The sequence below is a fragment of the Methylobacter sp. BBA5.1 genome, from assembly GCF_000746145.1.
In the GTDB taxonomy this organism is placed as follows: domain Bacteria; phylum Pseudomonadota; class Gammaproteobacteria; order Methylococcales; family Methylomonadaceae; genus Methylobacter; species Methylobacter marinus.
The window spans coordinates 1-57,671 of record NZ_JQKS01000008.1 but is presented as its reverse complement, the minus strand read 5'-3'; the positions used below and the strand labels follow the sequence as shown (position 1 = coordinate 57,671).

50 protein-coding genes (1 of these 50 running past the window's edge) are annotated in these 57,671 nt (G+C 50.5%); 23 read left to right on the top strand and 27 right to left on the bottom strand.

What is annotated here, in order from left to right; translation table 11 throughout:
* The 14 genes from EK22_RS07085 to EK22_RS07020 all read left to right on the top strand — a co-directional run.
* On the top strand, positions 1-160 hold the end of the coding sequence (locus tag EK22_RS07085) for a TIGR03016 family PEP-CTERM system-associated outer membrane protein (RefSeq protein WP_036249515.1). Its footprint begins 1,418 nt before the window's first position; 160 of the gene's 1,578 nt are visible here — the last part of the coding sequence; its start codon lies beyond the left edge, outside the window; the stop codon is at positions 158-160.
* Between the two features lie 560 nt (positions 161-720).
* Positions 721-1,839: a non-hydrolyzing UDP-N-acetylglucosamine 2-epimerase gene (gene wecB / locus EK22_RS07080; RefSeq protein ID WP_027147449.1), complete on the top strand. Its 1,119-nt coding sequence runs from the start codon at positions 721-723 to the stop codon at positions 1,837-1,839.
* 25 nt (positions 1,840-1,864) lie between these two features.
* The gene (locus EK22_RS07075; RefSeq protein WP_020160628.1) at positions 1,865-2,713 is read left to right on the top strand and encodes an XrtA system polysaccharide deacetylase; all 849 of its coding nucleotides are present in this window, start codon (positions 1,865-1,867) and stop codon (positions 2,711-2,713) included.
* Positions 2,714-2,767: 54 nt separating this feature from the next.
* A complete protein-coding gene (locus EK22_RS07070; RefSeq protein ID WP_152565021.1) occupies positions 2,768-3,787 on the top strand; it encodes a FemAB family XrtA/PEP-CTERM system-associated protein in 1,020 nt (339 codons plus the stop codon).
* Between the two features lie 31 nt (positions 3,788-3,818).
* Entirely contained in the window at positions 3,819-5,009 is a 1,191-nt protein-coding gene (locus EK22_RS07065; RefSeq protein ID WP_036249363.1) for a TIGR03087 family PEP-CTERM/XrtA system glycosyltransferase, read from the top strand.
* A 5-nt stretch (positions 5,010-5,014) separates the two neighbouring features.
* Positions 5,015-6,172, top strand: a complete 1,158-nt coding sequence (locus EK22_RS07060) for a TIGR03088 family PEP-CTERM/XrtA system glycosyltransferase (RefSeq protein ID WP_235209241.1) — start codon at positions 5,015-5,017, stop codon at positions 6,170-6,172.
* A 14-nt stretch (positions 6,173-6,186) separates the two neighbouring features.
* Positions 6,187-8,076: an XrtA/PEP-CTERM system amidotransferase gene (locus tag EK22_RS07055; protein ID WP_036249358.1), complete on the top strand. Its 1,890-nt coding sequence runs from the start codon at positions 6,187-6,189 to the stop codon at positions 8,074-8,076.
* Between the two features lie 61 nt (positions 8,077-8,137).
* Positions 8,138-8,881: a hypothetical protein gene (locus tag EK22_RS07050; protein ID WP_036249355.1), complete on the top strand. Its 744-nt coding sequence runs from the start codon at positions 8,138-8,140 to the stop codon at positions 8,879-8,881.
* Positions 8,841-9,185: an HPr-rel-A system PqqD family peptide chaperone gene (locus EK22_RS07045; protein ID WP_081917789.1), complete on the top strand. Its 345-nt coding sequence runs from the start codon at positions 8,841-8,843 to the stop codon at positions 9,183-9,185. The genes EK22_RS07050 and EK22_RS07045 overlap by 41 nt, the downstream gene beginning before the upstream one ends.
* A gap of 4 nt (positions 9,186-9,189) precedes the next feature.
* The gene (locus EK22_RS07040) at positions 9,190-10,098 is read left to right on the top strand and encodes an HprK-related kinase A (protein ID WP_036249351.1); all 909 of its coding nucleotides are present in this window, start codon (positions 9,190-9,192) and stop codon (positions 10,096-10,098) included.
* Complete coding sequence (locus EK22_RS07035) at positions 10,095-11,174, top strand: nucleotidyltransferase domain-containing protein (protein WP_051961743.1); 1,080 nt, start codon at positions 10,095-10,097, stop codon at positions 11,172-11,174. Before EK22_RS07040 ends, EK22_RS07035 begins: the two co-directional genes overlap by 4 nt.
* Before the next feature lie 106 nt (positions 11,175-11,280).
* Positions 11,281-12,486, top strand: coding sequence for a TIGR04063 family PEP-CTERM/XrtA system glycosyltransferase (locus EK22_RS07030; protein ID WP_036249349.1), 1,206 nt, complete (start codon positions 11,281-11,283; stop codon positions 12,484-12,486).
* Positions 12,483-13,598: a glycosyltransferase family 4 protein gene (locus EK22_RS07025; RefSeq protein WP_036249347.1), complete on the top strand. Its 1,116-nt coding sequence runs from the start codon at positions 12,483-12,485 to the stop codon at positions 13,596-13,598. The genes EK22_RS07030 and EK22_RS07025 overlap by 4 nt, the downstream gene beginning before the upstream one ends.
* The gene (locus EK22_RS07020; protein ID WP_036249344.1) at positions 13,577-14,926 is read left to right on the top strand and encodes a phenylacetate--CoA ligase family protein; all 1,350 of its coding nucleotides are present in this window, start codon (positions 13,577-13,579) and stop codon (positions 14,924-14,926) included. The genes EK22_RS07025 and EK22_RS07020 overlap by 22 nt, the downstream gene beginning before the upstream one ends.
* Positions 14,927-14,930: 4 nt before the next feature.
* Here EK22_RS07020 and EK22_RS07015 read toward each other — a convergent pair whose 3' ends face one another.
* The 22 genes from EK22_RS07015 to EK22_RS06905 all read right to left on the bottom strand — a co-directional run bounded on the left by EK22_RS07015 (position 14,931) and on the right by EK22_RS06905 (position 39,280).
* Positions 14,931-16,754 (bottom strand): asparagine synthetase B family protein, encoded by a 1,824-nt coding sequence (locus EK22_RS07015; RefSeq protein ID WP_036249342.1) that lies wholly within the window; start codon positions 16,752-16,754, stop codon positions 14,931-14,933.
* Positions 16,755-16,803: 49 nt separating this feature from the next.
* Entirely contained in the window at positions 16,804-17,574 is a 771-nt protein-coding gene (locus EK22_RS07010; protein ID WP_036249338.1) for a capsular polysaccharide synthesis protein, read from the bottom strand.
* 244 nt (positions 17,575-17,818) lie between these two features.
* Complete coding sequence (locus EK22_RS07005) at positions 17,819-18,670, bottom strand: transglutaminase-like domain-containing protein (protein WP_152565020.1); 852 nt, start codon at positions 18,668-18,670, stop codon at positions 17,819-17,821.
* Between the two features lie 125 nt (positions 18,671-18,795).
* Positions 18,796-20,055, bottom strand: a complete 1,260-nt coding sequence (locus tag EK22_RS07000) for a putative O-glycosylation ligase, exosortase A system-associated (protein WP_020160643.1) — start codon at positions 20,053-20,055, stop codon at positions 18,796-18,798.
* A gap of 71 nt (positions 20,056-20,126) precedes the next feature.
* On the bottom strand, positions 20,127-21,062 hold the full coding sequence (locus EK22_RS06995) for a glycosyltransferase family 2 protein (protein WP_036249334.1): 936 nt from the start codon (positions 21,060-21,062) through the stop codon (positions 20,127-20,129).
* Positions 21,063-21,171: 109 nt separating this feature from the next.
* Positions 21,172-21,759, bottom strand: a complete 588-nt coding sequence (locus EK22_RS06990; RefSeq protein WP_081917788.1) for a tetratricopeptide repeat protein — start codon at positions 21,757-21,759, stop codon at positions 21,172-21,174.
* 12 nt (positions 21,760-21,771) lie between these two features.
* Positions 21,772-22,722, bottom strand: a complete 951-nt coding sequence (locus tag EK22_RS06985; RefSeq protein WP_036249331.1) for a glycosyltransferase — start codon at positions 22,720-22,722, stop codon at positions 21,772-21,774.
* Positions 22,719-23,651, bottom strand: coding sequence for a glycosyltransferase family 2 protein (locus EK22_RS06980; RefSeq protein WP_036249328.1), 933 nt, complete (start codon positions 23,649-23,651; stop codon positions 22,719-22,721). The genes EK22_RS06985 and EK22_RS06980 overlap by 4 nt, the downstream gene beginning before the upstream one ends.
* Positions 23,648-24,454: a polysaccharide deacetylase family protein gene (locus EK22_RS06975; protein ID WP_036249325.1), complete on the bottom strand. Its 807-nt coding sequence runs from the start codon at positions 24,452-24,454 to the stop codon at positions 23,648-23,650. Before EK22_RS06975 ends, EK22_RS06980 begins: the two co-directional genes overlap by 4 nt.
* Before the next feature lie 208 nt (positions 24,455-24,662).
* Positions 24,663-25,985 (bottom strand): glycosyltransferase, encoded by a 1,323-nt coding sequence (locus EK22_RS06970; protein ID WP_161786395.1) that lies wholly within the window; start codon positions 25,983-25,985, stop codon positions 24,663-24,665.
* A gap of 366 nt (positions 25,986-26,351) precedes the next feature.
* On the bottom strand, positions 26,352-28,391 hold the full coding sequence (locus tag EK22_RS23055; RefSeq protein WP_152565019.1) for a glycosyltransferase family 2 protein: 2,040 nt from the start codon (positions 28,389-28,391) through the stop codon (positions 26,352-26,354).
* Between the two features lie 5 nt (positions 28,392-28,396).
* Positions 28,397-29,410 (bottom strand): glycosyltransferase family 2 protein, encoded by a 1,014-nt coding sequence (locus tag EK22_RS06955; protein ID WP_051961739.1) that lies wholly within the window; start codon positions 29,408-29,410, stop codon positions 28,397-28,399.
* A gap of 327 nt (positions 29,411-29,737) precedes the next feature.
* Positions 29,738-30,880 carry a glycosyltransferase gene (locus EK22_RS06950; RefSeq protein ID WP_036249318.1) on the bottom strand — a complete coding sequence of 381 codons (1,143 nt, stop codon included), beginning with the start codon at positions 30,878-30,880 and terminating at the stop codon, positions 29,738-29,740.
* Positions 30,881-31,006: 126 nt separating this feature from the next.
* Positions 31,007-32,191 (bottom strand): glycosyltransferase, encoded by a 1,185-nt coding sequence (locus EK22_RS06945; RefSeq protein ID WP_036249316.1) that lies wholly within the window; start codon positions 32,189-32,191, stop codon positions 31,007-31,009.
* Between the two features lie 3 nt (positions 32,192-32,194).
* Positions 32,195-33,226 (bottom strand): glycosyltransferase family 2 protein, encoded by a 1,032-nt coding sequence (locus EK22_RS06940; protein WP_161786389.1) that lies wholly within the window; start codon positions 33,224-33,226, stop codon positions 32,195-32,197.
* Between the two features lie 60 nt (positions 33,227-33,286).
* A complete protein-coding gene (locus EK22_RS06935; protein ID WP_081917787.1) occupies positions 33,287-33,871 on the bottom strand; it encodes a glycosyltransferase in 585 nt (194 codons plus the stop codon).
* A gap of 261 nt (positions 33,872-34,132) precedes the next feature.
* Positions 34,133-34,489 carry a hypothetical protein gene (locus EK22_RS06930; protein ID WP_036249314.1) on the bottom strand — a complete coding sequence of 119 codons (357 nt, stop codon included), beginning with the start codon at positions 34,487-34,489 and terminating at the stop codon, positions 34,133-34,135.
* A gap of 30 nt (positions 34,490-34,519) precedes the next feature.
* Positions 34,520-34,822 carry a hypothetical protein gene (locus EK22_RS06925; RefSeq protein WP_036249311.1) on the bottom strand — a complete coding sequence of 101 codons (303 nt, stop codon included), beginning with the start codon at positions 34,820-34,822 and terminating at the stop codon, positions 34,520-34,522.
* A 33-nt stretch (positions 34,823-34,855) separates the two neighbouring features.
* Entirely contained in the window at positions 34,856-35,674 is an 819-nt protein-coding gene (locus tag EK22_RS06920) for an O-methyltransferase (protein ID WP_036298609.1), read from the bottom strand.
* Positions 35,631-36,911, bottom strand: a complete 1,281-nt coding sequence (locus EK22_RS06915) for an ABC transporter ATP-binding protein (protein WP_036249495.1) — start codon at positions 36,909-36,911, stop codon at positions 35,631-35,633. The genes EK22_RS06920 and EK22_RS06915 overlap by 44 nt, the downstream gene beginning before the upstream one ends.
* A gap of 319 nt (positions 36,912-37,230) precedes the next feature.
* The gene (locus EK22_RS06910) at positions 37,231-38,049 is read right to left on the bottom strand and encodes an ABC transporter permease (protein ID WP_020160658.1); all 819 of its coding nucleotides are present in this window, start codon (positions 38,047-38,049) and stop codon (positions 37,231-37,233) included.
* A 10-nt stretch (positions 38,050-38,059) separates the two neighbouring features.
* Positions 38,060-39,280 carry a glycosyltransferase family 4 protein gene (locus EK22_RS06905; RefSeq protein WP_036249307.1) on the bottom strand — a complete coding sequence of 407 codons (1,221 nt, stop codon included), beginning with the start codon at positions 39,278-39,280 and terminating at the stop codon, positions 38,060-38,062.
* Positions 39,281-39,547: 267 nt separating this feature from the next.
* On the opposite strand from EK22_RS06905, the gene EK22_RS06900 reads away from it, so the two are divergent.
* The 5 genes from EK22_RS06900 to EK22_RS06880 all read left to right on the top strand — a co-directional run bounded on the left by EK22_RS06900 (position 39,548) and on the right by EK22_RS06880 (position 46,985).
* Entirely contained in the window at positions 39,548-40,489 is a 942-nt protein-coding gene (locus EK22_RS06900) for a glycosyltransferase (protein ID WP_051961734.1), read from the top strand.
* 28 nt (positions 40,490-40,517) lie between these two features.
* Entirely contained in the window at positions 40,518-41,900 is a 1,383-nt protein-coding gene (locus tag EK22_RS06895; RefSeq protein ID WP_051961732.1) for a VanZ family protein, read from the top strand.
* An 89-nt stretch (positions 41,901-41,989) separates the two neighbouring features.
* Positions 41,990-42,784, top strand: coding sequence for a S1 family peptidase (locus EK22_RS06890; RefSeq protein WP_020160662.1), 795 nt, complete (start codon positions 41,990-41,992; stop codon positions 42,782-42,784).
* Between the two features lie 553 nt (positions 42,785-43,337).
* Complete coding sequence (locus EK22_RS06885) at positions 43,338-44,726, top strand: TIGR03013 family XrtA/PEP-CTERM system glycosyltransferase (protein ID WP_020160663.1); 1,389 nt, start codon at positions 43,338-43,340, stop codon at positions 44,724-44,726.
* A gap of 786 nt (positions 44,727-45,512) precedes the next feature.
* Positions 45,513-46,985: a sulfatase-like hydrolase/transferase gene (locus EK22_RS06880; RefSeq protein ID WP_235209239.1), complete on the top strand. Its 1,473-nt coding sequence runs from the start codon at positions 45,513-45,515 to the stop codon at positions 46,983-46,985.
* A gap of 53 nt (positions 46,986-47,038) precedes the next feature.
* Here the strand turns inward: EK22_RS06880 and EK22_RS06875 are convergent, their stop codons facing one another.
* The 3 genes from EK22_RS06875 to EK22_RS06865 are packed head-to-tail and all read right to left on the bottom strand — an operon-like array spanning position 47,039 to position 49,711.
* Positions 47,039-48,214: an acyltransferase family protein gene (locus EK22_RS06875; protein WP_152565018.1), complete on the bottom strand. Its 1,176-nt coding sequence runs from the start codon at positions 48,212-48,214 to the stop codon at positions 47,039-47,041.
* Positions 48,204-48,839 carry a hypothetical protein gene (locus tag EK22_RS06870; protein WP_036249298.1) on the bottom strand — a complete coding sequence of 212 codons (636 nt, stop codon included), beginning with the start codon at positions 48,837-48,839 and terminating at the stop codon, positions 48,204-48,206. Before EK22_RS06870 ends, EK22_RS06875 begins: the two co-directional genes overlap by 11 nt.
* Positions 48,836-49,711 carry an exosortase/archaeosortase family protein gene (locus tag EK22_RS06865; RefSeq protein ID WP_235209238.1) on the bottom strand — a complete coding sequence of 292 codons (876 nt, stop codon included), beginning with the start codon at positions 49,709-49,711 and terminating at the stop codon, positions 48,836-48,838. Before EK22_RS06865 ends, EK22_RS06870 begins: the two co-directional genes overlap by 4 nt.
* 75 nt (positions 49,712-49,786) lie before the next feature.
* On the opposite strand from EK22_RS06865, the gene EK22_RS24150 reads away from it, so the two are divergent.
* Entirely contained in the window at positions 49,787-50,104 is a 318-nt protein-coding gene (locus EK22_RS24150; RefSeq protein WP_020160668.1) for a hypothetical protein, read from the top strand.
* Between the two features lie 66 nt (positions 50,105-50,170).
* Here EK22_RS24150 and prsR read toward each other — a convergent pair whose 3' ends face one another.
* Positions 50,171-51,526 carry a PEP-CTERM-box response regulator transcription factor gene (prsR, locus tag EK22_RS06855; RefSeq protein WP_027147457.1) on the bottom strand — a complete coding sequence of 452 codons (1,356 nt, stop codon included), beginning with the start codon at positions 51,524-51,526 and terminating at the stop codon, positions 50,171-50,173.
* A 387-nt stretch (positions 51,527-51,913) separates the two neighbouring features.
* On the bottom strand, positions 51,914-54,010 hold the full coding sequence (prsK, locus tag EK22_RS06850) for an XrtA/PEP-CTERM system histidine kinase PrsK (protein ID WP_235209237.1): 2,097 nt from the start codon (positions 54,008-54,010) through the stop codon (positions 51,914-51,916).
* A 381-nt stretch (positions 54,011-54,391) separates the two neighbouring features.
* On the opposite strand from prsK, the gene EK22_RS06845 reads away from it, so the two are divergent.
* The 3 genes from EK22_RS06845 to EK22_RS06835 all read left to right on the top strand — a co-directional run.
* Positions 54,392-55,135: a PEP-CTERM/exosortase system-associated acyltransferase gene (locus EK22_RS06845; protein WP_020160671.1), complete on the top strand. Its 744-nt coding sequence runs from the start codon at positions 54,392-54,394 to the stop codon at positions 55,133-55,135.
* 1,239 nt (positions 55,136-56,374) lie between these two features.
* Positions 56,375-57,256: a ThiF family adenylyltransferase gene (locus EK22_RS06840; protein WP_036249293.1), complete on the top strand. Its 882-nt coding sequence runs from the start codon at positions 56,375-56,377 to the stop codon at positions 57,254-57,256.
* Positions 57,257-57,402: 146 nt separating this feature from the next.
* On the top strand, positions 57,403-57,671 hold a 269-nt coding region (locus EK22_RS06835), incomplete at its 3' end, for a helix-turn-helix domain-containing protein (protein WP_200882569.1).

Here is a 57,671-nt window from a genome sequence, read left to right as displayed (position 1 = left end):
CAAAGATCATCGATACGATTTTGCCATAGGGGTTAACAGAACCATCACCAATCGAATGAATGCCAGCCTCGAATTTCGTCATATAAATCAGTCATCTGACCTTGAAAGTAACGAATATCGGGAAAATCGCGCGACTGCCAGTGTGAATATGAGATTCTGACTGAGCACGGGCCATTTGATGATTAGGAACGGGCATGAAATAAATCAGGGAATTGTAGGTGCGAATTCATTTATGCCCTATGGGTACTTGTGCCCTTCAGGGTATTCGCACTGTGCGGATAAATCCGCACCTACACCGGAAATGCATCCGCGCACTTGAGGAAGTTATTTTATGCGCATTCCTTATTTAAATAAAACAGCTGAATTTAATAAATCGAAAGAAACCTGATAGCGTTTTTGCAAAGCCGAGTGCCGGTTAAGAGCTGTTTTAAGGAAATTATGTTGATTCAGACCCATCAACAAGCATAAAGATTAAACTTTATTGATTTAACGCAATCACTTACTAGAGAGTGGTTGATGATGTTGAGGGCGGTTTGTACTATTGATTGCCAACCGAGGGCCAACCCTTGCCAATCATTCATAAAGCATCAGTCGCGAGAGCAGGTTTTAACTTATACGAAATACCGTAAAAACATCCATTATTGCGTTTGGCTATTTTTACCCCGTTAAACAGGGGTAGCGTTTATAACTGAAGAATCAGCAGAGGTGAAACGAAATAGCATGACCAAGAAAACAATCGTATGCGTGGTTGGGGCGAGGCCGAATTTCATGAAGATTGCCCCCATCATCAAAGCCCTGAAAAAAACGCAAGAACATGTTTCGTTTTACCTGGTACATACCGGTCAGCATTATGATCAGGCAATGAAAGCTTCGTTTTTTCAGCAACTGGATATTCCCGAGCCGGATATTGATCTGGAAGTGGGATCGGGTTCGCATAGCGAGCAAACCGCCCATATCATGCTCCGGTTTGAACCTGTGCTCGATAACGTCAAGCCCTGCGCGGTGCTGGTGGTCGGCGATGTGAATTCAACGGTGGCCTGTGGCCTGGTCGCGGTCAAAAAAGCCATACCGGTCATTCATGTCGAGGCCGGCCTGAGAAGTCACGACCGGCAAATGCCCGAGGAAATCAACCGCGTTCTGACCGACCAGATCTCCGATACGCTGTTCACGACCGAGAGAAGCGCGCATGAGCATCTGCTTAAGGAAGGCATAGAAAGCCGGCGCATCCACTTCGTCGGCAATGTCATGATCGATACCTTGCGGGCTAACCTGGAACACGCTATTGCTTTTGCGGAAACTCTGAAAAGCTACGACAAGGCGCAGCCTGTCAAGGCGGGGGAATATGCATTGCTGACCCTGCACAGGCCCTCGAATGTCGATGATCCGCGGACATTAACCCGATTGCTGCTGAGCATTGCCCGTATCAGCCGCAAATTGCCTGTTATTTTCCCCATTCACCCGCGCACGCACAACCAGATCAAGCAGCAAGGATTGCTGGATGTCATCGGTTCCCCGACCATTATCGATTTACCGCCCGTCGGCTACCTGCAGATGTTAGGGCTGATGCAGTCGGCAAAACTGGTGTTGACCGACTCTGGAGGTTTGCAGGAAGAGACAACATCATTGGGCATTCCTTGCGTGACCCTGCGGGAAAATACCGAACGGCCTATTACGGTCGAGCAGGGGACAAATACTGTCGTGGGTACCGATCCGGAAAAGATTCAAGCCTGCGTGGACGATATTTTGACGACAGGAGGCAAATCGGGCCGAATTCCGGAATATTGGGATGGCAAGGCCGCCGAGCGGATTCTGGCTGAAATCAAAAGAATTTATTTATAACAGACTGTTCTGGAGGATTTGCCGTATGTCGGAAATAAATAATGCCAAGAAAAATGCCATGACAGTCGATGTGGAAGATTACTTTCAGGTTTCCGCCTTCGAGCCTTATATTTCAAAAAACCAATGGGATGCTTTGCCGCATCGGGTTGCATCCAATACCAACAAAATCCTGGACCTTTTCGAAGAAAACAGCATAAACGCGACTTTTTTTACACTAGGCTGGGTTGCTGAGAGATATCCGGAGCTGGTCAGGCGCATTATCGAGAACGGCCATGAATTGGCTTGCCATGGCTATGAACATGTCCGCGTGACGGAACAATCCCCGGTGCAATTTCGCCATGATATCGCCAGGGCCAAAAAAATACTGGAGGATATCGGCGGTTGCGAAGTTAAAGGCTACCGGGCCGCCAGCTATTCAATCGGCGCAAGCAATCTTTGGGCGTTGCAGGTTTTGCAGGAAGAGGGCTTTCAATACAGTTCCAGCATTTATCCGGTCAAGCATGATTTATACGGCATGCCCGAGGCCCCGAGATTTACCTATCAGCCATTCAAAAATCAGGGGTTCAAGGAGATCCCGATTACCACGGTCAGATTGGGCAATAAAAACCTGCCGTGCGGAGGCGGGGGGTTTTTCAGATTCTATCCCTACGCCTTTTCAAGATGGGCATTTAACAGAGTCAACAACGATGAAAAACAGGCCGGTGTTTTCTATTTTCACCCCTGGGAAATCGATCCGGAGCAGCCCCGGCAAGCGGGCTTAAGCTGGAAAGCCCGGACACGACATTACCTGAATCTTGACCGGATGGAACACAGGGTGAAAAGGCTGTTGAAGGACTTTAGCTGGGATACCATGGAAAATGTGTTCCTGAAGTAAAGCATGCGCAGGGAGTCGGCCAGACTGGAACCAGACAAGAGGCGATCAATACCTATGATTAAAACACTGGATAGAGAAAATTACTCCCGCTGGGACAGTTTTGTTGACGCGGCGGCGGAAGCGACATTCTTTCATCAGTCCGGATGGAAAGAGATTATCGACAAGGCTTTTGGCCATAAAACCTATTACCTTTATGCTGAGGACAACAACCGGATAACCGGTATTTTGCCGTTAGTGCATGTAAAAAGCCCGCTGTTCGGCAATGCTTTGCTTTCGTCGGCGTTTTGCGTCTACGGAGGTATTGTCGCCAGCGACGAGCCGGCCTATGCGGCGCTTGATCAAGAAGCCTGCCGACTGGCGGAAGCGCTGGGCGTGGACTATCTGGAAATGAGGAACCGGGTGCGCAAATATCCCGATAAACCGTACAAGGAATTATATGTCACCTTCAGAAAAGCGCTGGACCCGGAAGTGGAAAAAAACCTGCTGGCAATTCCCCGCAAGCAGCGGGCCATGGTCAGAAAAGGCATCGAGGCCGGGCTGACCAGCGTTATTGACAGCGATGTCGAACGGTTTTATCAGGCGTATTCGGAAAGCGTCAGAAACCTGGGCACGCCGGTTTTTCCGAAAAAATACTTTCAGATTATCAAGGATGTTTTTGCAGACCAATGCGAAATTCTGACGGTCGAGCACCAGGGGCAACTGGTCGGCAGCGTGATGAACTTTTACTACAGGGATGAAGTGCTGCCATATTATGGCGGCGGGACCGCCAAGGCGAGGGATATTAAAGGCAATGACTTTATGTATTGGGAAGTCATGCGCCGGGCCGTGGAAAAAGGCATCAAAATATTTGACTACGGGCGAAGCAAAGTCGGGACCGGATCGTACAGTTTCAAGAAAAACTGGGGATTTCAGCCGGAGCCGCTGTTTTATGAGTTCCATTTGGTCAAGTCCGACACCTTGCCCGACATCAATCCGCTAAACCCGAAATACCAGTTGTTTATAGCCGCCTGGAAGCGTTTGCCATTGGCTGTCAGTCAGATGATCGGCCCCTGGCTGGCGAAAGATCTGGGTTAATGTTTCAGATTAACTATTCAGGGTATTGGTCATGAAAGACCTGCTTTTCCTTGTACACAGAATCCCTTACCCGCCGAATAAAGGCGATAAAATCCGCTCCTATCATTTTTTAAAGTATTTGGCGGGACACTACCGTGTCCACTTGGGCGCTTTTATTGATGACAGCAATGACTGGCAATATACCGGCGAACTTGGCGCCCTATGCGCGGAAACCTGTTTTCTGGGCATCAACCCTTTCCGCGCCAAGATAAAAAGCCTGCAGGGATTAGTGACCGGCCAGGCGCTAAGCTTGCCGTATTATAAGAGCCAGGCCATGCAGGACTGGGTCGATAACGTCATTGAAAAATACCGCATTGACACAGTGCTGGTCTTTTCCTCGGCAATGGCCCAGTTTATCCATGACAGACATAAGGTCGACCTGATTGTCGATTATGTCGATGTGGACTCCGATAAATGGCGGCAATACGCCGATAAAAAAAGCGGCCTGCGCGCATGGATTTACCGGCGCGAGTCGGATTATCTGCTCCGTTATGAGAAAAAACTGGCGGAAAAATCCAAATCCGGCATCTTTGTCTCCGAGCAGGAAGCCGACCTGTTTAAAACACTGGCGCCGGCCGTGAGCGAAAAAATCACCTATATCAATAACGGCGTCGATACGGAATATTTTTCTCCGGATCAGCTGTTCGCCTCGCCTTATCCCGGCCGTGAACCGGTTATTGTTTTTACCGGCGCCATGGATTACTGGGCCAATGTCAACGCGGTCGAATGGTTTGCACGGTACGCGTTGCCGCATATCGTCAAAAAACGGCCGGCGACGAAATTCTATATCGTCGGCGGCAGGCCCGCCAAGGAAGTCAGGGCGCTGGCCAGCCGGCATGTTATCGTTACCGGCGCCGTTGCCGACATCAGGCCTTACATAGCCCATGCCGGACTGGCCGTGGCGCCGCTAAGAATCGCCCGGGGCATTCAAAACAAGGTGCTTGAAGCCATGGCGATGGGCAAATACGTCATCGCCAGCGCTGCGGCAATGGAAGGCATACCCTATGACCGGACACTGGACGTTCTGGTATCGGATGAAGCCGAGAAGATTGCCGAGTGCACGGATGCGGTACTGCAGGGGGAAACCGCAACATTCGGATCGCGAACTAACCGGGAATTCATTAAAGCAAGGTTCAGCTGGGAGCAAAACCTGAAGCAGCTGACCACCCTGTTGCAGCCGTGATGCCGATGAATACCGACCGCGCATCTCAATGCCAACAACCGCCTTTGATCGCCCATATCATATATCAGCTGGGCATGGGCGGACTGGAGAACGGTTTGATCAACCTGGTCAATCACATGCCGCCCGGCGCCTACCGGCATGCCATCATCTGCCTTAAAAACAGTACGGACTTCAAAAAGCGGCTGAAGCGCAACGACGTGGATATCTATCCGCTCGATAAACGCGAAGGCCAGGATTTTGGCTCTTTTGTCCGCTTATATAAATTACTAAGGCAACTTAAGCCCGCCATCGTCCATACGCGCAATCTGGCGACCATCGAGTACCAGCTCCCCGCGCTGCTGGCAGGCATTAAGGGCAGAGTACACGGGGAACACGGTTGGGATGTGTTTGATCCCGACGGCACTAATATCAAATACCAATGGCTGCGGCGTTGCATCAAGCCGTCCGTGCACCGCTATATTCCGCTTTCCAGTCATCTGGAAAACTACCTGCGGGACAAAATCCGGGTGCCGCCGGAAAAAATCACCCGCATCTGCAACGGCGTCGATACATCCGTCTTTTATCCGCCCAAGGGCGCCAGGGCGCCGTTGCCCGGATGTCCTTTTTTATTCGCGAAAAATGAATTGATGATAGGCACCGTCGGTCGAATGCATGGAGTCAAGGATCAGCTGACGTTGACCAAAGCCTTTATACGAGCCTGCGAACGGCAACCGGCGCTGAAGCAAACGCTTAAATTGATCATCATAGGCGAGGGGCCGTTAAGGCAACAGGCGATAAAGCTGCTCGAGGAAAAACAGTTGATCGACTTGGCCTGGCTGCCGGGCGAGCGTAACGATGTGCCTGACATCATGCGCCGGCTCGATGTGTTTATCCTGCCGTCACGGGCGGAAGGCATTTCCAACACGATCCTGGAAGCCATGGCCACGGCTTTGCCGGTGATCGCCACCGCGGTCGGCGGCAATCCGGAACTGGTCATCGACGGTGAAACCGGCCGTCTGACAAAGCCGGAGGATTTCATGGCGATGGCGGAAAAAATCCTGGACTACGCCAACAGCGAAGGGCTGAGGCGGCGCCACGGGCAGCGCGCTTACGAACGCGTGCTGCGGGAGTTTTCGCTGAATGCCATGGTCAACCGATACCAAGCGGTCTACGATTCACTTTAATACGGGAATGAGCTATGTGCGGGATTGTCGGTATTTTCGATATCAATGGCAAACGGGAAATCAACCGCGAGTTGTTGTCGCGCATGAACGAAAGCCAGTTTCACCGCGGGCCGGACGAAGGCGGGATACATATCGAAAGCGGCCTGGGTTTCGGGCACCGGCGCCTGTCGATTATCGACTTGTCCAGCGGACAGCAGCCCATGGTCAGCCGGGACGGCAGCGTCGTCCTGACCTATAACGGCGAGATATTCAATTTTCTTGACTTAAGAAAGGCGCTGGAAGGGCAGGGCTATCGCTTTCAGACCCATTGCGACACCGAAGTCATTCTGTATGCCTGGCAAGCCTGGGGCGAGGCCTGCGTGGAGCGGTTCCGCGGCATGTTCGCCTTCGCGCTGTGGGACAGAAACCGGCAAACGCTGTTTCTGGCGCGGGACCGGCTGGGCGTCAAGCCGCTGTTTTACGCGCCGCTGGCTGATGGCCAGTTCATTTTCGCTTCCGAACTGAAAGCCCTGAAAGCGCATCCGGAGTTTCCGAAAACATTGGATGCCAGCGCCATCGAAGATTATTTCGGCTTCGGCTATGTGCCTGATCCCAAGACCATCTATAAAGAGGTTTATAAGCTCGAGCCTGGCTATTGCTTAACGCTGAAACGGGGCGCCGGTCTGTGTCAGCCCCGGCAATACTGGGATGTCGACTTTACCGTTCGGCCGGGGCAGAACGAAAAAGCCGCCGGCGATGAACTCATCGAGCGGCTGCGCGAAGCCGTCAGCATTCGCATGATGGCCGATGTGCCGCTGGGCGCGTTTCTGTCGGGCGGCGTCGACTCAAGCGCCGTCGTGGCCATGATGGCCGGCTTGTCGGCCGAGCCGGTCAACACCTGTTCCATCTCGTTCGGCGACCCGGCCTTCAACGAATCGCAGTTCGCGGCGGAAGTCGCCGAACGCTACCGCACGGCGCACCGGGTTGAGCAGGTCGATCCGGACGATTTCAGCCTGATAGACCGATTGGCCGGCCTTTATGACGAACCCTACGCGGACAGTTCGGCCTTGCCGACCTACCGGGTCTGCGAACTGGCGAAAAAACAGGTGACCGTGGTGCTGTCGGGCGACGGCGGCGATGAAAACCTGGCCGGCTACCGGCGCTATCGCTGGCATACGTATGAAGACCGCATGCGCTCCTATTTGCCCGATGCGATCAGAAAGCCCGTATTCGGCCTGTTAGGGGCGGCTTACCCGAAAGCCGACTGGGCGCCCAAGGTTTTCAGGGCCAAATCGACCCTGGAATCCATCGCCCGCGATTCGATGGAAGGCTATTTTCACAGCGTTTCCATTCTTTCCAACGCCCTGCGCGGGCAGCTGTTCAGCAAGCAATTGAAGCAGGATCTGCAGGGCTACCAGGCGGTCGATGTGTTCAGGCGCTATGTCGACAAGGCACCGGCCGACAACCCGCTGTCGCTGGTGCAGTATCTGGATATCAAAACCTATCTGCCCGGCGATATCCTGACCAAAGTCGACCGGGCCAGCATGGCCCATGCCCTGGAAGTCAGAGTGCCGTTGCTGGACCATCAATTGGTCGAATGGATGGCGGGACTGCAGCCGGACATGAAACTCAACGGGCGCGACGGCAAATACATTTTCAAGAAATCGCTGGAACATTATCTGTCCGACAATATCCTGTACCGGCCGAAAATGGGGTTTGCCGTGCCTTTATCGGCATGGTTCAAAGGCCCTTTAAAGCAGCGAGTGCGGGATGCCTTGCTGGGGCCGGCCATGACCGAAAGCGGTTATTTCAACCACGATGTCCTGCGCAAAATCGTGGACCAGCATCAGTCCGGGTTACGGGATTACAGCGCGCCGATCTGGAGTTTGCTGATGTTTGATGCCTTCCTGCGGCAGAATGCATGATGCGCATGCGGATGACGGGGAATTAATGGCTTGTTTGTTATTAACGCAATGAGGTTTTCCTATGGATACTGAATCAAAGAATCAAACCCAGGATCGGCGGACGCCTCAGGGCAAAGCGAAACACGTTGACAAGTCCCGGCGAGCCTTCACGCGGGCAGGCATGGCGGCGCCGGTGTTTTTAACGCTGGCAAGCCGGCCTGTCCTGGGGGCGCAGTGCCTGTCGCAGATGATGTCGGGGAATGTCTCCCAGATTGGCGATGGCAGTTGTGAACCGGGATTTGGCATCGAAACCTGGTCCAATCCCAATGCGCCGCTGCTTGGCTCCGATGTGGTTGCGCGCAAGGTTGGCCTCGGTAGAGGATTATTTCAATGGAATGAGGACACAGGCTTTTCCCTGGCGCGCGTATTCGGAACCGAACAAGGAAGAGAGGTATTTCAATGGGCCGGAAAACGACGCTTTATCTTCGGCAAATTCAAGGCGAAGCCAGACCAGTCGACGCCCGACAAACCCGACGATTATACCGGCGGCACGAAGTTCAATGAGGTGTTTCCGGCTTTCGGCCGCTTCGATGCAAATTATGGCCTGACCAGACGCTCGATTACAATGCGCGAAATTCTGCATGAAGAGCCGGCTTCCATAAAAGCCCATTTCGTGGCCGCCATGTTGAACGCGCAATACGTGCCCAATTATGTGCTGACCGCCAGGCAGGTGCTGGAGCTCTGGTCCGGCATGTCTCCGATGGCCGTAACCATTACCAATATTAATGAATTTCTTGAATCCACCTGGCGCTGGCGGTTCGGGTGATCAGCCCGGCGCCATGCGGCAGGAGCCTGTAATCCGCGTACCCGATAACGGCAGGCTGCTTTATCGGTGCTGGGGTGATGAATATGTCTTTTACCATCCGGCAACAGGTGATACGCATCTGTTCGACCAGGCGAGTGCGGACCTGATTCTGGCGGTATCGGCGCAGCCCCTTTCGCGGGCCGCATTACTGAAGAGGCTGGCGGCCTCGCTCAAGTCATTGACTGACCAGGAAATTGAACAGTTTCTTGATGAACTGCTCATGAAGTGCGGGCAGTCGGGTTTGCTGGAAGTCGGGGAAGGCTAATCACTTGAAACTTTCATGCTTGTCTGAATCCGAATTAAGGCGGTGTTTATCTTCAGCCGGAGGGCTTAAGATAAAAATCGGGCGTTTCAGCGTCTGTTTATCCTCTTCAATCCGTGAAGTGAGTGAACATCTGCGCCGTTTGTACAAGGATTTTGAATTAATCTCAGACCCTGATTTCTGTGATTTTCATGTGGCATTGATGCCGCCTTTCGGCGTGCGGCGCTATGTGCGGCCGCAGGTCAATTTTTCATTCGATGGCGAATATCCCTTCAAACCGCTACCTTACGGGCAGGCCGGCGCCCTGTTCGAATGGGGGCTTAACTGGTGTATTGCCCGGCACGCCAACCAATACCTGATTATTCATGCCGCGGTCGTGGCGAAGGACAGCCGGGCCCTGGTATTGGCGGGCACGCCGGGAAGCGGAAAAAGCACGCTGTGCGCGGCGCTGGTCTGTGAAGGATGGCGGCTGCTTTCCGATGAAATGGCCTTGCTGTCGGTCGATGACGGCGGACTCTATCCGGTTCCCCGGCCGATCAGCCTGAAAAACCGGTCGCTGGAGGTCATCAGCGCTTTTTCCCCGGATTCGGTCATGGGGCCTGTGGTGCGGGACACGGCAAAAGGCACCGTCGGTCATATGCGGCCGCCGCTACAGAGCGTTGAACTGGGTGAGCGGCCCGTAAGGCCCGCGCAGCTGGTTTTCCCACGCTACAAAGAGCGCTCAGGCACGAAGTTAACCCGCCTGAGCAAAGGCCGGGCCTTGCTTCGGGCGGCGGAAAACAGTTTCAACTACAGCGTCTTGGGCGCTCATGGCTTTAATAGCCTGGCACGGTTGATCGAAGACAGCGACTGCCATGAATTCCAGTATAGCCGACTGGACGAGGCGATAGCCGTCTTTACGGAGCTGGCGACTTGACGGCCGAGCCGCTGATCCGCCGGGCCTTCATTGAGCCTGAAAGCGTACTCGGCTTCAGCCTGTCTGAATGGGACCTGTTGATCAGGCAGGCGCGCCGGGCCAATGTGCTGGCCCGCTTGAGTCATTTACTGGAAAGCCGGCGGTTGCTGGCGCGGGTGCCGGACAGGCCTGGCGCGCATTTGAGGGCTGCCCGCATCCATGCCGAACGCTTCAGGCATTCCCTGCATTGGGAACTGGCTTGTATCGAGAGCGCGTTGCAGGCCCTCGATGTGCCTTTGATCCTGCTGAAGGGAACGGCTTACGCTCTGGCGGAAAACCAGGCGGCCAGGGGACGGCTGTTTTCCGATATTGACCTGATGGTGCCGGAAGCCCGCTTGCCGGAGGTCGAGCAGGCCTTGATCAGGGCCGGCTGGATGGCCGGCACGTTTGATGCCTACGATCAGAAATATTACCGCCAGTGGATGCATGAAATACCGCCGCTGCGCCATCTGAAACGCCAGACATCGCTTGACGTGCACCATAACATCTTGCCCAAGACCTGCAAGTCGTGTCCCGACGCCGATAGACTGTTCGGCAATTCGGTAGGGATTCCGGGCAAGAATTTCCGGGTTTTCGCGCCCGAGGACCGGATATTGCACAGCGCCGCGCATTTGTTTCACGAAGGTGAGCTGAATCATGGTTTTCGGGATATATCCGATATAGATTTATTGCTGAGGGAATTCTCGGAAATCGACGGTTTCTGGCAGAAACTGCTGCAGCGTTCAGTTGAACTCAACCAGCTGCGGGCATTGTTTTATGCCTGCCGCTATGTGGACAAAATACTGGCCACGCCGGTGCCGGCTGACGTGCAAACGGTACTGGAACGGCAAGCTCCCGGTAAAACCAGGACCCGGCTGATGGATTTTCTGTTCGTCAGAGCCTTGATGCCGAACCATGCCAGCTGTAATGACCGATGGACGGGATTGGCGCGGTGGCTGCTGTTCGTCCGCTCCCATTGGCTGAGAATGCCTGTTTATTTACTGGTGCCGCACCTGCTGCGAAAGGGATATAAACGTTTGGCGGGAGAAAGGCTGTAGACCGGATTGTTAAAGCCGGCATTTCAAGCCGCCCAAGCGGGTTTCCGCCAAAGCTCCAGTCTGCCTGCACATGACTTTGAAATTTTCGTGGTGACTAAAAATTAAGATGAGAATCCTGCATATCCTCGATCATTCCATTCCACTGCACAGCGGCTATACGTTCCGCACCAAGGCCATATTGGAGCAGCAACGCAAACTGGGCTGGGAGACATTTCATCTTACCTCCGCCAAGCATCGCGTTGCCATCGCGCCGATCGAAGAGGTGGAGGGCCTCAGGTTTTACCGTTCCGGCCGGCCGGCCGAATGGCTCAAGAAAATGCCGGTCCTTGATCAATGGGCGATAATACGATCCCTGTCGCGAAGGCTTGAGGAAATCATCCCGCAAATCAAGCCCGACCTCCTGCACGTCCATTCGCCCGCCTTGAACGGCCTGGCCGCCCTGAACGCCGCGAAAACACACAAGCTCCCGTTGGTCTACGAATGCCGCGCCTTCTGGGAGGACGCAGCCGTCGACCATGGCACGACCCGCGAGGGCAGCGCCCGCTATCGCCTGACCAAAGCCCTGGAAACCCACGTGTTCAGGCAGGCCGATGCGATCACGACCATTTGCGAAGGCCTGCGTTCGGATATCGCCGGCCGCGGGATTGCCCCGGACAAAATCACCGTCATTCCCAATGCCGTCGACATAGAACGCTTCACCGCAGGCGTGGAGCCGGACCAGATTCTCAGAGCCCGCCTGGGTCTGCATAACAAAACCGTGCTCGGCTTTATCGGCTCATTCTATGCTTACGAAGGCTTGCCGTTATTGCTCGAGGCCTTGCCGATGATATTGGCCAGAGAGCCGGAAACCCGCTTGTTGCTGGTCGGCGGCGGGCCGCAGGAACAGCTGATCAGGCAGAAAACGCGCGACTTGGGGCTGGAGCAACAGGTGATCCTCACGGGCCGCGTGCCGCATGACCAGGTGGAAGACTATTACAATCAGGTCAGTATCTTTGTCTATCCGCGTTTATCGATGCGCCTGACCGATCTGGTGACGCCGCTGAAACCGCTGGAAGCCATGGCGCAGGGCAAGCTGGTCGTCGCTTCCGATGTCGGCGGGCATAAGGAATTGATACAGGACAAGAAAACGGGCTGGCTGTTTAAAGCCGGGGATGCCGCGGCACTGGCGGGGTCCATAATCAATTTGCTGGACAATAAAGAGCAGTGGCAGGATCTTCGCCGGGAGGCGCGGCGGTTTGTCGAGCAGGAGCGGACCTGGGCGAAAAGCGTCGGCCATTATCAGGACGTATTTTCCCGATTAAGCCCGCCATGATGCGCAAAGAGCATACGCTGCATGTCGGACTGGTCGGCCCCATGCCGCCGCCCTATGGCGGCATGGCCAATCAGACGCAGCAGCTGCACCGGCTGCTGTCGCGGGAAGGCCTGCAAGTGAGTCTGGTGCGGACCAACGCGCCTTATGGCGCGAAATGGATCGAAAAGCTCCGGGGCGTCAGGGCGCTGTTTCGCCTGCTGCCCTATCTGGTCAGGTTGTGGCGGCTGGCCGGCCAGGTCGACGTCATGCATGTGCTGGCGAATTCGGGCTGGTCCTGGCAACTGTTCGCGGCGCCGGCCTTATGGATTGGCTGGCTCAGGAGCACGCCGGTCATCATCAATTACCGCGGCGGCGAAGCCCGGCGCTATTTCAACCAGTCCATGCGCTGGGTTCGTCCCTCGATCAGGAAAGCCGCCGCGGTCGTCGTGCCGTCCGGTTACCTGAAGCAGGTGTTTGCGGATTTCGGCATAGAAGCGCGGGTGATCCCCAATATCATCGATTTGCAGCGCTTTGTTGCGGCGGAAAAAGACCGGCGCCTCAATGCCGATAGCCCGAAACTGGTCATAACGCGTAATCTCGAAGCCATCTACGGCATAGCGACGGCCATTGAAGCGCTGGCGCTGCTGCGCCGGACAGTGCCCGGCATCACTTTGACGATCGCCGGCAGCGGCCCTGAAAAAGCCGCGTTGCAGCAGCTGGTGGCAGCGGAAAACCTGGAGCGCAACGTGGTGTTCACGGGCAAGCTGACGCCGGACGAAATCGCCCGGCTATACCGGCAGGCCGACATCATGCTCAATCCCACCACCGTCGACAACATGCCCAATTCCGTGCTCGAAGCCATGGCCTGCGGCGTGGCCGTGGTGACGACCAGCGTCGGCGGCATCCCTTATGTTGTCGAGCATGACAGGACGGCGTTATTTGCCGAGGCCGGCAATGCCGGCTCGATGGCGGAACAGATCCGCCGGCTGCTGAATGAGCCCGGGCTTTATCAGGCGCTGATCGAAAACGGACAGCGGGAAGTCAGGCAATACGCCTGGCCGGAGGTTAAAAACCTGTGGCTGGATTTATACCAATCGTCGAGGAGAAGCGGATGGATTTTTATACGCGGCTGACAGCCAATGTGATTTTTCCCCTGCACGAGCGGCTCAAGCGGCACACGACCGTCGACGTGCACAGGGACATGGAGCGGACGCAGTGGCTGGCGCCGGAACCGCTCCGGGAACTGCGGCTACAGAATTTAAAACGCTTCCTGAGCGACGTCGAGCGGCATGTGCCTTATTACCGGCAGCTGTTTCGCAGACTCGGCTTCGTGCCGGCCGAGCTGGATTCGCTGGCCGATCTGCGCCGGCTGCCCCTGATGGGAAAGCCGGACATCCGCGCCCATACCGAGGCGTTAAAAGCCGACAACGCCGTGGGGCTGTCGCGGTTCAATACCGGCGGCTCCAGCGGCGAGCCGTTGATTTTCCATATCGGCAAACAAAGGGTCAGCCACGATGTCGCGGCAAAGTGGCGGGCCACGCGCTGGTGGGGGGTCGATATCGGCGATCCGGAAATGGTGATCTGGGGCTCGCCGATAGAGCTCGGGGCACAGGACAGGATCAAGCTGATCCGTGACCAGCTGTTGCGCACGCGTTTGTTGCCGGCCTTTGAAATGTCGCCGGCCAAGCTCGACGGTTTTATCCGCGACATCCGCACCCGGCGGCCGCGCATGCTGTTCGGCTATCCGTCGGCGCTGGCGCATATTGCCGACCATGCCGGCAAAACCGGTGAAAAACTCGACGATTTAGGGATTAAAGTGGCTTTCGTGACCTCCGAGCGGCTGTACGACCATCAGCGCGAGAAAATCGAGGCCGCGTTCGGCTGTCCCGTCGCCAACGGTTACGGCGGGCGCGATGCCGGCTTTATTGCCCATCAATGCCCGGCCGGCGGCATGCACATCACGGCCGAGGACATCATCGTGGAAATCATCGACAGGGATGGCCGGGTGTTGCCGAACGGGCAGGCCGGGGAAATCGTGGTCACGCATCTGGCCACGCGCGATTTCCCGTTCATACGCTACCGGACCGGCGATGTCGGCGTGCTGGGCGATGAGCTTTGCCCGTGCGGAAGGGGCTTGCCGTTGTTGCGGGAAATCCAGGGGCGCGCGACCGATTTCGTGATCGCCCAGGATGGCACGGTGCTGCACGGATTGGCGCTGATTTACGTGCTGCGCGATTTGCCGGGGGTTGCCTCTTTCAAGATCATACAGAACAGCCCTGACAGCACGACGGTCCAGATCGTCCGGAACCGGGATTACCGGCCCGATGCCGAAGCGATCATCGTGCGTGAATTCAAAAAACGCCTGGGCGCGGGAGTCAGTGTCGGCATAGAGTACCTCGATGAAATTGCCAGGGAAAAATCCGGCAAGTACCGCTATGTCGTCAGCCATGTCGCGCCATGAGCCTTCACTGGTTATGTGAGACCAGCCACTGCTCCAGCATCATCAGGATCCAGATCATCACGCCGTAATAGGCGGCATGGCCTTGTTGCTGGGCCTTGATAATGGTTTTGATGTAGTCCGGATGGATGATGCCCCGGTTCGCCATGCTGCGCAGGTTCACATCGGCGAATTCCCGAAGTCCCGGATCGGCGCTCATCCAGAGGCCAAACGGCAGGCCGAAGCCATGCTTGCTTTTGCTCAGGGTTTCCGGCGCCAGAAAGCCGGCCATCGATTTCCGGTAAAAAGAGCGCAACTGAAAGCGTTGCATCAGCAAGCCGGAGGGGATGCTGGCGGCGAATTCCACCAGATTGTCCTGCAGCAGCGGATAGTGCACGCCGACGCCGGCCAGGTCGCACATGCGGTTCACCTTGCGCAGGTCGTTATCGGCCAAGGTGATTTTAGCGTCCAGAAACAGCATTTGCTTGACCAGGTCATCGGTGCCGGCGCGGTCGTAAGTCCGCTGCAGACTGGCCAGCGGCGCCGAGGCATCGACCTGGGCCAGAAAATCGGCGGTGAAAATATCGGCGAGCGGTGTCCGGTGCAGGAAGTTATAGGTTTCCATGCGTGCGGGCATGGTGATTCCGGCCTGTTCGATATAGCTTCTGACCTTGCCAAGCAGCGGGGTGATTTGGGCGACCGGTTCGATGAGGCCGCTTTTGAGCGCCAGCGGCACATGGCGGTACAGGTCGAACAGTTTTTGCTTGGCGTAGCGGGTATTGCCGGCGAATATCTCGTCGCCGCCATCGCCGGCCAACAGTTGCCGCATGCCATGCTCGCGGGCGAATCGGGCGCAGTAATAGGCCGGGATCGCCGAGGCATTGCCGAACGGTTCGTCATAGGTCCGCGCGATCAACGGAATCGCCTGGAGCACGTCCGCGGGCGTGACATAGTATTCGTGCAGGTTGACCTTGAAATGCCGGGCCGTGGCGCGGGCGTAGGCCATTTCATCGTAGCCTTCGGCATCGAAACCGATGGCAAACGCGTCGATCGGGTCGGACGATAATGTCTGGTACACGCCGGTCACGGTGCTGCTGTCCAGGCCGCCGCTCAGGAAGGCGCCGGTGTGGCGATCCGGGGCGCAGGCTGAGACGGATCGGGTCAACTGGTCGTGCAATTGCGCGCGCAGGTCCTTTTCCGGATCTTGGCTGTCGGCGTAGCTGATTTGCCAGTAAAAATCGCGCTGGATATGCCCGTCGTTGAATTCGACGAACTCGCCGGGCTGCAGTTTGGAAACGCCGGCATAGATGCTGCCAGGGCTCGGAATCATGTGAAAGTACAAATAATCGAAGATCGCCTGCGGATCGAGGCCGGTTTGAACGCCAGGGTGCGCGATGATGTGATCAAGCTGCGAACCGAATACCAGCAAGTCTTTCCGGGCATAAAAAGCCAGCGGCCGGATACCGAACCGGTCATTCGCCAGCAAGGCGTAATGCCGTCCGGGCTCCGACACATAGCAGGCAAAGGCCCCGCGTATCCTGCCTAGCACCGCACGTCCGTGACGCTGGAAGCCCTCGGCCAGCGCCTGGGCCGGGCCATGGCGTTCGGCAATCCCGGCCAGCGCGCTGTCCTGCCAGCGCGGCGAGCCTTCGATCATTGCCAGTAATGACTCCGATTGGTAAATACATGGCGCCACGGTGGAGCCGTGGCCGGCGATCTCGGTAGCCGGCCGCAGGCAGGAAACCTGCTGGGCGTTTGCGGTTAAACAGGGGTCAGCCGCTCGCTGGGCGTTGATCGCGCGCGCCAAGCCGTTGGTGTTCGTTGTTGACAGCCAGCCGTAAATAGAGCTCATCGTAGGTCCCGCCGTGAATTTTAATGTTGGATTGAACTACAGGTCTGTTTCAGGGCTGCCGAAGGATTCTTCTTAAAAAGGGAAAGAGTCTGGCGTCTTCTTCAGCAACGGGCTCATCGATTTTCAGGGCTTTTCTGAAAATTTTGGAAATTAGCTTGTTCGATGTGGTAAGCCGGCGGCTTTTCACGTGTTTCTGGATCAACGGGCCTATGGATTCATTGCAGAAATGAAAGATCACGGCATTGTGATCGATATTATCCTCAAAGGACTCACGAGGGGACAGCAATTTGGCGATGGCATTGCCGGGGATTTCGTCCAGGGTCCATTTGGGCCATTGAAAATAATCGTAGTCTTTTCCGTATTTGGCCAGCAGCTCATTGCCGATGCCGTTCCATTGAAAATCGCTGCAATTTTCATCCAGGACCTGGTCTTGCGCTTCGATGACATTTTTTAACAATGCGCAGCCGGGACGGGCGATAAAACAGCCGATGCTCTGGCCGATATCCTGGCAGGCATAGTCATAGCAATCGGGAAAATCGAATAACGGCTCGATGCTGTCCAGGGCCGCCATGTCGCAATCGATCCACATGCCGCCATAGGTATAAACCAGCCGGGTTCTGACATAGTCGGCTTTGTGGGCGGCCTTTTTTAGCCGGTGCCATTCGGGGCGCAAATCGGGTATGTATTGATTGATGCTGTCCTGATCCAGTAAGTTGAGCCGCAGATCGCCTTTATGAGTCATGATGCTTTGAATGCACAAATTGATATACTCCGGCCTGGTTTTGCCCATGTTTTCCCAATACATCCAGATATCTTTCATAGTATCCCCTTGGTAAAAAAATCAGTGCCCCTTAACCTGAATATTTCACCACGAAGGACACGAAGTACACGAAGGCTTTTCAATTCAATTACTTGCAAATATTTCATAATGAGCTCATGAAGTTATCTGTGAGAAATGATAATGCCATGATTTTCTTCGTGTTCTTCGTGTTCTCTGTGGTTTCATGAAATATCCGGGTTAACCATTGACAGACTTATTTGGCTTGCTAGTCAGACGTCGGTTTTTATCCCCGCAGCGGATGCCGGGGCTGTTCAGGCATCACCCGGGCGGAGCCGGGCGTATATGCCGGGACGGACGCTTTCCTGCCGATCATTAACACCGGCATTAACAAGAGGCTGCCCGTCAACAACAGCATCAGGCTGATTAACAGCTTGGGTTCGTCCAGAAAATGCGGCCTGCGGATATTCCTGGGTTCAATGCCGGCTTTTTTTAAGCCGTCGGCGATAAACCGTAAAAAACCATTTTTATTCCAATTGATGGTCGTGGCGTACTGGTAGGATTCCTGTTCCCTTTTATAGAAAGCGATCTTGTTCGATGGCCCCCGTAATCGGATTAATTCATCCAGCCTGTCAGGTAAAATCGCCGGGTTGTCCCGTAAGTCCTGCAATCCATAGAATCCGTTGGCCGGGTTCGGGAAAACAAGATCGAAAACAGGATCGGCAACCGCTTTCAGTTGTTTGTCGCGCACCTCAAGGGTGGTGTGAGTCGGCGTTTTATTGTCCGCGTCATATAACATGACCAGTGTGGAATCCACGTCGATCGAGTCGAGCATGGCCATCAGCAAGCGGGATTTATCGGAGCAATCGCCGCCCCGCTCCAGAACCTGGATGGGCGTGGGACCAAGCGACTTGAACAGGAAAAAGTCGTGATTTTTCCTGAAGCCCTGATTTTGATAAACCCAATGATTGATGGCGGCGAATAAATGCGGCGAATGCTCCTTACCAATTTGAGACTGTATGACTGATTTCAGGTATGCCAGATCGTTTTTATAGCTCAGGTAACAAAGCGATGAACCAATGAAGCAAATCAACGATAAGCAAGCGAATGTGTTGAAACATAGGCGTCGAAAATTCATAGTAAACTCTAGGTCCGTTGATAACGCACTGTTTAAGAGAAAATCCTAAAACGTATTGTTCTACATGCCTTTTATTTACAGTTTATTGATAATGACCATAAGCGGCACAGACCGGTTATGGATACTCACGTGCTCTGAGGCACGCCCAGGGGAAACCTGACGGTTTCTTCCTGCTTGCTTGCCAATTCCTCCAGGGCAAATTTTTTAACCAGCACGGTGATAAAGATCAGATGGTAGAGAAAATCGAAATAAGCGAGCCCTAAAAAAGCGCCGCCGACCATAAAACAGAGCAAGGATGCGCGTATCATGTAGCAGTAATTCGCTACCCATTCCATGCCTTCGACATGGCGCGTTTTGCGCGGCAGCAAGGTCAAGGTTATTAAAGTGCCCAGGATGAGCGCCAGCCAAAGGCCGAAAGCGATAAAGCCATGTTCGGAGAACATCTCGACATAGGAACTGTGCCAGTCGCGTTCGGTGAGATAGATCCAGCCATCGAATCCAGTGCCGGTAAAAGGATGGTCGAGCGTATGGTTCCAGCCATCCTTCCAGACAATGATTCTACCCATTGCCGAGGCATCCTGATTATAGGTTTCAAGGGTTTGCATGCGGCTGAACCACTCTTCAGGCAAATAATCCTTAACGAAAAAAGCCCCGATCATCATCATGGGAACCACAAGGTACTTGCGCCGGCTATGCCAGATCAATATGAAGCCCAGGGCGACCAGGGACAGCAGGGCGCCGCGCGACCAGGAACTCAACGAAGCGGTATAGATGAAGGGAATTGCCATGTAGATTCCCAGTTTAATCCAGCGGTTCGCCGTTTCTCTGCGCCAGATCAACAACAGCGGCACTGTCATCAGTACGGCCAGGGCAAATAAATTATTCTCTTCGAACTGAGTGGAGGGCGGACCGTAAACGCGATAGGAAAAACGGGTCAAAATAGCGAAGATGCCGCCTTTGACCGCAACCAGGGCAATGGAAGCGCCGATAGTCACGATTAGGTAATACAACTTTTGGCGCGTATTGATAAGAATCAGGGTAAAAATGAACGGCAGGTAGATTTTCGTGATAACCCAGAATCGACTCCAGGCAATATCGGGCAAGTAGGCCTGCCAGGAGCTGATAATGTAATAAAACCAGAGCATCAGGAATACGGGAATACGCCAGTCCCTGGGAAGGGGTTGCTTATCCTTGGTCAGAAAGGCGCTGACCGAGACCACCAAAAAAAGCACATAATAAACCGGCAGGCTTCTGACAAATCCCCAGGCATAAGCATGAGGATTTAAATAGCTGAAAATGGCAAGCGATAAAACGCCCCACCATGGCTTTTTCAGGGCGGCGACAATACAGCCGGTTAAGAATATGAGTACGACGATATCACGCATAATCGTTATAGGGTTTTAAATGTTACGGAGCATCGGATTCATAAAATGCCATCATCTAATAAAGTCATTCGTTATAGCTTTCTGGTCTGAAGCAGGCCGAAAATTTCCCCTAAAGTAGAGGCGCACCGCATCAGATAAAACCGGGTTCTGTTGAGGGATAAGGAAAAAACAGTCCCGATCATATGATTGAATAATTGGCGCCATAAATATAAGGGCACGGCGCGGCGCATCGGGTTACAGGTCAGGGTGAAAGAGCGGTTGCGCTGGAAGCAGTTGGCCATTAAATAATTCAGCCGCAGGCGTTTTTTATCAACATAATGGTATTGAACGATATCGGGGATATAGTAGAAGGTTTCGCCTTGTCTTAACGCCCTGAGAAAGAAATCGGTGTCCTCGCTGCCTACCAGGTTGTGCCCCGTAGGCCCCAGCTTTTCGGAAAACAGTCCCACCCGCTTAAACACGTCTCTATGGATGACGACCCAGCCGCCGCCCGGCAGCGGCGCATGGGATTTTTCCGTTAATCGCAAGGGCTGCTGACCCAGATCGAAATACGGAATGGGCAAGGGGTATATTTTGTATTTGCTGGTGTCATGTATCCAATCGGGTTCATCGCCCTGCCAGTCGGGAAAGATAGGACCGCAAAACAGCGCGGTATCAGGAAAGTTATTTATAGCCTTGGCGATAGCGGCAAAATAGTTCAGGTCAACCCGGTGGTCGTCATCGATAAAACACAGATAACCTTCCCGCACCTGGTTTACGGCACGGTTTAATGCATAGGATTTCCCTGCTTTCGGCTCTTCGGCAAAAGACAGCGGTAATAAATTGTATTCCGGTTGCAGCTCCCGGTACTGCTGAAGTTTGCTTACGGTTTCGTCCGTGCAGGCGTTTGCAATCACCAGAATATTGATTTCGCAATGATCCGGTTTATGGGCCGCGTTAAGCGAATCAATTGCCGAGGCAAGCAGTTGAAAACGATTATGTGTACAGATAATGACGGTCAGTTTCATTATTGCGCCAATCCTGGTCAGTCCTCGAGGGTTAATGACTCTAGTTAATGAGCTAAGCCGGCATGAGGTGTTGAAAAAGACAGGCCGGCTTATTGCCCGGGTTCTGGCTCTATTTTTTCGCCTGCAGTTTTTTCAAGCGCTTGTTCAATGCTCTCGAATGGGGCTTGATTTTCAGGGCTTGATTGACCACTTTCAGGGCCTCGTCGTTTTGTCCCCGCTCATAATAGATATCGGCTAATCGGGTATAAGCGGGTACAAATTTCGGATTCAGTTGAATCGCTTTATTGAGATACATCACTGCATGGGTAACGTTTTTCAATTCGAGGAAAATATCAGCCTTAGTCTTGAAGATATGGGGCAAGAGACGGAAATTGGGGTGTGAACTGTGCTCGACATAATCTATTTCACTCATGGCCGCGTTTAATTGTTCGGCAATATCCACTCTTTTGGTATAGCGATGCGCGTCGTTAAAGGTAAGTAGCGCCGCGCAGTAGTGATGGACATGAATAAAGTCTCCACCCAGTCTTCTTTGCCAACTTTTATAAGTCGGATGTTTATCGGAGTATGATCTTGCCTTGCAAAAAGGCGGAAGCATGCTCCAGTCTTTGTCGCTCTTGGGCCAGATGGTAATGGCCATGCCTGGTTTAGAAAGTGTGATCGATGCTGCTATGATTAGGATAAAAAATATTTTAGTCATAATAGCCACTTGTCAGGATTTGAGAGGTTGATTTTTCCAGCAAAGAAACTTGCCCCAGATGCTGCCTAACGCATGCGAGGCATTCATCGCCTGCCGCAGAGATCCAGATTGCTCCTTGACGGCCATGTCGACAGCCAGCAGAAAATGCCGCATGAACTGAAGAATCATAAAAGGCGGAACGCCCAGGATGCTTCGATTGAAATCGGGTATTTCATGCAGGCCTGCTTTTTTGCCGCTGAGATAATGCAGCTTCAAAAAATACGAGCGTCTGATTTTTTCCGCCGGGATCAGATGCAGAATTTCCATGTCCGGTTCGTATACCAGGCTGAAGCCGCGCATCAGGCACATGTCGAGCATCCTGGCGTCCTCGCCGCCGCCGATGCCTTTTCCCCTGCGGTTATAGCGCGTATCAAAGCGTAATCCTTGCCGGAATACGCGCGTGTTATAGGCAATGTTGCCGCTCCAGATGGGGGTGGCGGCATCGGTGATCCGAAATGCCCGGTCGCTGTGGTCGACTTCGCCATAGAATGGCAACAAATCATCGCTGAGCCAAGCGGGGCGATGGGGCAGGGCAATGGATATTTTGCCGCCGACGCAATCGATGTCTTGATCGCCCAATTGTTTTAACGCCGATTTCAGCCAGTTTGGCGCCGGCATCTCGTCCGAATCGATAAAGGCCAGATAGCGGCTGGACAGGCTTTCCTCGATCGCCCGGTTGCGGGCAAACGCGATGCCTTGCTCAGGCTCGTTGACATAACGGATCGGTATGCCGTTGGCTGGGGAGAAGCCAAGCACCAGCGCCTGGGTATGATCGGTGCTGTTGTTATCGACGATCAGGATTTCAAACGGCATGGGGCAGTCCTGAGCGATCAGCTTTTCGAGCAGATTCGGCAGATAGTGCGAGGCATTGTAACTGCATATCGCGACGGTAATCTGGTCTTTGACGGCGGCCGGAGCATTCATTGGCTGAATTTTTGCAGCAGGGTTTGATGAAGGGGCAATGGCAACAGCGACGGCAGCATGTATTTCCAGTCCCGTATCGAACCATAGCCGTGGCGCATGACTTTCCTGAAAATGATGCGGGCCGAGCGGATGTCGCGTTTCCAGTAACATTCAAAACCGCGGCGCAGCAGCTCGCCATGCATCAAGCGCCTGATCCTTCGGGCGCCCAGCTTATCGGCGGCCAGGGGGTGCCGGTCGAGGAAAACCCGTTGCGCGTTCCAGTGGTTGAGGGCGGCTCTTTCCTTGTTGCGCGTGGCTTGCAGGCCGTCATGGAAGTGATAGAAAGCCAGCACTTCCGGCACCCGCTGGATAGGGTAGCGGGTGCCGATTTTCAGCCATAACAGAAAATCCTCCGACGTGACCAGGCTTTCATCGAACAGGCCGGCCTCGAAAATCAAGGCTTTTTTGCTTAGGCAGGCATGAATGGGCCAGCAGCAATTTTCGAACAATAACGCCAGCTTGTCGGCTGTTTCATAGTCGGGCGGCACGTAGGGTTCGCCCTGTCCGCCGGGCAGTCCGACATTCTGCCAGCCGCAATAGGCCAGCGCCGCCGACGGAGCCGCGCATAAGCCCTGATACAGCTTCTCGAGACATTCGGCATGCCAGGTGTCGTCGGCGTCCAGAAACGCGATCAGCTCGCCTTTCGCCGCCTTGATGCCCTGATTGCGCGCCCTGCAGACGCCCGCGTTGGCTTGATCCATAACACGAAGCCGGGGATCGCCAATGCTTTGGAGCAGGCTCCAACTGCCATCCGTGGAGCCGTCATTGACAACGATCAATTCCAGATTGGCGTAAGACTGGCGAAACACGCTCGCGAGACTGGCGGCCAGATGCTTTTCCGCGTTGAAGCAGGGCATAACGACGGAAATCAGTGGTCTGGCGGCCATCATGACACTCCCAGGCGCGCCTTGAGGCGATCGGCAACGTAGGACTTCATTTTGGGCCAGCTCACATCATTATCGGCAAAGGCCAGCTTGCGGGCGAAAACCGACAAGGAATCGCCGGCCATGACAGCAACGCGCCGGATTTCCAGCAGGTTGTCATTGACCACGCCGAAACCGGAGCGCGTGGCGAAGGCAGTCTGATAACCGGCGGATTTTGTCGCGGATAAAATCCGCCGGTCATACAAGCCATAGGGATAAGCAAAACTGGTGACGGGCTCATTCAACAGTTGGGACAGATAGTCTTTCGAGCGGTTTAATTCCTCATCGATTTGCTTGGCAGCCAGTTCGGGAAGCCGGCAGTGAGTATGCGTGTGCGAGCCTATTTCCATGCCGGACGCATGCATTTCCGCCAGTTGCGAGGCAGTGAGTAACTGACAGGAGGGAGCGTCGTCGTCAATCCAGGAAGGCATCTGCCCCAAGTCTTTGGTGACCACAAACCAGGTGGCGGTCATGCGGCGTCTGGCCAGTTCCTCAAAGGCGGGAAAGTTATCGGCGTAACCGTCGTCAAAAGTTAGCAGAACCGTTTTGGCGGGCAGTTTCCCGTTACCGGCTGCCAGCTGCCAGGCGCTGACCGTTGTCCAGCCGTTGTCCTGCAATACATCGAGTTGCTCGCAAAAGCTTTGAAAAGACAAGGCCCACTGCCAGTCCGGCCGGGTCTTGCCCGGCGTGATCGAATGGTACATCAGCGATATGATGCCGTTTCGCCCGGCGCCGCTTAATAGCTTTGTTGACAAGGGATCAATATACATAACAGGTCACTTTGCCGTATATCAAATCGTAAGGAATGCACCCATATCGAATGGGGCCGTTTTTTACTAAAAAAACAAGCAGGCAACTTAAAGCCGTATCCGGCCCGTCGCCTTAAAGGCATCGGTGTCGTACAAAAGCAATTGACCAGTTGACCCTGGGACTGGCCAAGCGTTCAAATTATTTCATGCCGGCTGCCCGCTCAGTCGTCTAACGAGTTTTAAAGGGTTGTAAGCTATACCATATCAACAGCTTGAACCGCTGCTTTATCGATTGTTGTTCAAATTCCAGTAATTTATGGTGAGCGGTGTTGATTTCGCCCAGCAGTCCTCTGAGCATTTCCAGCTCGTGTCCGGAAATGGGCGGCGGTCCTAACTGTCTGGCGGTTTCGGCGATCATGAGAAACTGCTGGGCATATTCAAGGCTGGAGAATTTGGTTAACACTGATTTTTTTCCCATGGCGCCGAGTTTCGCGGAAAAAACGGGGTCATTCAATAAGCGAACGACGGCATCCGCCGCGGCATTTTCATCGGCCGGAGGAACCAGCAGTCCGTCATGCTCATGCATGATGCACTCCCGCAGCCCCTGGCACGCCATGGCTACGACCGGTTTTTCCAGGGCCATGGCCTCCAGCGCGGCAAGCCCCTGGCCTTCGAATACAGCGGTTGATAGAAAAATATCGCTTTGCGCGATCAGACCGGGCACATCACTTCTAGGCCCCAGTACGAATAACCGGTCCGCCAGATTTAATCGTTCAATTTCAAGTTCGAGCTGCTTTACCGCATCGGACTCTTCCTTGGGGCCGACGATAATGAAAAAAGTATCGGGGCGATGCCGGCAAACACGATGAGCAACACGTGCAAAACCGGCAAAGTCTTTTTGCGCGGAAATCCGGCCTATGCCCATGACCAGCGTCGCCTTGTCCGGCAGTCCCAGGTCCGAGCGAATATCCGTTGAGGAAAGCCGCGCAAGGGATCTGATACCGTCTACATCTATGCCGTTGTATAAAGTGGTAATGCGGGCATTGGGCAGGTTTTCCAGCAGCGAGCGATTGACATCGTCCGAAACGCCGATAAGCAGCGTGCTTAATTGCTCAAGCAGTCCGGCGTAGCCGCAGGAACCGATTGAGGCGGCATATCGCTTGAGATCGAAATCGAAAGGGCTGTGGATATGCCAGATAGCCGGCACTTTGCATCGGGCGGCGGCTAATCCGGCATGCAGCAAATGTCCGGTATTGATATGAACGACATCAGGCGCTTCTTGCCTGATGAGTTTCAGTAATTCATCGCTTTGGCTGAAGGACTCGGCAAAAAACCTGAATCCGGCCCGCCAGGCTTCGCTGGAACAACAGGAAAACGGGATTATCCGGTACGGAATCCGGTTTTCCGCAAGAAAGTCCGAGACATCGCCCGTTTCAGGAATAACGGCAATAGGATCGCCGCCGATTTTTTTTAGGGTGGATAATAAAGTACAAGTGGTTTTATCGACACCGTTTTTTAAATCGCTGTGATGAAAAATATGCAGTGTTTTCATAGGCCAAACCGGTTTGCTCATGTTCACGGTGGGCAAATGGCCTGAACGACAGCCATTCGTGAGTCATTATGCGCCATATCCTGACGATGTTCGGGACTTGCAAGGCGAGATGGCGGATAAGGGCGCTGTCGGAAATAACGGTCGAACGGGAATGACGCAGAGGAACCGTCTGTTCCATGCTTCCGGCGATACACAGGCATGAGCCCTCGAGCGCAGGCCGCTGTTTCCGATTCCAGGCAATAAAGTGAGGCGTCGCTGTTTAAAGGAAGAAAAAGGAAGGGCAATGAAACCAGTTCGCACGGTATTTCTCCTCGTCAGATCAATATTCTTAAAGAGTGAAACGGCTAACTTGTTGAAGCGGCTTGATTATTTGAGCCGGAATTGATGCGTGAGCCTGATTATCACAGAATAGGCCGAGCAAAGCAATGGTTCTCCGCTTCGCCCTGCTCTGGCCAGCGCGTCGTTTATCTCTGGTCCATAGCGCTCAATCAGCTGCCTGAATAAGGCAAAACGAATGGGTGAAGGCACTTTGTTCACGAAAAAATCCCGGAAATCCGTTCTGTTTTTCCAATGAGGGTAAAAAGCGCCGGCGCGCGCGATGGCATCCAGCTTTCTCGCAATCACTTCGGCCCCGGATGCATTCAGCTTTTCCCAAACGGCTTTATCCGGAAGCGTGCCTAGCGCCGAATCGAAATACCAGATGAGCATATGCTGTTTGAAACGATGCGTCACACGGTTTTTCAGGGAGAGGCAGGGTATGTATTGCCGATAGCGGCCATCGGCCAGGACCAGCTCATTGCGATGCGCGAGTCCCATGGCCAGGGCGGTTGAAAATGCGCTGCCGCATTCGCTTGCCGGAAGCTGTAGTTTTTCAAGCAGGCTGCGCTGATGGCAGAATCCGCTTAAAATAATCCGATTTTGGCCTAACAGTGTCTCTTGCGTCCATTTCGGATGCGGCGCAGGGTCCTTATAAGGCAGGCCGTGTTCATCCAGCGCCTCCAGATAATATCTGTTCGACGGGACGTAAACCAGGGGGAATCCCAGCTGCAGTTTTTTCAGGGCGTTCAGGGCACTGACAGCATCAAAGCGGCAGTTGGGTTCCAGATAGGCGATATAACCGCCCGATGCGGCTTTTAAAGCGGCTTCCCAGGGCGAGGTTCTGAGGATCGCTTTTGTTGATATCAGGATTACGCCGCGAGGCGCTGGAATATTATCGTCCACGGCGCCCGGTTCGGTCGGAAAAACCACGATTTCAGCGCCGGGGATGCATTCATGGATATTGGCGATGCGCTCAAGCAGATCGCTGTCGGCCGTTGAATAGGGGAGCAATACGCTGAGTTGATTGGATCGGGCTTTGGCCGGCTTGAAATCCGCGGGCGGCGAATCGTCGGCGGAGGCTAATCCGTATCGGGCTTCAAGCTGATGGGCGAACCAGGGCAGGCCGCTGTTTCGCAGTTCCGCCGCCAATGCGTCGGCAGCCGGTAACCGGCCCTCGAACCACTCCAGAATCCGATATTCAAGCGCTGAAAAATAAGCCTCCGGCTGGGGTGTCGATTTGAGTGCCTGAAGCAAATACGAACGGTCTTCACCCGGCAAGGTCTGCCGCAGTTTTTCGTCAAACCAGGTGCCTTCGGGAAAGCTCATCAGCAGATTGCGGGCCGATTGCAAGGCCAGGTCCGGATCAGTGTGCGATAGCCGCGTAAAACCTTCAGTACGTGTTTTTACCACAAATTCGGTTTGACGCCTGGCCTTGCCATGAGTAATCCCGTCAGGGTTCAGCCGCCACTTGAAAAGGGCAACAGGCAGGTTTGAGAATTTGCCGCCCTGCATTTGCATGCGCATAAACAAATCATAATCGACGCAAAGACGGCCTGCCTCCTCACTGTATCCGCCGACCGCCTCCATCGAGCTGCGCCGGATCATGGTAGTCGGATGATGCAAGGCATAGTAACCATACATTAGCGCCTGAATCATGGCGGGTTTGGTTGCATGGGTGTCAATGCCCGCTTCGTCCCCGTTAGGCTTGATCATTAACCATTGGCTGCCTACCGCATCGATTTCGGCATGCGTGTCGAGAAAATCCTTTTGCAGGGCGAATCGCCCGGGCAGTGATATATCGTCCGCATCCATAACGGCAATGTATCGTCCCCGGCTGTTTTTTAACGCCAGATTCCGGGCCGCGCCGACTCCGCTGTTGGCCTGCCTGAATAATTTAATTCGGGGGTCTTGCTGGGCGAACTTGTCCAGAATTTCCAGACTGCCGTCGGTGCTGCCATCATCAACGACAATCAATTCAAAATTCTGAAAAGACTGGGACAAAACACTATTAATGGACTCAACCAGGAACGGTTCCGCGTTAAAAACCGCAAGGTTGACGCTGATATCAGGTGCGGAAACGGTCGGCATAAAAATCAATTCGTCTTGTGAGTTAACCGCGCTTTTAATTTGGGCGGACAATCACCATAAGTTCCTGAGAAATAATGAAATAAACCATAGAGCAATGCGAGATAATAGGGTTGGTAAAACCGGTTAAAGAATTGTCTGTGCCATGTGTTAATTCCCCAATAGATAGTTTTTAAGCTGATTTCCCCGGTTTCTTTAGATATGGATAGAAGGGGAAAGAATTCTTTAATAAATTTTGTTAGAACATAATAATATTCTTTCATTGACAAATGGCGCTTGGCCCACAAAAGCTGATTTCTGGTTATAAAATACTTCCAAAGAGGGGATTGGCCTCCAAATGAAGATGAAATTTTGTGCCAAATTTTAGCGTCAGGAACAGAGTAAATTTTGTACCCATTTTTTCTTGCTCTCCGGCACCAATCATTTTCTTCACAATTTAAAAAAAATAGAGGGTCCATGCCCCCAATTCTATTAATCAACTCTTTGTGGACAAATAGCGCGCATCCCAAAACAAATTCCACTTCATAAGGTTTGGTGTCAGGCAAGCTTGATTCACGGAGTCCAAGACAAACAAAATTTTGCCGGTGATTTTTAAAATCCCAATTAGCGCCCGCCGCCCAAATTACATCAGGCTGGTCATAATAATAAATGGTTGCGCCTAATATACCTGCATCAGGTAAGGAAGCATAAGCATCATTAAAAGCTTGCAAAAAGTTGGGATCAACTATCGTATCGTTATTCAAAATGACGACCGCACCCGCACCATGATCCAAGGCATATAGCATGGCTCGGTTATTGCCTTCCGCAAAACCCAGATTAGCGCCATTTTCTAAAATATGGATATCAGGATAGGCTTTCCGTATAACGCCGACAGAATCGTCGGTCGAGCCGTTATCGGCGACAATGACATCGAAAGAAGGATAAGTGACAGCCTGGAGAGAAGCCAGGCATTCCAGTGTATCTTCCTTGCCGTTCCAGTTTAAAACGATAATTGAAATATGAGGCTGTGATTTTTTTTTCATGGTTTTGTTGTCCTGTTGACATATTTATTTCAACCAGAGCAGAAATTAAGCCTGGACAGAATTATTTCGAGTAATCTCGAATAGGTAAAAGCACTAACATTTAATATATGTTTCTATCACTGACAGGCGCCGCTGTAATGTTCAGTCTAAAGAGACTGTGAAAGAATTAGTGAAAACATTATAAAAACCTTATTCATCACGAAGATGAAAATTAAGTTAATCCATGGCTTAAACTTCGTGCTTTTAATTGCAGTTCCAGGCGCAATTTCATCGCCTCCACCCTGTAAGGCGTTCGCGTCCTCGGCAATAGCTTCTGCGTTGCTGATTTCAGTCCAGTTCCATTAACTTGTTTACCATGTGATCAACTCGATTGTTCCAATTTTCGGCTTTTACGGCTTCAATTCTCATAGCGCTTTTTTCCAGGTTATCTGTTTCAAATGTCATATCAATATTGCGGACAAATGTATCGTAAGATTCTGACAGCATGACAAGATCTCCCCATCTTTCAGTGCCGGCAACCCTGGTTGAAACGATAGGCCTTCCAGAGGCCAAATATTGAAACAGCTTTAACGGACTCATGGAGCGGCTGTATTCATTATCCTTGTGTGGTATCAGGCAAATATCCAGATTTCGAAGGAAAGAAGGTGCTTGTATATGAGGAACAGGGCCGATATATTTTACATTCGGCAGCTCAGTGATGCCTGAAGGTTCAACTATTCCCTCGTCAGGTCCCGCGATAAGCAACAAACAATTCGGTCTCATAAGAGCGACGTGTCGTATTAGTTCGATATCGGTGCGTTGAGAAATAAACCCTAAATAACCCAGCCTGGGTTGGGTGTTGTTTTTTTTAAATGGAAAATCAGAGGGAGTGGATATAAACCTTTCACTGACTCCATTTTCAATAAACAAACAATTATTATTAAGTTTGGAGAATATCGAATAGTTAACAGCCGAGGAGGTAATAACCAAATTGGCCGATTGGCTCAATTCGTCATATTGCAATTTGGAGAACGCTATCTTATAGCTTGCATCTGTTCTAAAACTGTTATTGTCAACTATCTGGGTTACCAGTGTTTTATGGGGAATATTATTTATTAATTCGGGAATAAATTGGTGCGGTGGATAGATCCATAGCACAGTATTATCCTTACTGTATCCCTTGAAATAGAGGTATAAACGTATCAACGTGAGCGGTGGATATCTTTTATTGAACCATGTCCTTAAACGGTAGCCGATACCGCTTTTGTTAATGGACTGCCAAAATGGCGTAATAACCATCAGGTTTTTGGTATGTCTGTGAATTGCCGCCATGAATTGTTGGTCATGGGCTTTGACAGGCGGAAGCACGCAGGTAACCAGGCCCGTATTGGGATGTTTGGAAAGCGCTAATGCAATTTCTTCGTAAGCTCTTCCATATTTGCCCCAGTCATTCATAAACCAGAACAGAACAATATTTTTTTTTGCTGTCATTTTTTTGCCCAAAGTTAATTTGCTTTTATGCGGATAACTACAAAAAACCAACTTTTCAGGCTTCCTTGTCAATATCAGGCAAATATGCCTCTTACTAACACCTACAGGTTGAAAAAAATGTCATACTTATGCAGCATGCTTATGCCACGTGATAATTATTTCGACAATGGGGGCCACCACTTTTGCCCAATTATATTGTTCCGCCAAACACCTGGCTGCCTGGTTTCTTACCTCCGCTGGAATCGATAGGTATTCTCGAATATTTTCTGCGAGTACCGATGCGTTTTCCGGAGGCACCAAAACGCCCGCCTCAGCTTTTTTCCCTAGAACTTCCTGAAAATAAGGCAAGTCAGAGGCGATAACACCTTTTGACAGCGTCAACGCGGCAAGAAGCGCGCCACTGCCGGTAATTTTGCGGTAGGGCAGCAGCAGTGCGTCGCTTATCGAAACATAATCCGCGAACTCTTGTTCGGACAGGAAACGCGGTAATAAAACGGCATGGGGTAGTTTATTGATTTGATGCAGCAAGGCATCAATATTAAAACTGGAATGCGGCAATCCGGCGCAAAGAAACTGCACTTCGCCGTTTAATGCAGCGATTGCCTCGCAGGCTATGTCCAACCCCTTGTAATTGCGCAGCATGCCCAGGCAACTGACGATGGGCAGGTCATGACGCAGGCCTGTCTCTTCTAAAACAGTCTTTCTTGGTCGAGGTGCAGGATAAACGCCGTCGTAATTACCATGGGGCATGATCACCGACCGCGCCTTGAGCCGATAACGAGCCTTAAACTCGTTTTTTGAAATCTCGCTATGGAAGATAATGAGATCGGCCGCCTTGGACAAACAGTGATAGCCGAGCCGGTCTATTACATCATGGCCTTCATGGTTTTCGACATTATGGAGCGTCCAGATAATACGTATCTTTGATTGCCGGACAATTGCCAGGAATTTTCGAAAATATAATAAACCTTTGATCTTGTCGCCTAAGGATAAAAATTTTTGATACCAGGACAGATTTTGTATTTGATCTGTATATTTAATAAGCCGCCAGGCACCGGGCACTTTGTTTCGCAGGAATAGGCGAATGCGATTTGGTTTTGTGGGCTTGAAGCTTCTCCACAAGACTTCCGGCCAGTGTAAATGGATACCGTCAAGATGATTGCCGTTTTCCCGCAGCCAGTCAATATCCATTTTTAACTCGTCAGCCAATTCGATTCCATGGTGTGCTAAAGCACCATAGAAAAGATCGACGTATGGGTTGTAAGGATCGTTCCAACCAGGCAGGCTCGCAATTTTTATCGTGTCAGTCATGGCTTAACCGGAAAGAGTCAATTTTTCGGATTGTTTGCCGAGGGAGCGGACTTGATCAGGACAATTACCGAATCTGCCCATATAGTAATCACGAAGCCCCAGTAAGATGGCGCAGTTTGTTGGAACAGCCATATTTCGTTTGATGGTTTTTAGCCAACTGGAAAAAGACCACAGTAAATTTTTGGGAAGCGGTAGCTTTGAAGATGACAGGTAAAAACGGGGCAGTAATATATGCCGCAAGGTTTGCATGCTTTTTTTATGGATATTGATCCGGGTTGCAAGAGGCAGGTGTTTTCTGGCCCATAGCAATTTATTTCGCGTCAAGAAGTAGCTATAAAGAGGTGACTCCCTACCGCCAAAAGAGGCCGCGACCTTATGCCAGAGTTTTGCTTCAGGGATGACAAAGCATCGATGCTGCATTTTTCTGGCACGATAACACCAGTCGGTTTCCTCATAGGTAAGAAAAAAATTCTCGTCCAGCAGGCCGACCTCATTGAATGTTGAGGCGCTGGAAAAAAGAGCGCAGCCGGTGATGTAATCGACTTCCAATCTATGGGCATAGTCGGCCCCGTCCAGTTGATTTTGCCCTATGTGTTCAAATGCATGTAATCGGTGGTTCCAGCGTCCGCCGGCGAACCAGAGCGTGTCGGGCCTGTGAAAAAAATAAATTTTGGCGCCCAATATGGAGCCGATAGGCAAATAATTCGCGGCTTGCACGAAAACATTGATTAAATCGGGATGGACGATAGTGTCATTATTCAGTATCAATATATAATCGGCGCCATGTTCAAGCGCCCAGCTTATGCCTCTGTTGTTGCCGCCCGCATAGCCGAAGTTCGCGCCGGCCTGCAGAAACGTTACTTCGGGATATCGCTGTGGTATGGCATGCATCGAGCCATCGGTTGAGCCATTATCGATCACCACTATCTTGAAATTCGCATAGTCAACCCGTACAACGGAGTCCAGGCATTCCAAGGTATCATCACAACCGTTCCAGTTGAGGATAACAACTATTACATTCGGCAAGTTGCTCATTTTCATACCTTTCCAAAAGTCTTGGTTGTATTAGGTTATGTTATGTTTGCCTGCGTCGCTTCAATTAGAGCGCACCCTATGCGCGATGTGTATATGTCCATCCCAAAAAAGGTTAGCAGCACGTTCTCGTCCCGCTCTGCCATACTGAGCCGCCAGTTCCGGATTCTGGAGGAGCTTATCCATGGTCAAGGTCATGGCCTCAGTTGCGTTAATGTCTACAAGCAAGCCTGTTTTGCCATCCAATACACTTTCCGATATGCCGCCACAACGCGTCGCGACCACCGGTATACCGGCAGCCATGGCTTCGATAACCGCATTGGGAAAGGCTTCGCTCCTTGATGAAACAGCCAGCAAATTCATAGCCGGTATAATCCGGGCGATGTCATCGCGTTCTCCCAGAAAACGAACAGCGGAGCCGATGCCAAGCGCCATTGCCATTTGCTCAAGATACTCACGCTCTGGGCCTTCACCGATTATCAGGAAAATAGCTTTAGATTTCATTAAGGCCGCTGCTTTCAAAAATATCGGCTGATTCTTTACCTTTCGTAACCCGCCGATTATGGCAACCACTGGCGTATTGGCGTTAAAGCCTAACTCGTCGGAAAGCTGTTTCTTGGCCTGGTCGCTTTTCCATAAGTTAAGGATATTCCTGCCTAAGCAACGTCTCTGAAACTCCGACTATTCGATTCGATAAATGGGAAATAGTTCGTTCTATCGTTGTTCGTGTCAGCAGCGGCAAAGTCAGGTCCGTATTGCCGATGAGATTTTCGTGAATGTGCCATATATGCGCACGGTGTGTGGCATAAGCGGCCAACGCGCCATCAATTTGAGTCACCTTGTTGCTGTGAACAACAGGAATCCTTTCCCGTTCAATGATGCCCGCTAGGAGACTGTCGGATTTAGAAATCAACAAAAATATAAAACATTGCTTAGTCCGGGTTTATTGATGTGCCACGGGGGCGTATTCATCATTCTCCATGGGTCGCGATAGTCCGGAATGAAGGGTAGTCGGCATTGGATGGCGCATATCGAGCCGATGACCAAGTTGGAATAAGGGGGCACGGTGGCCAGGACCACGTATATGTCTCTTTCACGGATCAGGCTTTGCGCCCGGGCGATCGCGGGGCGTATCCACTGTATGAAACCATCCGGGACGGTTATGTCATCCCAGGAAATGGCGGTGAGCGGCGCCAGTGCCGGCAGACGGGCCACATGAATGCAGGAACTTACCGTTTTGCTTTGGACATCCTGTTCTTCAGGCATGGATGGCTCCGTGGTGAGTAGGGCGACATCTCAGCTCCATCGCGTCAGGAACTTCATGAACTTGTTAATGCGCTGGGTGCCATAAGCTTCTCGGTAGGGCGGGGAAAAATAACTGACGACAAGAATGCTACGCTTCGGCGCCGTTGTCCGTGACTGACACTTGCGTCCAGCAAAGCGGAGGGGAACAAGCCGCTGAAGCACGAAAAGCTGTTCCGATACATCCCTGGCCATACGAGCCATGCCCTGATATAACGCCTGGAGGCGGCGGTAGTATCGTCGAAACGCATCCCTGATTTTCTCTTGTATTTTCCAGTACGATGATTTGATTAGCATGGAGTTTTTACTGCATTCCGGTGTGTACCCCGGTTACCGAACCAGTACGGCCATCCCGTGGCCGGCCAGGCTCAATTCGAGCCGGAATCCAGGGATTTCGCTTTCCCAGCGGCGAGCAATTTCTTGCTCTTCCTTACGGATCGCGTCATCAAGGACCACCGTGCAATGCTCGCTGAGATAGGGGGCGAGGATGGGCAGTGCGGGATAACGCGAGTGTTTCTGTAGCATGCCCGGAGGACCGTCTATGACCAGAAAGTCTATTTTTTTTCCCTGTAAATTCTCAGTCAGGCCCTGATACCAGAGCATATCCAGTGAGTCAAACCGCCCTAGCGGGCATTCCAGCCAGGTCACGCGATCGGCCAGCCCATTAAAACGCGCGTATTTCCGTGAGATTTCTAAATACTTAGCCTCATGATCGACGGCTATATGAGTATAATCGTGGATATCCATAATTTGCAGGGCGCGCGCAATAATGACTGTGGAAGTGCCGGAGCCGAGTTCCACTATGGTTTTCGGGCGCGACTCGACTAAGTGCTGAATCAGGAATTTACCCAGGAACGTATCGATACTCCAGCCCCCCAGAAACACGGGCATTTGCAAGTCCAGTTGGGTCAAGTAAACAGCGTTTTGCGTCTCCTGGGAGGTAACGTTCAGGGACGCCAGCACTTGCTTGAGTTGTTGCCTTGCCTGGCTTAGATCCCCTCGTGCTGCTTGCATTTGACTGTGCGCGGTGCTGAGTTGTTCGTGCATGTTCCATAAGGTTTGCCTCAACTTTAACGCCAGCAGTGCAATACCGGCCAGAACGAGACTAAACCCAATTATAAGTATTGTGGAAACTACGGTATTGTTCATGCTTTTCCCTAGTGGCGAAATTCCAGGTTACGGGCAGATAGGTCAGTGTGCCTTCCGGTAACTGTGGAAGATGTTCAGGTTTGACGTCGATGGAAAGGGTAATTAAATTGGTGCCCCCGCCCAAGGGGCGGCGCGACCAGTCATAAACTCCGATACCCAGGCCATAAGGGCCGGGCGAAAGCGAGATGCCGGGGATGGTTACTTCAATGATATTCTCGCCAGCGGCAAGATCGACGGGATCAGCCTGCATGAGAGAGCTGGCCTTGGCGACAAAGATCATTTCGGCGTTGTGCAGGCCGATATTGATCTCGGCATTTTTGATGGCATGGCGGCAATAGAGCTTGATGCGGAAATTGAGATCGGAAAACAAGGGAACGCTCTTGACGCCATTGATTTCCTGGCAGGAGGCCAATTCGATCTCGCGCACTTCAACTTCCTCGGGGCCCTTGCGGGATTTGGTTTGGGCTTGTTGCTGAAGCTGAGATTGACTTTTAGCGGTGCTTTCATCGAAAAACAGTTTGGACACCTGTCCCGGCGTGCCATCCAGTTCCACCTGACCCTGCCGGAGCAATATCATCCTGGAGCACATGCGCTCCAGTTGCCTGACATTGTGCCCGACAATCAAAACAGTTCGGCCTTCATTCTTGATGAGCGTTTCCATCCGGTTTATGCACTTGCGCTGGAAGGCAATGTCGCCCACCGCCAGAACCTCGTCCACAATCAGGATGTCGGCTTCGATGCTGGTGGCAATGGAAAATCCGAGTTTAACGGCCATCCCCGAGCTATAACGTTTAACCGGGGTGTCGATAAACTGTTCCAGCTCGGAAAAGGCAATAATCTCGTCCAGTTTCTGCTGAATGACTTTTTTAGGCATGCCGAGTATGGAGCCGTTGAGAAAAATATTTTCCCGTCCCGTCAGTTCCGGATTGACGCCGGCTCCCACCTCGATTAACGGGGCAACGCTGCCGCGTACGATGACGTTGCCTTTGGTGGGCTTGGAGATGTTCGCCAGGTGTTTAAGCAACGTGCTCTTGCCGGCGCCGTTATGGCCGATGATGCCGACCACTTCGCCTTCCTCGACATGGAAGGTGACATCGTCCAGTGCTTTGAATTTTTCCCGTTCATGGATAGGTCTCCGGCTCAGCCGCCTTAAGACGTTAAGCGCATTTTCCTTCAGACTGGTGATATGACCGAGCTGATATTCTTTGGTTAGGTGATTGACTTCTATAATAGGCATGATGTTTTTCAAGTCTCGTTATGTTCAGCCAGTTGAGTATCAAATATTCAATGTTTATGACAGCACCTAATTCGAGTGGAGCGGCACTCCGCGCATTTCCTAGTTCCTGAGTTACGCCTTTCTTTGTCAAATCTGATGACGCTTGGTTCCCAAGTTAGATTCATTTTGGCCGTCGTTGATGAAAGGCCGGTATTTTTTGAAGATTTTTGTAGATACGGTACGGTTTGATTTTCTACGAGGATAGCCCGTCCAACACCGTATATCGCTGTAAACAGGGCTATTTTACACATAATCACCGGTTTCAGGTCCAGTCAGGCGTTCATATGATATCCGCAAACCAGTTTTCGGCACGCTTAAAATAAAGGTAACTGAGCGGCAGGATAAGCATTGTCAGGATTAATCCGGGCAGGAGTGAATCAAAGTCCGGCGGCAGTCCTTTCAGCAGCACCCGCTGGCAGCTGTCGATAATACCCGCCAGGGGATTGAGCGTGTATAGCGTATAAAGTCTTTCCGACCATTCGCCCGCGGCCTGTTCCTCGAGTAGTTTTTTCTGTACCAGGCTCAGCGGGTATATGACCGGCGAGCCGTACATTAGCAGGGACAGGGCGACCGGCAGGGCTTGGGACATATCGCGGTAATAGACATTGATGGCGGCCCCGAAGAAACTGATGGTGAGCGCGACGACCATGGTGTAGAGGACAATGACCGGCGTCCACAATGCATGGATCGTCGGCATCACCTGGTAGTACATCATCATGCCGGCGAGTATGAAAAAGCTGATGGTCAGTTCCACCAGTTTGGTGACCATGGCTGTCAGCGGAAATACCTCGCGTGGAAAGTATATTTTTTTGATCAATGCGGCATTGGAGGTGACGCTGTTTACCCCTTCCGAGGCTGATTCCTGAAAGAATACCCAGGGCAGCAGGGCGGCAAAAGTGAGTATGGGGTAGGGTATGTCACCGGTCTCTATGCCGACAAAACTTCTGACCAGGGTGAAAATCAGCATCAGCATGACCGGTTTCAGCACCGCCCATAAAATGCCCAGATAGGCCTGCTTATAGCGGATCGCTATATTTTTCCAGGCCAGGGCGGTAATGAGTTCCCGGTATTGGTAGAGGTTTCTGGCGATCGTAATCATAGGTATGGGCTCAAATCAGCGTATCGTATAGGTTCTGGATAAGCTCAACGTGTCGCTCCACGGCGAAAGTATCGAGCGCTTTCTGTCTGGCGGCCGTGCCAAGTTGAATCCTTAACTGCGGATTGCCGTAAAATTTGCAAATAGCCTGAGCAAGACTGTGCGCGTCTTTCCGGGCGAACAGCAGCCCGGTTTCGTTATCGTCGATCATTTCCGCCGCGCCGCCATGATCGGGGCCGATCAGCGGACGGCCCATGGCCATCGATTCGATCACCATCGTGCCCAGCGGCTCAGGACTGGTGGAGGCCGAGACGGCGATATCCAGACCATTATAGGCGGTCGCCATGTCGGCTATATGGCCGGTGAAGGTCACCAGGTCCTGCAAGTTTTCCCTGTCGACGCGCTGACGCAACATCTTCTCGTAAGCCAGGCAATCATCCGGTGTGCCGCCCACTATCAGCATTTTCAGATTGGGGATTTTGTCTTTTAGTAGATGGGCGGCGTCGAGGAAGAGTTCCTGACCTTTCCAGGGAATCAGCAAGCCCACCAATCCTACGGCGAAACTGTCCGCGGATATCTTGTACTGTGTCCGGAATTGCCGGCCGTTCGCCTGCACATTTAACTTTTCGAGCTCGATGCCGTCGTAAACAACGCGCATTTTTTCGGCGGGAACACCGAGTTGGTTTTGCATGTTGTCGGCGACCCAATGCGAGACGGGGATGAAATAATCCGGCAGGCTGAACGCCCAGTTCATTAAACGGGAGCCGGTCTGATTGCCGCGCACATGGCACACCACGGGCCGCTTTAACACTTTCCCGACCAGTAATGCGGCTCTGTTGCATAAAGGTTCGTTGTTGGCATGAATCAAATCGGCTTTAAAGCGCCAGGCTGTCCAGAGCAGTTGCACAAAGAAGGGTAGAAAGTTGGCAATATCATCGGTGCGGGCTAATAGCTGGTTGATGACAAAGCGCAGCCCGGGAATTTTGTCAGGCCAGCCTTGCGAGTCCAGCTTCAGATGCGCGCCGGCAATGTCAATGTGCCGGTCGGGTAGATATCGCCATTCCGCTTCAGCGGCGATTTCCTGGTACTGAAGCCCCGTGCGCCCCGTGATTACCATGGGCACGAACCGGCTGCGGTCCAGGTTTCTGACCAGATGCCGCAAACAGATAATAGCGCCGCCATAGCCTATGCCGTTTTCAACGAAGAGAATGCGTTTTCTAGCGTTTAAGCTCATGATCAGGCGTCCCGGCGTGAGGTTTTGTGCGTCTGGAAATGTTGCTCCGCTAAAAATCAGCGGCAATCCGGACAAGCGTCCGGACTCTTTTAATAACCAGTCGGCTGTGATTATAGAGAGTTATCCGCCTGTGCAACATAAAAATTCCCTTAAAAAAAGTGGGTTGCGAAGGCGTTGCGTATAAGATCTGTTTCTTTACCAGCAAGCCTGATTTACCGGCATCCGCCTGACCGGGCGCCGGGTTTTTATTCTGACTGGAGAAAAAGTATGCCGATGTCCTCAACTCATCCGACATTTTCAGTCATTATCGCCACCTATAATGGCGCGGCTACGCTTTCTCGCGCCGTTGACTCGGTGCTGGCGCAGTCCTATAAAAATTTCGAAATCATTGTTGTCGACGATGGCTCAACCGATGATACGCCGGCCGTTATCCGTCGGTACGGCGCTAAAGTGCGCTATCACCATCAGTCTAACTCGGGCGTTTCAAATGCCCGCAATACAGGAGCAAAACTGGCGCGGGGCGAGTGGCTGGCTTTTCTTGATGTCGATGACTGGTACTATCCGCACCGTTTGGCCTGGCACGCACGGTTGCTGCAAAGACAGCCCGATCTGGACTTTCTGATTGGCGATTATGATTACGGGCGGGCCAATGGCGAGGTGATGCGTCGCGCGATCGATAGCAGCGGTTTTGGCGCCATGGTTTTGGCATCGGCCGATGAGCATGACACGGCTATCGTCGATCTTGATGACATGGCGCAATTCATTCCGTCTTATTTTGGCCATACATCGACCTTCTCCGTGCCGCGCCGGACGTTCCTGCGGTTGGGCGGTTATGCGGAATCGTTTAGCATCGGCGAGGATCTGCACCTGCTGATTCGCGCCTGTGCCCGCAGCCGGTCAGTCGGTATCGTTTGCAAACCGATGGCGTTTTATTGCGTGCATGATGCGGGCCTGATGCGTTCAGATACCGTTTCCGCCCAGGTCAGGAACGTGGAAACCTTGTTATCGCTGAAGCATGAGTTGGAGCAGGCGCCCGCGCCGGTGAAACGGGGGTTTTTAAAGGCGTTGATGAATGCGAGGTTTGATCTGGCGGTGGCTTTGATACGAAACAGGAAGCGCTTGAGAGCAATTGCGTCTTTTTTGCCGGCCCTGGCCGATAATGCTTCCTTGCACAGCTTCAGAATGCTGCTGTCGGTCATGAAAGGTTAGGGACGATGATTCGGCTATCGCATTCATCATGATGTATTCTAAAAAAATCCTGCTTGTTTCCGGCATGGTTTATCTGGCTTTTGTGATTTATGGCAGCCTGGTGCCGCTTGATTACAGGCCGATTCCCAGCGATGTGGCCTGGGCGCGAATCCGTCAGATACGTTACCTGCCGCTCGGTATTGCCTCCCGTGCCGATTGGGTGGCCAATATTCTGCTTTTTATTCCGCTGGCATTTTGCTGGACGGGTATTGTATGGCACCGGTCCAACCTGATCCTGAAAATCATCGGCTCTGCGATTGTCTGGCTGGTCAGTGTTGCGTTGTGCCTGGCCATCGAATTCACCCAGTTGTACTTTCCCCCGCGCACAGTCTCGGTCAATGATATTCTGGCCGAAAGCTTAGGGGCCGTGATAGGCATAATGCTGTGGTGGATGACCGGAGAGCGCCTGATGAACTGGTTGAACCAATGGCATCTGGCCAGGGATGAAAGCAGCCGGCTTAAGCGTATTCTTCAGGCCTATGTCGTGCTGCTTTTCATTTATAACGTCATGCCCCTGGACCTGACCATCAGTCCCGTAGAGCTTTATCATAAATGGCGTGAAGGTCGGGTTGTGTTGATTCCGTTCGGGTTTCAGGTCGCTGACTCCTTTCAGCTGACATACAACCTGTTGACCGATGTGCTGATCTGGGTGCCTGTCGCCCTGTTATTCGTATTGGACGAGCCCAATCGCCGGTTGCAGGCGTTCGCCTGGACGCTGCTGTGCGCCTTGCTGATCGAATTGGCGCAGCTGTTCGTCTATAGCCGGATCACCGACATCACGGATCTGATTACCGCCTCGGTCGGAGCGGGCGCGGGCATATGGCTGGGCACACGGCTGAATAAAATGTTCAAACCTGAAAAGATGGCGCATACACGGGTTTACGCGCAGCCGGTGCCGTATCTGTTCTATGGCTGCGCCGGATTTATAGTCTGGAGCATTTTATTGACCGTCATGTTCTGGTATCCGTTTGATTTTCGGATCGAGCGTGATTATGTGTCTGTGCGCCTGGCGCGTTTTTGGGACGTTCCTTTTACCGCCTATTATTACAGCACCGAGTTTCGAGCCCTTACCGAACTGTGTAAAAAAATTGTTTTTTTTATGCCGTTGGGCGGGATGGTTTCGGTTATCGCTCAGGCGGCACGCCATGAGCGGGTGGGGCTATTGCTTAAATGGGTGGGGTTTGTGTCGATTGCGGCTGTTGCGACCGGAATCGAACTGGGACAAATAGCGTTGCCGGGCAGGTCGCCGAACAATACCGATATTGTCATAGAAATCATTGGCGCTTTGTTGGGTTATCGGCTTTGGGAATTCGTCCGCGGCCGCTTCAGGCGGTCTGCTGGCTGGCAAGCGCCGGACAGGTCGTTCAGGTAGTTTATCGGCTTTTGTCATGATGACCTGTATGATGGTTGCGGAAAACGCCGAGCAATCGATTATTGTGTATTAACCATGGAGCCGTTGTTATGAAAGTATTAATGCATGGTTTATTGAGAAATTTAAATTTTAAATGGCTTTTAGTGCTACTGCCTTTCATGGCGGATATCGGCCGTGCCGATCAGGTATTGGCCAATACCCTGGAAAAGATAAAACCGGGAATCGTGGCAGTGGGCACATACATGCCCAAACGCAATCCCAGGGCGGTTTTTTTTGGGACAGGGTTCGCCGTGGGCGACGGTAGCGTGATTGTGACTAATGCCCATGTGATACCGCCGAAACTGGATGCCGAGCACCTGGAACAGTTAGCGGTTTTTTTCCGCCGGGGCGGTGCCAGTAAAGCGGTGCTTGCCAGAGAACTGGCGTTAGATAAGGACCATGACCTGGCCATTTTAAAATTATCCGAAGGTCAGCTGCCGCCGGTCAAATTAGGTGACGTTTCATCGGTGCGGGAAGGGCAGCTTTATGCGTTTACCGGCTATCCCATCGGTATGATCCTGGGGCTTTATCCCGTGACGCATCGCGGCATCATTTCCGCCATCAGTCCGGTCGTTATTCCGATGCTGAAGTCGGAACAGTTGAATGCCAAGCTGCTCAAGCGGTTAAAGGAGCCGTATGATGTATTTCAATTGGATGCGACGGCTTATCCCGGAAACAGCGGCAGCCCGCTATACGATATTGATACGGGAGAGGTTATCGGCGTCATCAATAAAGTCTTTGTCCAGGAGAGCAAAGAAAATGTCTTGTCGAAGCCTAGCGGCATTACGTACGCCATTCCCGTGAATTATGTTGAAATTCTTATGAAAAGCAAAGTAATGAATTGAGTTATGGCTGGCTTTGTGTATGTGATTGAAATATTTAAATTTTCTTTCACGTCCTCAAAAGCGGAATCTTTTAAAAGTTCTTCCATCTAAATTTTTGCAGAGTAAAAGTTTTACTTTAAAAGCTTATGCTAATTTTCATGATGCAAGCCTGTGGAAACCGCTAAATACCGTTAGCCGCTCGCTTGGCTTTAGATAATCATGAAAACGATTTCTCAGGATTAATGAATTTGCGCCAGGCTGTGCCAGCCATCCGGTTAAGCCGACAGTCGATCCGGATGCGCGATGGGCTGGAGGCGGCGCTTTTTCATGCAGCACTTTTTATAACGCTGAGCAGATGGTTCGCGAAGTGGTTAACATCAATAAAAAACGACAATTCATCATAAGGCATTGGGATTGTGCGAAACATCAGTGTTTATCACAGCCGATCAATTATGATTGAAATACTTCCAGGACATTGTCGCCAAATTTCCACCAGAACTTGCTTAACATTGATAGGTAACTTGCAACATGTAACAGTGAAACAAACTTTAAATAGAAAAAACAAGGGGACAATATGATTCGCATTTTTCATCATCATATATCCAGAGCGTATCTCTCGCTGCTTGTGATTGAAGTATGTGTATTTTTTACCTCAATGTATTTCGGAAGTAATGTTCATTTTTTAAATACCGAATCCTGGGATACGGAACAGGATCTTACCGAGGCCAGTATTATCTTTTCGGGCTTGTTGACCCTGTCTTGCTCGGGCCTTGGCTTATATAGAAGAAGCTTAAGCTGGGATGACTACAATTTGATGGCTCGTACATGCATCAGTTTTATTATTGCGATTTTTGCAGTGGTTACGCTTTATTTTTTGGTGCCTGAGATTTTGACGTCACGAAATATACTGATATATGCCTTGGTTTTTGCCTTTACCGGCATGATGATTACGCGGTTTTTATTTTACCGGTTCGCAAATATTGAACGGCTTCAAAAAAGGGTGCTGGTTATCGGCAGCGGTAAAAAAGCCCATAGCTTGATATCGCTTAATGAATCCTTTATCCATAAAGGTTTTATTATCGTCGGATTTATCGCACTGGATGACGAAGTGCCGGCCGTGGATCAGTCGATGATAATCTCTCCGGACAAAGGCATTAATCAGGTGGCCGAGGAGTTTAGGGTGGATGAAATTGTCATCGCATTGGATGACAAACGCCGGGTCATGCCGGTTGACGATCTTCTGGATTGTAAAATGTCCGGTTTGACCATTATGGATATGATGGCTTTTTATGAACGTGAGAAAGGCATAATTTCCCTGGAGGACGTCTACCCAAGCTGGCTGGTGTTTTCAGACGGCTTTGCAAAAAGCGGTTTAAGGGCGTTAGGGAAGAGATGCTTTGACCTGTCGGCAAGCTTGTTATTATTGGTGGTATCCTGGCCCATTATGGTGCTGACGGCTTTGGCGATAATGCTGGAGAGCGGCTTTCGGGCGCCCGTGCTTTATCGACAGGTTCGGGTCGGGGAAAAAAACAAAAATTTCAATGTGCTCAAATTCAGGAGCATGAGCGTTGACGCGGAAAAAAACGGCGCGCAATGGGCGCGGCAACAGGATAGTCGGGTAACGCGGGTCGGTGGTTTCATCAGAAAATACCGGATAGATGAATTACCGCAGATATTCAACGTACTAAAAGGCCAGATGAGTTTTGTCGGTCCAAGGCCCGAGCGGCCAGAGTTCGTTAAGGATTTTAACGAAAGGATCCCTTATTACCGGGAGCGACACCGCGTAAAGCCCGGAATCACCGGTTGGGCGCAATTGTGCTATCCCTATGGCGCGGATGAATACGATACAATTCAGAAACTGCAATACGACCTGTACTACGTTAAAAACTACAGCTTGTTTTTGGATATATCTATTATGATAAATACAGTCGAAGTGGTTTTATGGGGCAAAGGCGCAAGATAGGCCGATACAACAGAAACAGGCAAAACCTGCCGCCCCCTTGGCCAGCCCTTTAATTATTGCGCTCATCGAAAGCTATTACCGCTATTAATAATGCCGATTTAAGGCATGGATCATTCATGGATTTTTTATCCGTGCGGGAGCATTTTATTGAATTAGGACAGTTCGCAATCTGTCTTTTATGGAAAATAAAGCCGCTTAGATGATAGGTTAGTTTCATTTAACCGGATGACACCGATGCCGAGCATTGACAAAGTAATTGGAAAGGCAGATATCATGCTTGAAACAAGAAAAAATATAATGAGATATAGCCAGTTAATAGCGGTATTTGTAGTTATCATCATTATTAATTTTTTCGAGTTAACGCTGCTGAATTATAAATATGATTTGTTTACAGGGGGCTTTCTACAACCTTATTCATATAAAACGTTTTCCGACCGTTTAGTATTTATTACCACCGCTCTGTGGTTTGATTTTGCCTTGTTTGGGCTCGCGGCGGGATTATGGTTTTATATAGCCAATAAGCTAAAAAAAAATAAATTACTGATCGCCTATAATTTTATTATTACCAGTTTATTACTGATGGGAATCTGGCTTAATTTTAAGTTTAAGGTTCTTTCCTATTTTAACGATACTTTAAACCTCACCTTAATCAGGCATTTGGGCGGAGGCAGCATAACGAAGGCGGTGTTTTATGCCAGTGATGAACTGGCCTTGTATATAGGAATAATCACCGTTGTCATAGCCGCGTTTATTTTTAGCATGAAAATGCTAAATAAAAGCAGTTTTATGATCGAATTGCCCAGCCAACATACCTCGCAAGCTGATAATCGCGCACTGCTGGCTTTGATTGCCGTGCTGACCCCTCTGCTGACTTTCATTGTGTCCAATGCCGATGCGTTAAGGTATGGATTGAGCAAAAAAACCTCTTATGCGCTCATTAGCCAAGGGTTGGATAAACTATCGGATATCGATTTCGACGGCTTCGGTATTTTTTCCTATCCGAAGGACAATGCGGTGTTTAATGCCGATATTTATCCCGGGGCGCTGGATATTCCGGGCAATGGGATTGATGAAGACGGTTTTCTGGGGGATGCGGTGCAGGCTGTCCGGCAGCAGGATGGATTAGCCGAAATAGCACCGCAAAAAGGCAAGCACATTGTTCTGATCGTATTGGAGAGCGCGCGGGCCGATTTGCTGGAAAAGAAAATTGACGGTGATTACATAGCTCCCACGTTAAAGACTATAGCCGACCGTGGCTCGGCCATAAAATACGCCTATAGCCATACAGGCTATACCACGACTTCCATAAGAGCGATTTTTAACAGAAGCTTGGTTAGGGATCACGCCAGAATCACGTTGATTGATTTTCTTCAGTCCGCAGGCTACCAGCTCTCGATTATATCCGGACAGGATGAGTCTTTTGGCAATGTAGCGTCAGACGTGGGCATGAAAAACGAAGGGATTTATTACTTTGATGCCCGGACTGCAATCGATGATCGGGTTTTCCCCAGCAAGGAACAGGGGAGTTTGCGTCTTAGCGAAGAGCGCGTTATAGAACAGTTTCAGTCACACATGAATGAGCTGGATTTTAGCCAGCCCCAATTCATCTATCTGAATATACAGGCGGCGCATTTCCCTTATACGCATCCCAAAATGAAAAAACGGCTTACCGACAAGTTAATCCCACGATCTGAAATCAATATAGAAAACAGGGACTGGCTTGCAATCACTTACTGGAATGCGATAGCCAGTGCTGATTGGGCGGTCAAACAGGTCCTGGATGCGTTTAAGGACAGAAAGCTGCTTGATAATGTCACTTTCATGATCCTGGGCGATCATGGCGAATCCTTGTTTGAGGATGAGTTTCTCGGGCACGGCCATGCGATCAATGATTCGCAGACAAAAATACCATTAATAATCAATGATTCCCATGTTTTCGCCGATCAGGCAATAGGACAAGTGGATGTCGCGGAAATCGTAATCCGCTCCGCGCTCGGGTTAACGAATGCATGGGCCGATAACGGCAAGCCGGTCTTTCAAATAGTCGGAACGTTATCCCAGCCTTTGTTGATCGCGCATGTAAAACAGGGCGGAGTGCGCACGGTATTTGATTTCCGTTCCGAGCAGGTTTTCCTGAGCGATTTACAATTATGGAAACCATATAAGGAAGCCTTGTTGGAGCCTGTCCATAAGTCAAGAGTGGAGTCTCTGATCAGGGAGTGGGAGGCGTTGCGCTGGCAGGAGGCGGAAAGTTTATAAACCTCGGCCTGGTGAATAGCGCGCGAAAATGAGGTTAATTATTCGCGAATTTTTCATGAGTGAAAAATCAGGCGCAGACTTCGATCGATCCGGCTGAGAATAAAGGCAAAGAGCGTGGAAAAGAACAGACTGGCCAGGGCGGTCAGATTATCTATCCACCAGACGTTATACGTTTCGGCAAAGCTATGGAAGGGCGTTCTCAAAAAGCCATTGACCATGAATAAATGAAAGGAAAGATCGCCAAAGAAAATCAGCAAGGCAACCATGGCCGACTGTTGTAACCGGGAGTTAAATGCGGCTATGAAGACTATCAGGATTAAAACGGTGAAAGTCAGGTCGGAAATCAGCCAGGCATAGCTATTGACCATGGCCATCGCAAACAGAGCAAAAGACAGCACGACGTATATGGCGGGGATCTTTATGCTTTCCCGCGCGCCTACGTACACCCCCAGGCATATGACGGGGACATGGCCGAATATCATATAGTTTATATTCATGTCGTTGGCAATAAGGAACGGATTGATAAGCCGCTCCAGACAGATGAAGGCGATACCGGTAAGAATAAGAAATTTAACGCGGAATTTTTGAAACAGTTTTAAAAAAAGCGGATAAAACAGATAAAACTGGAAAATAAAAGGTAAAAACCACCAGGGACCGACAGGTATCAAGGCCTGCCTGGGTATGAAATTCGATATCAATAACGCTTTCCAGAGCAGACTGTTCCAGTAAAACACTTTTTCATCCGACATGAATGCCGCCTTCACCAGGCCCAGGAGTATATAAATACTGAGGCAGAGCAAAAAAGACAGATAAATCTTGAACAGCCTGCCTTTGAAGAAATCGCCAAAAACCAGCGGTTCTTTATTGTATTTCCTGGTCAAGCCGTAAGCGCTGAAAAAAATGAATATCTGGACGCCATAATGGCCAAAATAAGTGAATGTCGCCCGCAATAACTCAGCCGGATGGCTCTGAACGGTTTGATAAAATCTCCAGGAAGTCTGAGCCTGAAAGCTGAATTCATTTTCTCCGATAATGGGCGTCAGATTATGAAAAAAATTATGCAAGACGATTAAAAGAATGCCCACGCCCTTGAGTATCAGCGTCTGTTCCTTGGTAAAGTGGGGCGATTGTATTGTCCATTTATCTTCCAATAGGGCTTTCATACCGGTTTTAATGTCCGAAGTAAAAAACAATGCCAGCTCTATGTCATGTACTGGTTCAGTCTTCAAGCTTCGATGAAGAATTGTTTTCGAAGCTATCGATCGCCTCCGAGAGGATCATTGCCGCGTTGGTGCTGTTGAATGCGGCGCTCGGAGCGGTATCGGTGTCCGATACATAAAACAGCGTGATGGGGTTTCTGGCGCTAACGAGCAGGTTAAGTGAATCCATGAGCTGATGAGCAATGGGATCGTCAATAAACTTGTCATCGTATAAAAAAGCATAGGCAACAAAACCATAACCATTGCTGTTTCGTAGCAGGTTGACAGGTATGTCTCGTGTGCCTGTCAACACAACGTTTTTTTCCCTCCTGAGATCGCGGCCATATGACACCGCAAGCTCAGGATGGTGATAAAGACGTTTATGATCATAAGAACGCGCCGCGAATAGCTGGACTTTATGCCCTTGTTTATCGGTATAAACACGCTCAATCCAGTCCTCGGTGCCAAAAACATCCATCCCCCAGCCGGGATTGCGAGTAGTTGGTTGCGAGGTAAAGTCATTAAGGACAAGGTCTATTTGAGCTACCGACTTGCCATCGTCCGTTTTCAATTCCAGATAGCTGTGAATAATGGTTGGAATAAGCGGCAGCACCAGAAGCAGCGCGACAATCGGGGCATAGCGTGAGGAAATCATTGCGGAGCCTCGGCAGAAATCGGGGGCTGTCCCAGCCAGAAAATAACGGGGAGCGCTATGGCAAATGTCAATAATCCTGACATTTCGTGCGCCGATGTTTCCAGAATATCAAGGCCAAACGCGTTAACGAGCAGGGTCAGCGCCAGGACTCTAACGACATTGACGCCAATGGCGAGCGGAACGGCAATCAGCAGCACCAGTATTTTTCTGAGCATGTCATGACAATAATAAGCGGTCATTATGGCAACCGTAACGGTGGCGTAGAGCGTGGAAAACCCGCTGCATGCATCCGCAACCTGCAGCGTGCCATGCTCCAATTCGATTAAGGTTTCCCTGGAATAAGCCGGTATTCCGAGTATATGCAACAGCCAGGTGGCGCTGTCAGTGGCGATATAACGGAGTATCAGGTGCAAGGATTCGGTGAAAACCAGGGGAATGGGCAAAGTCAGGAACAACATTCCCAAAGGGAATAATATGGCGGCTGTTCTTTTGGTGCCTAAAAATAACAAGGAGAAGCCGGGCAGCGACAAAAAAAAGGCAACCGCCGACAGCAGTTGTGAATGAATGCCTGTATCCAGCATATGCAGGGCCAACGTGGGGAATAGAACAGCGAATCCCCACGGGTTTGAACTACGTGGCAGATGGCTGCATTTCTGCAGTTCCCTATGGACGAGATAAAGCACAACCGCCGCAATAAGAAGGCTATGGCCATTATGCCAGACGCCCATTGTCCAGCGTTCCCAAAGCCATGCCAGTGTCGGGGCGTATAAAACAATCAATTGTAGGGAGACCAGCCAGAGTATCCATGAGTGCCTGGATTCCAAAGCGATATCACAATTGGCGCGGTGGGTGTTTAGAGTGTGACTGTTCATTGCTATTCTACCTGCTTTAAAGAGTTATCTAAAACCGGAAACCATCCGTATGGCGCATAGCGTTGGCAAGTCTTTATGCTTTATTTGGCAGGTATTCAGGAACGTAAATTTTATGATTCCCGTAACCGGCTTGCCTTTCCGTCCCTCTTCGGCGTTGCCTACAGGAATATAGGCAAGGGGCGTGAACACGACTGCATGGACAGGAGCAGAAAGCCAGCCTCAATCGCGGGTCCTGTTTCATTCCCTTTTCTTTTTTATTTTATGTCGCCTGATTTGACCAGTATTTTGAGCAAAAAATCAGCATTCGATAATTCCCAGGTTCAGCCTTCGCTGCCGCGTATCCCTTTGAATGTTGGTTATCAGTGTAAAATCATGACATTAGCTTTTAAATAAAAAGTATCGAGAAATGCTCGTTTACTGACTTGGATCAAGAAGAGTTCGGATACGTTTACCCCTGGCTTATTCATTAATCTGAATGTCGTATTTATCGAATAACGTGTACAGTGTCGGGCGCGTTACGCCGAGCAATTTGGCGGCATTTGAGATATTGTTATTGGCATAGGTTAGCGCTCTTTTGATCGCTGTCGTTTCCGCGGTTTCCCGCACCTCTCTTAAATTAAGCGGTATTAAATTGTCGCTATCCTGCTCCATTTCGAGATCTTCAAGCGTTACCGCTGGTCCATCCGCCATGATGACGGCCCGTTTGACCTTGTTTTCAAGTTCGCGGATATTTCCCGGCCATGGGTAAGATTCAATCGCATGGACAGCTTCCTTGCTGAAGCCTTTTAATTTCTTGCCGTTTAATTGGCTGTAACGGTTCAATAATGCGGTGGCGATTGTGATGGCATCGCCCTCACGTTCTCGCAGGGGCGGGATATTGATTGATATTTCACTGATTCGATAATATAAATCACTGCGGAATCTGCCTTCATCTATCAATGCTTGCAGGTTCTGATGCGTCGCGCAGATAATGCGCACATCGACCGGAATCTCTTTCCTTCCTCCAATGCGCTCTATAGTTCTTTCCTGCAGGAAGCGCAATAACTTGGCCTGTAATGAAAAAGGCAAATCGCCTATCTCATCAAGCAGGAAAGTGCCCTTATCGGCATATTCGATTTTGCCTTTTGTTTGCGTGACCGCGCCGGTGAACGCGCCTTTTTCGTAGCCAAAAAGTTCGCTTTCAAGCAGGTTTTCGGGAATGGCCGCGCAGTTTATCGCAATAAAAGGCTGATCGGCGCGGCTGCTTAAGCCATGGATGGCCTTGGCCAGTATTTCCTTGCCGGTACCGCTTTCGCCCAGTAATAAAATACTGGCACTGGTAGGCGCGGTCTTTTCTACTACCCGGGAAAGTTCCTGCATTTTGCGACTGGAGGCGATGATGCCGGCCAAAGGCTCTTGTGTTTTTTGCCGCAGTTTTATGTATTCCTGCTCCAGTTGATTCAGATGGCAGGCTCTGTCGATGATCATGCGCAGCACGTCAATATCGATCGGTTTTTGGTAAAAATCATAAGCCCCCATTGCGACCGCGCGAACAGCATTCTCCCGGTCGTCGTTGCCGGTGACGACGATGACCTTGGTGGCGGGCGCGATGCTCAGTATTTCGTCAAGCGTGGCAAGCCCCGCGCTGGCGTTGGCCGGATCAGGGGGCAGACCCAGGTCAAGCGTTACTACACCCGGGTTATACCGCCGGATGGCTGCAATCGCTTCGTTCTGGTCACTGGCGATAACAGTCTGGTAGTTTTCAAAGCACCATTTCAGCTGTTTTTGCAATCCGGGATCATCTTCTACAATGAGTAAAACGTTATTGTTGTCCAACTTATCACCCTCTCTATTGGTATTAAGCAATCGCGAAATGCAGATCCAGGAATAATCAAAAAATAATTTCCGCCTCTTGCTCCTTTTCCAGCCCGGATGCCGAGCAGGAAGCAGGCAATGCAGGAGCGGTAAGCCATGCCTGGTGCGCGCCCTCCAGACGCAATGCATGTTCTGCATTGATTAACGCAGTGATCGCCGACAGGGCCGGGAAGAGGAACGTGAATTTTACAGTTCCCGCAACCGGCCTGGCTTTCCGTCAATCCGAGGCGCATGGCAAACAGTTACATTGTTTGCCATGCGCCTGTTAGCGAGTCTTGAGCATGAACATAAATCCTGCCCCAATCGCGGGTTTTATTGCATTCCCGCTCCTACAATGCTCGGGTTATTTCATGCATGCTCCTCCGCATCAGCTTTTGAGTTCGCAAGGGGCAGCTTTATGGTGAAGGTTGTCCCCTTGCCGGGGGTACTGTCAACCAGGATCTGGCCGGAGTACTTTAAAATATAATCCCGCGCTTCATAGACGCCGATTCCCATGCCGGCATTGCCTTTTGTAGTGTCGAAAGGTTTAAACAATCGTTCGGCAATAAACTTTTTGTCCATTCCGATGCCATTGTCGATCACTTGCACAATAGCATGCCGCTCGTCGCTGGATAAATGCATTTTGACGTGTCCTTCGTCATCGGTCGCTTCCTGTGCATTTTGCACCAAATGCCCGAGAATCGCGGTCATTTTTTCTCTTTCTCCGAAGATACGACAGTCATGCACATCGGTCAATATTTCCAGGGCCGGTTTATTGCCGGCCTGCTGCAAGGCGACATCTTCCATGACTTCCGACAGATTAATTATGGTTTCCTGAGAGGGCGTTATAGGTCCTTTCCTGAATTGCCCAACCAAATGCTGCATTTTATTGACGACGTTTTCCAGCGTTTCTATGGAATCGTCGATAAACTCCGGATTGTGCTTATGCTTTTCAGCATTTTTGACAATCAGGGAAATTTGCGCCACCAAGTTCTTAAGGTCGTGAACGATATAGGCCGAAAGCCGGTTATAAGCTTCAAATTGCCTGGAGCGGGACAATTCGTCGCTGGCACGGTTTAGCGCCAAGGCATTGGTTAATTGCATGCCTACCGTTTTTAATAAATCGTGATCCTCCCAATTAAGCTGCCTGGGTACTCTGGCCTGAGTGAGCACCACAAAAGCCATCATTTCATTTTGGTGAAATAGCGGGATGATCAACCAGACATTTTTTTCTTCGGCATACCATTGAGACAGATCGACTTGGTCATACATTTCAGGATCATTGTCAAACTCAACAAAGTCGATGACCCATTGCTTGTTAATCAGGAATTGGATTAACGAATCGTCCGCGGCCAGCTGTTGTTGGGGTTCAAACCCCAGGTTTCTGTTTTCCGCCAGATAAAAATCGCCCTGCTGGTTTTTAAGCCATAAGCCGCCGCCGGAACTTTCCACCAGATTGGACATGGTATGGATAACAAATCCCGAGAATTCCTCGATAGACGTCAATCGAGCAATCGACTTGCTCATTTTGATCCATTCATCCCGATAGTCGTAGCGATAGTGAAAAAAATGTTTATTAAAATAAATTTTGGCCAGGGCACGGGTTTTCCCCGAGACGAATAAAATCAATAGCAGCAGCACGGCTAAAAAAATGAAAACAATCTGGGCGAGTTCTCCCCAGCTACTACCGTAATCGCGGATATAAAAGCCTGCCTGGGCCATTAATATTAAATAGATTCCCGTCCCGAACAGCACGGTGGTATGAAACACGACTTTCCTGGGTGCGGTAATAGGTCTGACATTCCGGCTCAGCCGGGAAGTCGAAACAGCCAGCAGAGGGATTACCATGGCGTTAAGCATGCCCCTGGCATCCCAGAGCGAAGCATCCAGTCTTGCGAACAACAAAGACTTGCTGTAAATGAAAAAATCGATAGTAAATAACGAACCCAGGCCCAGACATAGAAATTTAACAGTCCAGCGCTGATCCTGAGTGGCATTTCGATAAAGCTGTTCAATCAGGATCAGGCCAATAATCGCAAATACGACATGCGCTAAAAGACGGGGGTCCATGTCCAGCACCGCGTTAACCTGATAGCGAAAATCCGCGGATGTTTCATGAATAAAAATAAATACAATCAGAAACAATATCGCATAGACCGGCCTGGACTTGGCAAACATTAAGTAATTTGCATTAACTCTTTGATTCAAAATAAGGATTGTTAAAAAAATGAACCAGGATACATTGCGCACGGTTTCAAATGACAACGTATCCGAAATAAATAATTGATCGTCTTGAATGCTGATCGCGGTATAACCGCTCCATACCAATGAGCAGAAAACAGCGATGAGAAAAGGCAGGGCAAAAGGAATTTTTTTAATTCTAACAAGCGTTAAAAGCAATAAAAGAAAATAAGCCGCTGTCGCCGTCAAGTAACTGTAGAAACTGAAATTCTCAATTAGATTCATAGAGTTGTCTTCTTTAATTGAGCTGGCGCATTGGCTATGTCTTGTGCCTTTCGGATCGACTTTGCCGCCGGATACCATAGATAACACCGATGAGAAAAACAGGAAACAAGCCCCGCTTTATCCCGTCAGGCGCTGCCGTTGAGGCTGTTCCATCTTCATCACTAAGCGTTTTTACCTATTGACCTGACTATTGAAATCGGCGTTTTTAAGTTCTACTTAACATTAGTCGAATAAGCTTCAGTCCGCATGAACACTATAAATCAAAATCTAACTGCTTGGCTATCCGTTAAATGCATTGAACAATTATCCGGTTTTACCCAGCGCTTAACGGTTGGGTTTATTTGATTTAAAACATAAACTACCTCAAGAGAGAGATAAATCATGTTTGATGAACATTTTGAAGTTTTTTTGGCCGATACCCAGAAAAGCAAGGAAAAGCATTACGGAATCCGATACCAGGTTTATTGCGAGGAAATGGGCTTTGAAAGCAAGGATAATTTTGTCGCAGAGCAAGAGTATGATAAATGGGACGGGCATTCCGCTCATTTTATCGTCCGAGCTAAACATACGGGTCAATGGATTGCCGCCATGAGGATGGTTTTCAAGAACGAACAACCATTGCCCTTGGAAGAGCATTGTCTTATTAACAAACCGATCCACCATAACGTCTTTAATCATTCGGTTGAAATATCCAGATTATGTCTGATTAAGGAAATTAGAAGACGCAATACCGACTATGATCCGCCAATAGGCTTGGAAGATGAGCATAACGGCATTAAAAGAGCCGATAATGTCATTCCGTTTCAAAGTCGTAAAAATATCGAACGTCGCATAATTTGGGGATTATTTCGTGCAGCGGCAGAGTACAGCGCTGAAAATAATATCAAGAAATGGTATTTTTTATGCACTAACGCGCTAGCACGGGTTATTGCCAAAGAAGGTTTCAGCATGGAGCGTATAGGCGAACCCTGCAGTCTTAATGGAGAGCGCATACCGTTTGAAATAGGTTTAAGCGAAATACTTTCAAACTCAATCTGGCTCAATGATTTCAAGAAAGGCTACAGCCTTTATTCGGATATGGAAATATCAAAAACCAACAATAAACGAGTCAGATATCAGGTTTAGATAAATAATAAATTGACGTTATTATTTATCTAATTCTTTTGGCTACGCGCATGGTTTATATGCAAGCATGAATATAGACGTGTCGGATAGCATTCTATTGGAGGCTGAACCGGATAGCTCATCATAACTTTCAGCTCGCCGAAAGTTTTCTTTGCATGGGGCACTAAGCAGAGAGTCAGCTATTTATTGCAAGAAAGACTGATTTGCTTTTTACAAATCCGGATTTTTTTCAGAGTTAAAAATGATACTGTTGTACTTGATCAACCACATATTTCGTTAAGTTGGAGCAGGCAATACCATAATGCTGCGTAGCCAAAATTAACAAAGGGTATTTTTTGCAATCTGAAAACAGGCCATAGCCAATCATCTATTAAAATCAGTGACAGGTTCACTTTTTACGAAAATTGTACTGATATGTCGGACCAGGAAGTCCATGTCGGAATGATTGAAAGTTTTCGGAAAGGCATATTGTCAGTGACTCTAACACTATAATTTTTAGGGTTTTTTAATACAAAGTGAAATTCCAGACACTTTGTGAACAAGTTTGTGCCTTTCCGGCGATTTTGACAGCATTGCTGTTATAGTCCCCGAGAGATATTGCAAATCTACTGATCTTTTCCCTTGTCCGCTCATTATTTTTACTAGAGTTTGCTGTCAACATGAGGCCGTGCCTGTCTAATCCGCTTATATGGGTCAGGAATCCGAAAGAATGCTTAAATTTTTGAAGAAATTATCGAGTTTAATGTGAACTCTGATAAATATCCCGTCAATATTTTTGGATATTCTTTGAGATTTTTTTAGCACGCGGTCTTGCATGATTTTTTGCAATGATGGCGATAAAGAGCCGAACCTAAGTATCAATCAGTTTCCGCGTAATCTATTTTAATCAATGTTTTATCGAAAGCATTCGAACATTTTCCCGACAATGAGCCCCGAATAAGCTAAGGCCGGCTTTCAGCAATTCATGCCGAGTGATTTGCAATACGGCTTCGATAAATTATCCCTCATCTGTTGCTCCGCTATCACGGCTTTATCTGGTAACACTTCTCAATGATCATTTCAAAAACCGCACGATTTCATATTCTCAATCTAAATAAACGCTAAAAACGCGATCAGTGTGGTGAATTAAATAGCGTTTACCGCAGTCTCTTGTGAGATTGGCGGACATCGAACTGGATGGCTGAGGTTTTTTTGAATCATGGCGCTATTTCTAACCATTGATGATGTTTACTTAACTCTATGAATAAACCATTCGATTACAATTTGGCATTCTCTAGAAACATCGGTTGGGTCACGGAAGCCGAGCAGGCGATTCTTTGCGCCAAGAGGATCGCTATCGCGGGCCTCGGCGGCGTTGGCGGCAGTCATCTGCTCACCTTGACGCGCTTGGGTGTTGGAAAATTTAACATTGCGGATTTCGATCGCTTTGAATTGGCCAATTTCAACCGGCAGGCAGGCGCGACCCTGTCTCATCTGGGGCAGCCTAAAGTTGATGTGCTGGCAGAAATGGCGCTGGACATCAATCCTACGCTCGATATCAAAAAATTCTCCGAGGGCGTCAATCAGGATAATGTGTCAGAGTTTTTAACGGATGCTGATGTGTATGTGGATGGCCTGGATTTTTTTGCCTTTGCCGCTCGTGAAAGGCTTTTTGCAGCCTGCGCGGAACTGGGTGTGCCGGCGGTCACTGCCGCGCCGTTGGGAATGGGGGCCGCGTTATTAAACTTTATGCCCGGAAATATGACTTTTGAAGAATACTTTCAACTAGAGGGCAAATCGGAAGCGGATAAAATTTTACATTTTCTGCTCGGTTTGTCGCCCGCCATGCTGCAAGTCGGCTATCTTGCCGATCGGAGCGGCGTGGATTTGATTAATCATAAAGGTCCTTCCACACCAATGGCTTGCGAGATCTGTGCCGGTTTTGCCGCAACTCAGGCGCTAAGGATTTTATTGCAACGGGGTAGAATTGTGGCGGCGCCATGGGGATTGCATTTTGATGCCTACCGGAACAAGCTGGCGAAAACCTGGCGCCCCTGGGGAAATCGAAACCCGCTGCAACGCCTGGGTTTAATGATAGCTAGGCAACAGCTTATGAAAATATCGAAAGAGACTAGTGCTTAGTCAGTCTTGTTATGACGAGTAAATTGCAGGTGCGAATTCTCTTGTGCCCTTTGAGGTATTCGTACTATTCGCATGGCACGAATGCTGTACGAATTTTACTCGTCATAAATACATTGACTGATTACTAGTACTTAGTCATACTTGATATGTCGGATATTGCCCCCACATCTGTTGCTTTCCCCGTTAATGGAACCGAGAAATTGGCAGCAAAGAAATATATAGTCCGGCTAAGTAAAGAAGAACGTAATGATTTGGAAGGCTTGGTACGGCGAGGAAAAGCGGTGGCTTACAAGAGGCTTCATGCGGAAATACTCCTGAAAGCGGATGTCAGTCCCTTGGGAGGTCAGTGGACAGATCGCCAGATCAGTGAAGCCTTCGGCATTTCAACGCGCACGGTAGAGAGAGTTAGGCAGCG

What these genes read in the sequence shown, in the direction of transcription:
- wecB (WP_027147449.1), top strand. Translation starts at nt 721, where the DNA reads ATGACCAAGAAAACAATCGTATGCGTGGTTGGGGCGAGGCCGAATTTC.
- EK22_RS07075 (WP_020160628.1), top strand. Translation starts at nt 1,865, where the DNA reads ATGTCGGAAATAAATAATGCCAAGAAAAATGCCATGACAGTCGATGTG.
- EK22_RS07070 (WP_152565021.1), top strand. Translation starts at nt 2,768, where the DNA reads ATGATTAAAACACTGGATAGAGAAAATTACTCCCGCTGGGACAGTTTT.
- EK22_RS07065 (WP_036249363.1), top strand. Translation starts at nt 3,819, where the DNA reads ATGAAAGACCTGCTTTTCCTTGTACACAGAATCCCTTACCCGCCGAAT.
- EK22_RS07060 (WP_235209241.1), top strand. Translation starts at nt 5,015, where the DNA reads ATGAATACCGACCGCGCATCTCAATGCCAACAACCGCCTTTGATCGCC.
- EK22_RS07055 (WP_036249358.1), top strand. Translation starts at nt 6,187, where the DNA reads ATGTGCGGGATTGTCGGTATTTTCGATATCAATGGCAAACGGGAAATC.
- EK22_RS07050 (WP_036249355.1), top strand. Translation starts at nt 8,138, where the DNA reads ATGGATACTGAATCAAAGAATCAAACCCAGGATCGGCGGACGCCTCAG.
- EK22_RS07045 (WP_081917789.1), top strand. Translation starts at nt 8,841, where the DNA reads ATGAATTTCTTGAATCCACCTGGCGCTGGCGGTTCGGGTGATCAGCCC.
- EK22_RS07030 (WP_036249349.1), top strand. Translation starts at nt 11,281, where the DNA reads ATGAGAATCCTGCATATCCTCGATCATTCCATTCCACTGCACAGCGGC.
- EK22_RS07025 (WP_036249347.1), top strand. Translation starts at nt 12,483, where the DNA reads ATGATGCGCAAAGAGCATACGCTGCATGTCGGACTGGTCGGCCCCATG.
- EK22_RS07020 (WP_036249344.1), top strand. Translation starts at nt 13,577, where the DNA reads ATGGATTTTTATACGCGGCTGACAGCCAATGTGATTTTTCCCCTGCAC.
- EK22_RS07015 (WP_036249342.1), bottom strand. Translation starts at nt 16,754, where the DNA reads ATGAGCTCTATTTACGGCTGGCTGTCAACAACGAACACCAACGGCTTG.
- EK22_RS07010 (WP_036249338.1), bottom strand. Translation starts at nt 17,574, where the DNA reads ATGAAAGATATCTGGATGTATTGGGAAAACATGGGCAAAACCAGGCCG.
- EK22_RS07005 (WP_152565020.1), bottom strand. Translation starts at nt 18,670, where the DNA reads ATGAATTTTCGACGCCTATGTTTCAACACATTCGCTTGCTTATCGTTG.
- EK22_RS07000 (WP_020160643.1), bottom strand. Translation starts at nt 20,055, where the DNA reads ATGCGTGATATCGTCGTACTCATATTCTTAACCGGCTGTATTGTCGCC.
- EK22_RS06995 (WP_036249334.1), bottom strand. Translation starts at nt 21,062, where the DNA reads ATGAAACTGACCGTCATTATCTGTACACATAATCGTTTTCAACTGCTT.
- EK22_RS06990 (WP_081917788.1), bottom strand. Translation starts at nt 21,759, where the DNA reads ATGACTAAAATATTTTTTATCCTAATCATAGCAGCATCGATCACACTT.
- EK22_RS06985 (WP_036249331.1), bottom strand. Translation starts at nt 22,722, where the DNA reads ATGAATGCTCCGGCCGCCGTCAAAGACCAGATTACCGTCGCGATATGC.
- EK22_RS06980 (WP_036249328.1), bottom strand. Translation starts at nt 23,651, where the DNA reads ATGATGGCCGCCAGACCACTGATTTCCGTCGTTATGCCCTGCTTCAAC.
- EK22_RS06975 (WP_036249325.1), bottom strand. Translation starts at nt 24,454, where the DNA reads ATGTATATTGATCCCTTGTCAACAAAGCTATTAAGCGGCGCCGGGCGA.
- EK22_RS06970 (WP_161786395.1), bottom strand. Translation starts at nt 25,985, where the DNA reads ATGAAAACACTGCATATTTTTCATCACAGCGATTTAAAAAACGGTGTC.
- EK22_RS23055 (WP_152565019.1), bottom strand. Translation starts at nt 28,391, where the DNA reads ATGCCGACCGTTTCCGCACCTGATATCAGCGTCAACCTTGCGGTTTTT.
- EK22_RS06955 (WP_051961739.1), bottom strand. Translation starts at nt 29,410, where the DNA reads ATGAAAAAAAAATCACAGCCTCATATTTCAATTATCGTTTTAAACTGG.
- EK22_RS06950 (WP_036249318.1), bottom strand. Translation starts at nt 30,880, where the DNA reads ATGACAGCAAAAAAAAATATTGTTCTGTTCTGGTTTATGAATGACTGG.
- EK22_RS06945 (WP_036249316.1), bottom strand. Translation starts at nt 32,191, where the DNA reads ATGACTGACACGATAAAAATTGCGAGCCTGCCTGGTTGGAACGATCCT.
- EK22_RS06940 (WP_161786389.1), bottom strand. Translation starts at nt 33,226, where the DNA reads ATGAGCAACTTGCCGAATGTAATAGTTGTTATCCTCAACTGGAACGGT.
- EK22_RS06930 (WP_036249314.1), bottom strand. Translation starts at nt 34,489, where the DNA reads ATGCCTGAAGAACAGGATGTCCAAAGCAAAACGGTAAGTTCCTGCATT.
- EK22_RS06925 (WP_036249311.1), bottom strand. Translation starts at nt 34,822, where the DNA reads ATGCTAATCAAATCATCGTACTGGAAAATACAAGAGAAAATCAGGGAT.
- EK22_RS06920 (WP_036298609.1), bottom strand. Translation starts at nt 35,674, where the DNA reads ATGAACAATACCGTAGTTTCCACAATACTTATAATTGGGTTTAGTCTC.
- EK22_RS06915 (WP_036249495.1), bottom strand. Translation starts at nt 36,911, where the DNA reads ATGCCTATTATAGAAGTCAATCACCTAACCAAAGAATATCAGCTCGGT.
- EK22_RS06910 (WP_020160658.1), bottom strand. Translation starts at nt 38,049, where the DNA reads ATGATTACGATCGCCAGAAACCTCTACCAATACCGGGAACTCATTACC.
- EK22_RS06905 (WP_036249307.1), bottom strand. Translation starts at nt 39,280, where the DNA reads ATGAGCTTAAACGCTAGAAAACGCATTCTCTTCGTTGAAAACGGCATA.
- EK22_RS06900 (WP_051961734.1), top strand. Translation starts at nt 39,548, where the DNA reads ATGCCGATGTCCTCAACTCATCCGACATTTTCAGTCATTATCGCCACC.
- EK22_RS06895 (WP_051961732.1), top strand. Translation starts at nt 40,518, where the DNA reads ATGATGTATTCTAAAAAAATCCTGCTTGTTTCCGGCATGGTTTATCTG.
- EK22_RS06890 (WP_020160662.1), top strand. Translation starts at nt 41,990, where the DNA reads ATGAAAGTATTAATGCATGGTTTATTGAGAAATTTAAATTTTAAATGG.
- EK22_RS06885 (WP_020160663.1), top strand. Translation starts at nt 43,338, where the DNA reads ATGATTCGCATTTTTCATCATCATATATCCAGAGCGTATCTCTCGCTG.
- EK22_RS06880 (WP_235209239.1), top strand. Translation starts at nt 45,513, where the DNA reads ATGATCGAATTGCCCAGCCAACATACCTCGCAAGCTGATAATCGCGCA.
- EK22_RS06870 (WP_036249298.1), bottom strand. Translation starts at nt 48,839, where the DNA reads ATGATTTCCTCACGCTATGCCCCGATTGTCGCGCTGCTTCTGGTGCTG.
- EK22_RS06865 (WP_235209238.1), bottom strand. Translation starts at nt 49,711, where the DNA reads ATGAACAGTCACACTCTAAACACCCACCGCGCCAATTGTGATATCGCT.
- EK22_RS24150 (WP_020160668.1), top strand. Translation starts at nt 49,787, where the DNA reads ATGCTTTATTTGGCAGGTATTCAGGAACGTAAATTTTATGATTCCCGT.
- prsK (WP_235209237.1), bottom strand. Translation starts at nt 54,010, where the DNA reads ATGAATCTAATTGAGAATTTCAGTTTCTACAGTTACTTGACGGCGACA.
- EK22_RS06845 (WP_020160671.1), top strand. Translation starts at nt 54,392, where the DNA reads ATGTTTGATGAACATTTTGAAGTTTTTTTGGCCGATACCCAGAAAAGC.
- EK22_RS06840 (WP_036249293.1), top strand. Translation starts at nt 56,375, where the DNA reads ATGAATAAACCATTCGATTACAATTTGGCATTCTCTAGAAACATCGGT.